This is a genomic window from Miniimonas arenae (assembly GCF_006351005.1).
Classification (GTDB): Bacteria; Actinomycetota; Actinomycetes; order Actinomycetales; family Beutenbergiaceae; genus Miniimonas; species Miniimonas arenae.
Genome location: NZ_VENP01000003.1, coordinates 57,672 through 115,342, shown reverse-complemented (window position 1 = coordinate 115,342; position 57,671 = coordinate 57,672). Strand labels below are relative to the sequence as shown.

The 57,671-nt window shown below is 74.4% G+C and carries 46 protein-coding genes and 2 pseudogenes (2 of these 48 cut by a window edge); 13 read left to right on the top strand and 35 right to left on the bottom strand.

The window, feature by feature from the left end; genetic code table 11:
* From FH969_RS02030 to FH969_RS01980, 11 genes are all read right to left on the bottom strand, one after another.
* On the bottom strand, positions 1 to 366 hold the 5' portion of the coding sequence (locus FH969_RS02030; RefSeq protein ID WP_376783473.1) for an NAD-dependent malic enzyme. The gene continues 1,023 nt to the left of window position 1, outside the view; only the first 366 of its 1,389 coding nucleotides appear in the window; it begins with the start codon at positions 364 to 366; its stop codon lies off the left edge, out of view.
* Positions 367 to 492: 126 nt separating this feature from the next.
* Positions 493 to 1,521 carry a double zinc ribbon and FHA domain-containing protein gene (locus FH969_RS02025; RefSeq protein ID WP_139985754.1) on the bottom strand — a complete coding sequence of 343 codons (1,029 nt, stop codon included), beginning with the start codon at positions 1,519 to 1,521 and terminating at the stop codon, positions 493 to 495.
* Between the two features lie 7 nt (positions 1,522 to 1,528).
* On the bottom strand, positions 1,529 to 2,821 hold the full coding sequence (locus FH969_RS02020; RefSeq protein WP_108718333.1) for a VWA domain-containing protein: 1,293 nt from the start codon (positions 2,819 to 2,821) through the stop codon (positions 1,529 to 1,531).
* A gap of 108 nt (positions 2,822 to 2,929) precedes the next feature.
* The gene (locus FH969_RS02015) at positions 2,930 to 4,639 is read right to left on the bottom strand and encodes a PP2C family protein-serine/threonine phosphatase (protein ID WP_139985752.1); all 1,710 of its coding nucleotides are present in this window, start codon (positions 4,637 to 4,639) and stop codon (positions 2,930 to 2,932) included.
* Positions 4,624 to 7,032 carry a serine/threonine-protein kinase gene (locus tag FH969_RS02010; RefSeq protein WP_139985750.1) on the bottom strand — a complete coding sequence of 803 codons (2,409 nt, stop codon included), beginning with the start codon at positions 7,030 to 7,032 and terminating at the stop codon, positions 4,624 to 4,626. The genes FH969_RS02015 and FH969_RS02010 overlap by 16 nt, the downstream gene beginning before the upstream one ends.
* Positions 7,029 to 8,174, bottom strand: coding sequence for a hypothetical protein (locus FH969_RS02005; protein ID WP_234417849.1), 1,146 nt, complete (start codon positions 8,172 to 8,174; stop codon positions 7,029 to 7,031). The genes FH969_RS02010 and FH969_RS02005 overlap by 4 nt, the downstream gene beginning before the upstream one ends.
* Complete coding sequence (locus FH969_RS02000) at positions 8,171 to 9,205, bottom strand: glutamate ABC transporter substrate-binding protein (RefSeq protein WP_108718336.1); 1,035 nt, start codon at positions 9,203 to 9,205, stop codon at positions 8,171 to 8,173. The genes FH969_RS02005 and FH969_RS02000 overlap by 4 nt, the downstream gene beginning before the upstream one ends.
* Positions 9,202 to 10,578: a hypothetical protein gene (locus FH969_RS01995; RefSeq protein WP_139985748.1), complete on the bottom strand. Its 1,377-nt coding sequence runs from the start codon at positions 10,576 to 10,578 to the stop codon at positions 9,202 to 9,204. Before FH969_RS01995 ends, FH969_RS02000 begins: the two co-directional genes overlap by 4 nt.
* Complete coding sequence (locus FH969_RS15390) at positions 10,575 to 12,227, bottom strand: AAA family ATPase (RefSeq protein WP_218975234.1); 1,653 nt, start codon at positions 12,225 to 12,227, stop codon at positions 10,575 to 10,577. Before FH969_RS15390 ends, FH969_RS01995 begins: the two co-directional genes overlap by 4 nt.
* Positions 12,224 to 12,718, bottom strand: coding sequence for a hypothetical protein (locus FH969_RS01985; RefSeq protein ID WP_108718338.1), 495 nt, complete (start codon positions 12,716 to 12,718; stop codon positions 12,224 to 12,226). The genes FH969_RS15390 and FH969_RS01985 overlap by 4 nt, the downstream gene beginning before the upstream one ends.
* A gap of 3 nt (positions 12,719 to 12,721) precedes the next feature.
* Positions 12,722 to 13,954, bottom strand: coding sequence for a toxic anion resistance protein (locus tag FH969_RS01980; RefSeq protein ID WP_139985746.1), 1,233 nt, complete (start codon positions 13,952 to 13,954; stop codon positions 12,722 to 12,724).
* A gap of 255 nt (positions 13,955 to 14,209) precedes the next feature.
* Between FH969_RS01980 and FH969_RS01975 the strand changes: the two genes are divergently transcribed.
* Positions 14,210 to 15,751 carry an MFS transporter gene (locus FH969_RS01975; protein ID WP_246071647.1) on the top strand — a complete coding sequence of 514 codons (1,542 nt, stop codon included), beginning with the start codon at positions 14,210 to 14,212 and terminating at the stop codon, positions 15,749 to 15,751.
* Positions 15,752 to 15,826: 75 nt separating this feature from the next.
* Here the strand turns inward: FH969_RS01975 and FH969_RS01970 are convergent, their stop codons facing one another.
* The 8 genes and pseudogenes from FH969_RS01970 to purL all read right to left on the bottom strand — a co-directional run bounded on the left by FH969_RS01970 (position 15,827) and on the right by purL (position 26,278).
* Entirely contained in the window at positions 15,827 to 16,645 is an 819-nt protein-coding gene (locus FH969_RS01970) for a sulfite exporter TauE/SafE family protein (protein ID WP_139985744.1), read from the bottom strand.
* Between the two features lie 179 nt (positions 16,646 to 16,824).
* Positions 16,825 to 18,153, bottom strand: coding sequence for an NADP-specific glutamate dehydrogenase (gene gdhA / locus FH969_RS01965; protein ID WP_139985742.1), 1,329 nt, complete (start codon positions 18,151 to 18,153; stop codon positions 16,825 to 16,827).
* Positions 18,154 to 18,339: 186 nt separating this feature from the next.
* Positions 18,340 to 20,022 (bottom strand): dipeptide ABC transporter ATP-binding protein, encoded by a 1,683-nt coding sequence (locus FH969_RS01960; protein WP_139985740.1) that lies wholly within the window; start codon positions 20,020 to 20,022, stop codon positions 18,340 to 18,342.
* Positions 20,019 to 21,080: an ABC transporter permease gene (locus tag FH969_RS01955; RefSeq protein WP_234417852.1), complete on the bottom strand. Its 1,062-nt coding sequence runs from the start codon at positions 21,078 to 21,080 to the stop codon at positions 20,019 to 20,021. Before FH969_RS01955 ends, FH969_RS01960 begins: the two co-directional genes overlap by 4 nt.
* A gap of 11 nt (positions 21,081 to 21,091) precedes the next feature.
* Positions 21,092 to 21,769 (bottom strand): ABC transporter permease, encoded by a 678-nt coding sequence (locus FH969_RS01950; RefSeq protein WP_342776983.1) that lies wholly within the window; start codon positions 21,767 to 21,769, stop codon positions 21,092 to 21,094.
* Positions 21,770 to 21,867: 98 nt separating this feature from the next.
* Positions 21,868 to 22,008, bottom strand: a pseudogene (locus tag FH969_RS16015) (ABC transporter permease); the annotation flags it as partial.
* 20 nt (positions 22,009 to 22,028) lie between these two features.
* A complete protein-coding gene (locus FH969_RS01945) occupies positions 22,029 to 23,711 on the bottom strand; it encodes an ABC transporter substrate-binding protein (RefSeq protein ID WP_218975233.1) in 1,683 nt (560 codons plus the stop codon).
* A 209-nt stretch (positions 23,712 to 23,920) separates the two neighbouring features.
* On the bottom strand, positions 23,921 to 26,278 hold the full coding sequence (gene purL / locus FH969_RS01940) for a phosphoribosylformylglycinamidine synthase subunit PurL (RefSeq protein WP_139985739.1): 2,358 nt from the start codon (positions 26,276 to 26,278) through the stop codon (positions 23,921 to 23,923).
* A 182-nt stretch (positions 26,279 to 26,460) separates the two neighbouring features.
* Between purL and FH969_RS01935 the strand changes: the two genes are divergently transcribed.
* Entirely contained in the window at positions 26,461 to 27,147 is a 687-nt protein-coding gene (locus FH969_RS01935) for a hypothetical protein (protein ID WP_139985737.1), read from the top strand.
* An 88-nt stretch (positions 27,148 to 27,235) separates the two neighbouring features.
* A complete protein-coding gene (locus FH969_RS01930; RefSeq protein ID WP_108718345.1) occupies positions 27,236 to 27,604 on the top strand; it encodes a hypothetical protein in 369 nt (122 codons plus the stop codon).
* A gap of 22 nt (positions 27,605 to 27,626) precedes the next feature.
* On the opposite strand, the gene FH969_RS01925 is transcribed toward FH969_RS01930, so the two are convergent.
* The 3 genes from FH969_RS01925 to FH969_RS01915 form a co-directional block, all read right to left on the bottom strand.
* The gene (locus tag FH969_RS01925; protein WP_246071645.1) at positions 27,627 to 28,475 is read right to left on the bottom strand and encodes a siderophore-interacting protein; all 849 of its coding nucleotides are present in this window, start codon (positions 28,473 to 28,475) and stop codon (positions 27,627 to 27,629) included.
* Between the two features lie 104 nt (positions 28,476 to 28,579).
* Positions 28,580 to 30,691 carry an acyl-CoA dehydrogenase family protein gene (locus tag FH969_RS01920; protein ID WP_139985735.1) on the bottom strand — a complete coding sequence of 704 codons (2,112 nt, stop codon included), beginning with the start codon at positions 30,689 to 30,691 and terminating at the stop codon, positions 28,580 to 28,582.
* Between the two features lie 109 nt (positions 30,692 to 30,800).
* Complete coding sequence (locus tag FH969_RS01915; protein ID WP_139985733.1) at positions 30,801 to 31,520, bottom strand: TetR/AcrR family transcriptional regulator; 720 nt, start codon at positions 31,518 to 31,520, stop codon at positions 30,801 to 30,803.
* Between the two features lie 59 nt (positions 31,521 to 31,579).
* Here FH969_RS01915 and FH969_RS01910 point away from each other — a divergent pair, with 59 nt between their 5' ends.
* The 3 genes from FH969_RS01910 (at position 31,580) to FH969_RS01900 (ending at position 34,300) form a co-directional block, all read left to right on the top strand.
* Complete coding sequence (locus FH969_RS01910) at positions 31,580 to 32,692, top strand: hydroxymethylglutaryl-CoA reductase (RefSeq protein ID WP_139985731.1); 1,113 nt, start codon at positions 31,580 to 31,582, stop codon at positions 32,690 to 32,692.
* 160 nt (positions 32,693 to 32,852) lie between these two features.
* Entirely contained in the window at positions 32,853 to 34,046 is a 1,194-nt protein-coding gene (locus FH969_RS01905) for a hydroxymethylglutaryl-CoA synthase (RefSeq protein WP_246071644.1), read from the top strand.
* A 38-nt stretch (positions 34,047 to 34,084) separates the two neighbouring features.
* Positions 34,085 to 34,300 carry a hypothetical protein gene (locus FH969_RS01900; protein ID WP_139985729.1) on the top strand — a complete coding sequence of 72 codons (216 nt, stop codon included), beginning with the start codon at positions 34,085 to 34,087 and terminating at the stop codon, positions 34,298 to 34,300.
* Between the two features lie 45 nt (positions 34,301 to 34,345).
* Here the strand turns inward: FH969_RS01900 and FH969_RS01895 are convergent, their stop codons facing one another.
* Positions 34,346 to 35,902 (bottom strand): AAA family ATPase, encoded by a 1,557-nt coding sequence (locus FH969_RS01895; protein WP_139985727.1) that lies wholly within the window; start codon positions 35,900 to 35,902, stop codon positions 34,346 to 34,348.
* A 759-nt stretch (positions 35,903 to 36,661) separates the two neighbouring features.
* On the opposite strand from FH969_RS01895, the gene FH969_RS01890 reads away from it, so the two are divergent.
* The 3 genes from FH969_RS01890 to FH969_RS01880 are packed head-to-tail and all read left to right on the top strand — an operon-like array spanning position 36,662 to position 40,379.
* On the top strand, positions 36,662 to 38,029 hold the full coding sequence (locus tag FH969_RS01890; RefSeq protein ID WP_139985725.1) for an acetyl-CoA C-acetyltransferase: 1,368 nt from the start codon (positions 36,662 to 36,664) through the stop codon (positions 38,027 to 38,029).
* 2 nt (positions 38,030 to 38,031) lie between these two features.
* On the top strand, positions 38,032 to 39,390 hold the full coding sequence (locus FH969_RS01885; protein ID WP_139985762.1) for a 3-oxoacyl-ACP reductase: 1,359 nt from the start codon (positions 38,032 to 38,034) through the stop codon (positions 39,388 to 39,390).
* Positions 39,387 to 40,379: a MaoC/PaaZ C-terminal domain-containing protein gene (locus FH969_RS01880; RefSeq protein ID WP_234417859.1), complete on the top strand. Its 993-nt coding sequence runs from the start codon at positions 39,387 to 39,389 to the stop codon at positions 40,377 to 40,379. Before FH969_RS01885 ends, FH969_RS01880 begins: the two co-directional genes overlap by 4 nt.
* A 727-nt stretch (positions 40,380 to 41,106) precedes the next feature.
* Here FH969_RS01880 and FH969_RS15565 read toward each other — a convergent pair.
* Positions 41,107 to 41,505 carry a hypothetical protein gene (locus FH969_RS15565; protein WP_246071643.1) on the bottom strand — a complete coding sequence of 133 codons (399 nt, stop codon included), beginning with the start codon at positions 41,503 to 41,505 and terminating at the stop codon, positions 41,107 to 41,109.
* Between FH969_RS15565 and FH969_RS16110 the strand changes: the two are divergent.
* Positions 41,387 to 41,956, top strand: a pseudogene (locus tag FH969_RS16110) (phosphotransferase); the annotation flags it as partial. The gene FH969_RS15565 and the pseudogene FH969_RS16110 sit on opposite strands and share 119 nt — an antisense overlap.
* 191 nt (positions 41,957 to 42,147) lie before the next feature.
* A complete protein-coding gene (locus tag FH969_RS15060) occupies positions 42,148 to 42,291 on the top strand; it encodes a hypothetical protein (protein ID WP_180359621.1) in 144 nt (47 codons plus the stop codon).
* Between the two features lie 13 nt (positions 42,292 to 42,304).
* Here the strand turns inward: FH969_RS15060 and FH969_RS01870 are convergent, their stop codons facing one another.
* From FH969_RS01870 to purS, 3 genes are all read right to left on the bottom strand, one after another.
* Complete coding sequence (locus tag FH969_RS01870) at positions 42,305 to 44,071, bottom strand: AMP-binding protein (RefSeq protein WP_139985723.1); 1,767 nt, start codon at positions 44,069 to 44,071, stop codon at positions 42,305 to 42,307.
* A 71-nt stretch (positions 44,072 to 44,142) separates the two neighbouring features.
* A complete protein-coding gene (gene purQ, locus FH969_RS01865; RefSeq protein WP_139985722.1) occupies positions 44,143 to 44,889 on the bottom strand; it encodes a phosphoribosylformylglycinamidine synthase subunit PurQ in 747 nt (248 codons plus the stop codon).
* Positions 44,889 to 45,137, bottom strand: coding sequence for a phosphoribosylformylglycinamidine synthase subunit PurS (gene purS / locus FH969_RS01860; protein WP_108718357.1), 249 nt, complete (start codon positions 45,135 to 45,137; stop codon positions 44,889 to 44,891). Before purS ends, purQ begins: the two co-directional genes overlap by 1 nt.
* A 113-nt stretch (positions 45,138 to 45,250) precedes the next feature.
* Here purS and FH969_RS01855 point away from each other — a divergent pair, with 113 nt between their 5' ends.
* Positions 45,251 to 47,116 (top strand): TNT domain-containing protein, encoded by a 1,866-nt coding sequence (locus FH969_RS01855; protein ID WP_139985720.1) that lies wholly within the window; start codon positions 45,251 to 45,253, stop codon positions 47,114 to 47,116.
* An 86-nt stretch (positions 47,117 to 47,202) separates the two neighbouring features.
* On the opposite strand, the gene FH969_RS01850 is transcribed toward FH969_RS01855, so the two are convergent.
* Both FH969_RS01850 and FH969_RS01845 read right to left on the bottom strand, forming a co-directional pair.
* Positions 47,203 to 48,180 (bottom strand): phosphoribosylaminoimidazolesuccinocarboxamide synthase, encoded by a 978-nt coding sequence (locus tag FH969_RS01850; RefSeq protein WP_139985718.1) that lies wholly within the window; start codon positions 48,178 to 48,180, stop codon positions 47,203 to 47,205.
* Positions 48,177 to 49,811 (bottom strand): MFS transporter, encoded by a 1,635-nt coding sequence (locus FH969_RS01845; RefSeq protein ID WP_180359620.1) that lies wholly within the window; start codon positions 49,809 to 49,811, stop codon positions 48,177 to 48,179. The genes FH969_RS01850 and FH969_RS01845 overlap by 4 nt, the downstream gene beginning before the upstream one ends.
* Before the next feature lie 115 nt (positions 49,812 to 49,926).
* Between FH969_RS01845 and gndA the strand changes: the two genes are divergently transcribed.
* Positions 49,927 to 51,381 carry an NADP-dependent phosphogluconate dehydrogenase gene (gene gndA, locus FH969_RS01840; RefSeq protein WP_218975232.1) on the top strand — a complete coding sequence of 485 codons (1,455 nt, stop codon included), beginning with the start codon at positions 49,927 to 49,929 and terminating at the stop codon, positions 51,379 to 51,381.
* A 727-nt stretch (positions 51,382 to 52,108) separates the two neighbouring features.
* On the opposite strand, the gene FH969_RS01835 is transcribed toward gndA, so the two are convergent.
* The 6 genes from FH969_RS01835 to FH969_RS01810 all read right to left on the bottom strand — a co-directional run.
* Positions 52,109 to 52,582: a contact-dependent growth inhibition system immunity protein gene (locus tag FH969_RS01835; RefSeq protein WP_139985712.1), complete on the bottom strand. Its 474-nt coding sequence runs from the start codon at positions 52,580 to 52,582 to the stop codon at positions 52,109 to 52,111.
* Positions 52,579 to 53,835 carry a putative T7SS-secreted protein gene (locus FH969_RS01830; protein WP_139985710.1) on the bottom strand — a complete coding sequence of 419 codons (1,257 nt, stop codon included), beginning with the start codon at positions 53,833 to 53,835 and terminating at the stop codon, positions 52,579 to 52,581. Before FH969_RS01830 ends, FH969_RS01835 begins: the two co-directional genes overlap by 4 nt.
* Positions 53,832 to 54,158: a hypothetical protein gene (locus FH969_RS01825; RefSeq protein WP_139985708.1), complete on the bottom strand. Its 327-nt coding sequence runs from the start codon at positions 54,156 to 54,158 to the stop codon at positions 53,832 to 53,834. Before FH969_RS01825 ends, FH969_RS01830 begins: the two co-directional genes overlap by 4 nt.
* Positions 54,159 to 54,323: 165 nt before the next feature.
* Positions 54,324 to 54,635: a hypothetical protein gene (locus tag FH969_RS01820; protein WP_139985706.1), complete on the bottom strand. Its 312-nt coding sequence runs from the start codon at positions 54,633 to 54,635 to the stop codon at positions 54,324 to 54,326.
* Positions 54,636 to 54,782: 147 nt separating this feature from the next.
* Entirely contained in the window at positions 54,783 to 55,928 is a 1,146-nt protein-coding gene (gene sfnG, locus FH969_RS01815) for a dimethylsulfone monooxygenase SfnG (RefSeq protein WP_139985704.1), read from the bottom strand.
* A gap of 203 nt (positions 55,929 to 56,131) precedes the next feature.
* Positions 56,132 to 57,671, bottom strand: the 3' portion of a protein-coding gene (locus FH969_RS01810) for a phosphoenolpyruvate carboxykinase (GTP) (protein WP_180359623.1). 335 nt of this gene lie beyond the right edge of the window; only the last 1,540 of its 1,875 coding nucleotides appear in the window; its start codon lies off the right edge, out of view — the gene reads right to left on this strand; its stop codon occupies positions 56,132 to 56,134.

The window sequence follows — 57,671 nt, the reverse complement described above, 5'->3', positions numbered from 1 at the left end:
CCGGGACACCCGAGCAACGCCCGGCGTGTAGACGAGGGAGAGGTCGTCACGGTGCCGGATCGGTACGCGGGACTCGATCGTCAGCTTGCCGCCCAGGTGCGCGAGGAAGACGCGGTCGGAGACGCGTCCGATCGTGACGCCGTCGATCGCGCGCAGCGCGTCGACGATCCGCGCCGCGTCGGCCTCGCCGCCGGTGGCAATCGTGAGGTCGACCTGGAGCCGGTCCGTCTCTGACCCGGAGACGTCGACGGCGGTCACCAGCCCGTCCTCCTGCTCCACCACCGTCGTCAGGGTGGAGACGACGCTCGGGCGGGACGGCAGCTCGAGGCGGACCGTGATCGAGTAGCTGACGCTGGGGGTGCTCACGCGTGGCTCCATCGGTAGGCGTGCCGCGGGGTGCCTGACCCCGCCCCTGCGGAGGCTACCCCTTCACGGGCGCGCGGGACGGTCCGACGCGTTCTGGTCGTAGCGGTCGGGCCGGCGTTCGCCGACTCAGACCTCGCCCGGCAGCGCGCGGCGCACCACGATGCGGGTCCACCCGCCCACGAAGATCCGGCTGCCCTCGTCGATCTCGCGGCGCTCCCCCGGCGGCAGCGGCGTCACCGGCAGCGGCTCGCCGACCGGGCTGACGTACGTGCCGTTCGCGGACTGCAGGTCCTCGACCCACCAGCGCTGCCCGTCCGACGTGAGCTGGCAGTGCCGCCGGGACACCCCGGTGTCGGCGCCGCAGTCGAGGTCCGGGTGGATGCCGCGCGAGCGCGAGGGCCGCCCCACGAGCAGGGTCGCGAGCCGCAGCGGGACGAGCGTCGGCATCCCGACGCTCGGCATGGGGTCCTCCGGCTGCTGCTCGGCGTACCAGTCCGGGTCGATCCAGATCTCCGCCACCCACGCGTCCGCGAGCGCCGGCGCGGCCGGCGTGAACGGGACGCCCGACGGCGAGCCCCCCGTCGCAGCCTCGCTCGCCTCGGGTGCGACGTGGGCCGCCGCGGGGTCGGGGTCGGAGGAGGGGTCAGCGCCCGGCTCGGCCGGTCCGCCGTCGCCTCCGCCGCCGCCCTCGCCCTCGGGGGCACCGCCGTCCCCGGTCGATGCGGGCTCACCCTCAGCAGCACCCGGCGCACTCGCCGCCGCAGCGGCCGGGTCGGCTCCCGGGTCCGGCTCGCCCGCCGCCGCCGCCGGACTTCCGCTCGCCGTCGCGCCCGGGCCGGAGGCCTGCCCCGGCGCACCCACGGGCGAGCCGAGGTCGAGCAGACCGCCGGACGCGACGCCATCGGGCGGGGTCAACGGCTGGGGCGCCGTGCCCGTGGTGAAGTCGTAGCCACAGTTCTCGCAGAACAGGGCGCCGGCGGCGGCCGTCGCCCCGCAGTTCGGGCACGCCTGACCCGCGCTCGCCCCGGCGGGTGCGGATGCGGCAGGAGCGACCGGGGCCGGCGACGGCGAGGCCGCCGAAGCGATCGGCTCACCGCACGTGTCGCAGTAGTCGGTGGCCTCCGACAGGTGTCCGTTCGGACAGACGGCGCTCATCGGACCCTCACTTCCGCACGCGGGTGGTCTTCGTGGAGCCCGTGTCGAGCGCCATCTCGTCGAGGCGGGAGGCCTCGCGGCGCAGCCGCACGGTGCCACGCTCCGGATCGTCGATCTCGACGACGCGGCGCAGCCGCGAGGTGGCCTCGTCGTTGCCGGTCTGCTGCGCGAGCTGGACGGCGCGGCCGAGCTTCACGGTTGCCGTCGCCTCGTCGCCCGCCGCCTTGGCCGCGAGACCCTCCTGGATCACCGAGGCGAGCTCGGCCTGGCCCGTGTAGTGCGCGACCTCGGGGCTGATCCGCGCCGTGAGCGACGGGTCGGCTGACCACGTGGCCTTGACCAGTCCGGACGCGGCGACTTGGCCGCCCACCACGACCTGCACGCGCGCCACAAGCTGCTCCGCGCCGAGCGGGCGGGACGGCACGCGGACCGCGACGTGGTACTCGCGCTCCTCGTCGCCCCACGCGCCGGTCGGGTAGTCGCCGGTCAGCGGGTTCACCACGATCCGGCGCGCGGTGAGGTCCTCGAGCGTGGGCGCGACCTGGCGCACGAACAGCAGCTGGGCGCCCTGCGGCGCCCAGACGCGTAGCTGCGCGTCGTTCACGGTGCGCGCCATCGAGGCGCGCATGAGCCGCTCGAAGTCGGCGGGGATACCCGACGGGTCGGCGATGAGGTCGACGGTGCCGAGCAGCGCGGTCGCGATCTGCCGCACCTCCTCGACGATCCACCGGTCGCCCACGCCGCGCGCGTCGCACTGGAAGTGACCCTGCACCGCGGCGATCGCCCGCTGCAGGTTGCCGGCCGGCTCCGACTCGTTCTTGCCGTCGGTGAGGAGGATCGCGTGCTTGCGCACTCCCGCGGGAACGGTCGCGAAGATCTGGTCCGCGAGCATGAGCCACGAACTCATCGCGGTGCCGCCCGTCGCGGTGACCCGCTCGATGGCGCGCTTGGCCTCGGCCCGCGCGGCCGGCTCCATCCGCACGATCTGCACGGGTGCGTTGGGGTAGGGGAACACCCGCGTGGCGACGTGGCTGCCCGCGACGATCGCGAACCACGTGCCGTCCACGATCTGGTCCACCGCGACCGACGCGGCGTACTTGGCGGACTGCAGGTTGCGCCCGGACATCGAGCCCGAGCTGTCGAAGATGATGATCTCCGCAGCGCCGGCGCCCGTCGCGCCGTAGTCCCCCGCGGCGCCCGAGCCGGAGCCCGACGCCGTCACGGAGACGATCGCGTGGACGTCCGTGGCCCCCTCGGGCACGTACTGGTTGGAGAAGACCTCAGCGCTGAACGTCGCCATCGTGCTCCCTCACCTGCTCCTTCGTCGGCCCGCCCAGCCTAGTCGGGCCCACCCACGGGGTCTCGCTCGAGGCCGGTGCGGGGGTCGCCCTCGGGGTCGCCGACGGTGTCATCGCCCGAGCCGCGCGAGCGCGGCCGTCACGTTGTCCCGCCCGCCCTGGCCGTTCGCCCACCGCACGAGCGCCGCGGCCGACTCGGTCGGGTCGCCCTGCGCCTCCTGCACGCTCTGGCGCACGAGCGCCGCGAGCGGTTCCGGCTCGGAGCAGTAGTTCCACAGCCCGTCGCTGCACAGCAGCAGCCAGCCCGGGTCGGCGACCTCCAGCAGCGTGGTGCCGGCCGCGAGGTCCGGAGCGTCCGCGCCGAGCCACCGCGTGATCGCGTGGGCGTGCCGCGCGGCCTCCGCCTCGGCGCGTGGCATGCCGAGCGCGATCATCTCGGCGGCCCACGAGTGGTCGTTCGTGAGCCGCACCGGCGTACCGGCGTCGGGGAACCAGTACGCGCGCGAGTCCCCGAGCCAGGCGACGGCCACCACCGGTCCCTCGACCACCGCGGCGACGTACGTGCACGACGGCGAGTCCTCCCCCCCCGTCGCGGCTCCCGTCAGCGCGGCGTCGGCCCCGGCGGCGTCTGCTCCCTCGGCGGCGTCCGCCCCGGCGGCGGAGCCCTGCTGCGCAGCGCCGTGCGCCGCGGCCCCGCCCGTCGCGACCACGGCGGTGTTCGCGGTGACGGCCGCCCGCGCGACGGCGTCGAGGAGCTGCTGCTCGCGCTCCGGGCCCGGCGTCCGGTCCAGCTGCGCGAGCAGCTCGGTCGCCGCGGCCTCGCACGCGGCGAGGCTGGCGACGTCGGAGTCCCGCGCCGACGACACGCCGTCGCACACCACGAGCACCGCCCCGCCGCCGCTCACGGCGAGCGCCATCGCGTCCTCGTTCCGCGTGTGCACGACCCCGCGGTCGCAGACTCCGCCCAGCCACGGCGCAGGGGCGCTGCGGAAGTGGTCGCGCGGCAGGGCCGCGCGCTCGCCGCACTCGAGGCAGTAGCCGTCCGAGGCAATGGTCCCCCCGCAGCGCGAGCACTCGCGCACGCCGGGGCCGAGCGTCGCCGTCGGGTCGTGCCCGACGGCGGGCGCCGCCGCTGCAGTCGGCGCGCCCGGGGCGGGGGGTGCGCCGGCGGCGGCCGGGTCGCCCACCGGGTAGGCGACGGCGTGGCCCCCGGCCGCGGAGCCAGGCGTCCCGAACGGGGAGGCCCCGGCCAGACCCTCCGGGTTCGACCCCGGCGTCCCGAACGGCGCCGGTGCGGCCTCGCCCGCGGCGCCGCCCGGGTCGTCCGGGGTCTGGGCGCCGACCGGGTCGGTCGCGGGCGTCGCCGGTGCGGCGGGGCCCGCCGGCGCGGCGGACGCCTGGCCGCCGGCGGGCGGGACCGCGCTCGCGCGCAGCGGCGTGCCGCACGCCTCGCAGAAGCTGTCCGTCGCCGGGCCGAGCGCACCGCACACGGGACACGCCAGCGACGGAACGTTCGCCGTCGCGCCGTCGGTGTCCGCACTCGCGGCCGGCTCACCGGGCTCGCCCGGCTCACCAGGCTCATCCGGCGCCGCGGCCGGCTCACCGGGCTCGCCCGGCGCCGCGGCAGGCTCATCCGTCGTGGCCGCGACGATCCCCGGCGCAGGCTCGCCCGCGCCGGCGGCGATGCCACCCGCCGCCGGCTCGGCCCCCGCGGCCCCGCCGCCGGGCGCCCCCTCGCCCGGCCGCACCGCGCCGCGCGCGGGCAGCGCCTGGGTCGGCTGCTCGTCCTGCCCCGACTCCGTCGTCATGTCCTCGTCCACGGTCGCACCTCGTTCGCTCGGTCGACGAGCGCCACGCGCTCGCCCTCGTCGTCGGCCAGCCTCGCGCGGACCCGGTACGCGCGCTCGAGCGCGAGCCGCAGAGGGCGCTCCTGCGCGAGCACACCGCCGGCGCCCCCGAGTCCCACGGCCGAGGGCTGAGCCTTCCGGCCCCTCCCGCCCGCGCCACCAGCACCACCCGAGCCACCCGAGCCGCCACCGGACGCCCCGGCCCCGTCCAGCACGAGCGCCAGCGCGGTCGAGTACGCCGCGATCTCGAGGTCGGCGCGCTGCTCGGGCTCGATCGGAACACCCTTGATGCTGGTCAGCGCGTCGTCGACGCCGGCCAGCGAGCTCGCCGTGCTCACGAGCACGCCGGCCCGACGCGCCCGCGCCACGGGGTAGGACGCGCGGGTGCGGGCCACGAGGTCGAGCGCGCGCAGCGTGCCGTCCACGTCCTGGCGACGCGCGCGGATCCGGGCGAGCCCGAACGCGCACGGCGCGGTGTAGTTCGCGTCCGACCGCGCGCACACCACGTAGAGCTGCTCGGCCACGTCGAGCTCACCGCTCAGCTCGCAGGTCGTGGCGAGCGCGAGCTTGGGTGCGAGCTCGCCGGGCACCTGGCCGTACACCGCGTTGAAGGACGCGCGGGCGGCCACGGGGCTGGCGGCCGCGAGCTCGTGCAGGCCCTGCAGCCACAGGGCGCGCCACTCCCACGGGTCCTCGGCAAGCACCTCGGCGATGCCCTGCTCCGCGAGCGAGGGCTGGCCGGCCTGGATCGCGGCGTGGATCCGCGCGAGGCGCACCTCGACGGTGTCCTGCGCCGCGCCCCGCAGCGCCTGCAGCCGGCCCACCGGGTCGGTCACCCCGGCGAGCCAGGTCGCCATCGGGTCGCCCGGGTCGACCTTGAGCGCAGGCAGCTCGCTCCACGCGAGCGGCGCGTCCACGGCGTCCACGAGCGGCGCCTCGAAGTGCGGCGACGCGGCAGAGAACAGCGCCGGGCTGCCCGGGCCGCGGTCGGTCGCGACCACCTCGCGCAGCACGCCGAGCACCTGGGAGCGCAGCTCGTCCACGCTCGCGAACCGGTCGGACGGGTCCAGCGCGCACGCCTTCGCCACGAGCCGGTAGAAGGAGTCGTAGGTCTGGAACACCGGGGTGTCCGCGACCGACGGCAGCGACGCCGCGAAGGTCGAGGTGTTGCCGCGGAAGTCGAGCACGAGCGTCACGAGCGTGCGACCGATCGTGTAGATGTCCGAGGCGACCGACGGCCCGTCGGTCGGCACCTCGGGCGCCTGGTACCCGACGGTGCCGAAGATCGCCGAGGTCTCGTCGGTCGCGCGCCGCACGCCGCCGAGGTCGATGAGCTTGAGTCCCTCGCCCTGCTGGATCACGTTGTCGGGCTTGAAGTCGCAGTAGAGCAGCCCGTGGTCGTGCAGGTACGCGAACGCGGGCAGGATCTCGAGGATGTAGGCCAGCGCCTGGTCCACCGGAAGCGGGTCGACGACGCCCCCCTTGGCCGCGCGGCGCTCCTCGAGGATCTCGCGCAGCGACTTGCCGCCGACGAACTCCATGACCGTGTAGCCCGCACCCTCGTGCATCACGAAGTTGTAGATCTCGACGATCAGCGGGTGCTCGACCTCGGCGAGGAACTCGCGTTCGGCGATCGCCGCCTCGTACGCGTCCCGGTCGCCCGAGTTCAGCAGGCCCTTGAGCACGACGAACCGACCCGAGACGTTGCGGTCGCGTGCGAGGTAGATCCACCCGAGGCCGCCGTGCGCGAGCGCGCCGACCACCTCGTACTGGCCGCCGAGCAGGTCGCCGGCCTTGAGCTGCGGCTCGAAGTCGAACCGCGCTCCGCAGTGGGGGCAGAACCCCTGGGTGCGGCCGGGCACGCCGTCGCGCGAGCGCCCGACGGCGGTCCCGCAGCTCGGGCAGAACCGCTTGCGCTCGGCCACCTCGGGTCGGGCGAGGACCGCCTTGAGCGGGTCCTCGACGGGCGTCGCCGGCACGGACGTGAGGCCCGCGCCGATGCGCTGCGTCCGCAGCCGCGTCGAGGTGGTGCCGAGCCGGCGCGTGACGCGCGACCCGCGGGCCGACCCGACGGCGGCGCTCGCGAGCCGCGTCGAGGACGACGCCGCGAAGCGGGTCGAGCCCGGGGCGACCTCGGCGGGGGTGTGCCGGCTCGCCGGCCCGCTCGGGGGCGCCGAACCCGCCGAGCCCGCCCCCGCGACACCCGTGCCGAGCGCCGCGGAACCGGCCGCCCGGTGGGTCGCCAGGCCTGTCTGCCCCCCGGCCGGGTCCTGCGCCGGCATGCCGCACACGTTGCAGTAGCCGTCCTCCAGGACACCGGTGCACCCGGGCTGGGTGCACCGCTCACCGGTCACTGGTGCGGTCATCGGGACCTCCCGTGCTTCAGCGGCGCCGTGACGACGTCGGCCAGGTCGACGAGGTCCTCGGCGAGGGTGACGTCGCAGGGCGAGGCGGCGACGGCGTCGCTCGCCTCGGCCAGCGCGGCGCGGACGGTGGGCGAGGCGTCCCGCCCGTTGCCCGCGGCGCGCTCGGTGAGCCGCGCGAGCCGGAACCGCAGCGAGGCCCGCGTGCGCAGCGGCGTGGTGTAGGCGTCCTCGACGGTGTCCATGGCGCGGGCCACCGCCTCGAGCCGTGTGAGGTAGGCCGCGAGCGCCTCGGCCTCGGTGGGCACGTCGCCGAGCCGGGACACGTCCGGCACGGCGAGCCGCGGGGGCGTGGCGATCTCGCGTCGGCACCGCTCCACGAGCTCGGCCAGCCCGGCCTCCCGGGCCTCGAGCTGCTGCGCGAGCGACGTGGCCCGTGCGTGGTCGCGCTGCGCCTCGTGCCGCCGGGCCGCGGCGACGATCGCGTCACGCTCGACGCGCGCCGACGCCACCTCGAGCTCGCCGAGCGGACCGGTCACGTCGGCGCCGCGGGTCGAGTCGGCCGTCACGCGCTCCCACGCACCGCGGACGCGCGCGACCGCCTCGGCCTCGGGCTCGCCGTCGCGCACGAGGTCGCCGCTGCGCACGAGGCTCGCGCGCACGGCCCGCAGGCGCGCGGTGACGTCGGCCTGGTCGGGGTCGAACGCCAGCCGCGTGCGCAGCTGGCGCACGAGCGCGTCGGCGAGCGTGGTGGCCTCGGCGAGCGAGACCGTGCTGGTCGCGGCCGTCGGGTCGCCCGGGACGGGCGCGCCGTCGAGGCGGCCCCAGATCACCCGGGACATCCGCTCGCGGGCGAGCGCATCGGCGCGACCCGAGTCCCACAGCGTGCGCAGCTCCTCCGCGCGGCTGCGCACCGACTCCCACATCGACATCGCCAGCACCACGTCCCCGGTCACCGCCTGCGCGTCCCGGGCGGCCTGCGCGGCGCGGTCCAGGCGGTCCAGCTCGGTGCGGCGGTCCTCGAGCCAGCGGTGCAGCGCGACCTGGTAGTCCAGGAGCGCCTGCTGCCCGATCGACTCGCCGAGGCGGCCGGGCGGGACCGGCGCCGGGACCGGTTCGGGGGCGCGCAGCGGCGGCGCGGTCACGGCGTCCGCCCGTACACGGGCGTCGGCGCCCCGGTCCCGGCGCCCAGCGCGGGGGCGAGCCACCGGTCGTAGGAGGCCTGCCAGCGACCGTCCGCCACGCGCTGCGCGAGCACCGCGTTGACGAACTGCACGAGGTCGACGTCGTCGGCCGCGATCCCCACGCCGTACGGCTCGGCGCTGATGGCGGCGCCGACCACGCTCGCGTACGGGTCCTGCGCCGCGAACCCCGCCAGGATCGTGTCGTCGCCCGTGATGGCGTCGACCTGACCCTGCTGGAACAGCGCGAGGCACTCGGTGTGGGTCGCGGCGGGGACCGCCTCGACGTCGTACTCCTCCAGCCGGGTGAGTGTGGTGGTGCCCGACGGCGCACACACCCGGGTGTCCGGCGCCAGGTCGTCGAACCCCTGGACCGGGGAGTCCGCGCTCACGAGCAGCTTCTGGCCCGCCTGGAAGTACACGGCGGAGAACGCGATCTCCGCCCAGCGGGCGCACGTCACCGAGAACGTCCGCGCCACCACGTCCACGGTGCCGTCCTGGAGCGCCTGGAGCCGCTGGCCGGAGGTGATGACCCGGTACTGGACGTGGTCGGGGTCGCCGAAGATCGCCGTCGAGATGTCGCGCACGACGTCGATGTCGAACCCCTCGATGGCGCCCGTGAACGGGTTGCGCGCGCCCATGAGCAGCGTGTCGGCCGAGACTCCGGCGATGAGCTGACCGCGGTCGGCGATCTCGGCCATGGTGCTGCCCGACGGCATCGCGCCCGCGGCGGGCAGCGTGGCGAGCGGGTCGTAGGACTGCGTCGGGTCCGCGCACTCCGCGGGCGCGGCCGTGGTGGGCGCCGTCGTCGGCTCGGCCGACGCCGTCGCCGTGGGCTCGGGGGTGCGGCCGAGGTCGGACTGGCCGTCCGGACCCGAGCACGCCGCCGTCACCGCGAGGAGCGCGAGGGCAGCCAGCCCCGCGAGGGCGCGGCGCGAGCGGCCGGCGCGGCGACCGCGGACCCGGTCCGCCCGGTCGAAGGTCGTGCGGCTCATCGGTACTCCTCCAGCCGTCGGCCGATACCTCGCCAGCACAGCACCGCCGAGACGAGCCCGGCGACGGCGAGCACGACGCCCATCACGCCGGTCTGCCACTGCGCCGAGCGCAGGCTGTGGTCGGTGGCGTCGGAGAACGCGGTGACCTGCGCGTCGGCCGCCGTGACGAAAGCGTCGTAGGCCGCGCTCGGGGAGTCCTCGGCGCGGCTCGTGGCGAGCGCGACGGCGCCGTTCCAGTCCCCGCCGTCGTCCAGCGCGCGGATCTGTGCGTGCTGCTCCACCCAGGCGTCCAGCAGTGCGACGAGGTCGGTGTCGCCGTCGCCGGCCGCCTCCGCGGCGCGCTCGAGGTCCGCCCGGGCCTGCTCGGTCGCGGCGACGAACTGCTCCTGGTAGGCACCGCCCGATCCGCGGCGGATGAGGGTGAACGCCTCGTCCGAGCGCGCCTCGCCCGCCAGCGACAACGCCTGGGACACCGCGAGCGACCCCTGGTAGCTCGACGTGCGGGTGTCTCGCGCGGTCGACGCCGTGCTCGACGCGACGACCGTCCCCACCACCGTGGCGAGCAGCAGCACGAGGGTCCCCACGAGCGTCGGCACGTTGATCACACGCCGGCTCCGGCGCGCCAGCCAGATCTGCACGACGACGAGCACGGCGAGCAGCGCGAACGAGAGCCAGGCGAGGGCGACGACGCCCCCGACCGCGTTGAAGTCCCGCGCCGTCGCGTCCGCCGTGGTGCTCACGACGGTGTCGATCGGCGCGAGCACGCCCGACGCGAGGCCGCGGGACGCCTGGCCGAGGTAGGCGGCGCCGACCGGGAAGCCCTGCCGGTTGTTCGCGCGTGCCTGCTCCACCAGCCCCGCGTACACGGCGACGTCGCTCGAGGCGCCGGCGAGGAGGTGCTCCGGGTCGTCCGGGGTGTCGCCGAGGGCCGCGAGGCCGGCGGCGCCGTCCGCGAGCGAGGCGTCGTAGGTGGCGCGCAGGTCGGCGGGCTCGAGACCGCCGATGAGGAAGGCGTTGGTGACGGTGCCGTCGGCCGTGACGAGGTTCCCGCGCGTGTCCAGGAGCGCGACCACGCGTTGCCCGCGCTCGGCGACGGCGCCGAGCAGGCGGGACTGCTGCAGCCCGATCGTCAGGCCGAGTGCCCCGACGAGCACCGAGGCCAGCACGGCCACAGCGATCGCGAGCCGGAGCCGGGAGGGCGTGTTCGAGGGAGCCAGGCGGCGCTTCACGCGCTGCTGACCCTGCCGGCCCTGCTGACCCTGCGCGCCGCGCGGCGCCTGCGGGCTCGGCTGCGCCGGCCGTCCGCTCGGCGGCGCCGCTGCGGACGCGCCGACGGGGCCGCCGGGTCGGGGCGGGACGGCGGACCTCGTCATGCGTCCTCCTCGGGCGCGCGGGTGGTCGGGTCGGCAGGGTCGCTGGACTCCTCGGCCGCGTCGGCGACGTCTCCGGGCGAGGCGGGCTCGCCGTCGGGCGCGGGGTCGAGCAGCGCGAGCACGTCCTCGACGTCCTCCTGCGCGGGGTCGACGAGGTCCTCCGGCAGCAGCTCCTGGAGCTGCTCGACCGTCGGCTCCGCGACGTCCTTGAGGCGCCAGGCGTGCCGGCCGATCGCGGCGTCGAGGAGGTTGCGGACGAACCGGGCGTTGCCGAACCCGGACGTCCGCGGCTGCACCGCGACGATCTCCGCCACGCGCGTGAGGCACTCGGGCGTGGGCAGGAAGTCCGCCTTCTCGGCCATCGAGGAGAAGATCGAGCGCAGCTCGTCGTCGGAGTAGTCCTCGAACGTGATGGTCGTCGCGAACCGCGACTCCAGCCCGGGATTCGCCGCGATGAACTCGGCCATCGGCGCGGGGTAGCCCGCGACGATGACGACGAGGTCGTCGCGGTGGTCCTCCATGTCCTTGACCAGCGTGTTCACGGCCTCCTGGCCGTAGGCGTCCGGGCCGGTGCCGCCCTCGGTGAGCGCGTACGCCTCGTCGATGAACAGCACGCCGCCGACGGCGGAGCTCACCACCGCGGTCGTCTTCGCCGCGGTCTGGCCCAGGTAGCCGGCGACCAGCTCGGACCGGTCCACCTCGACGAGGTGTCCCTTCGACAGCAGCCCGATCGCGCGGTAGAGGCCCGACAGGAGGCGCGCGACCGTCGTCTTGCCCGTGCCCGGGTTGCCGACGAACACGAGGTGACGCGTGAGGGTCGGCTTCGTGAGCCCGGCCTCGGTGCGCAGCTTCTCCACCCTGAGCAGCTCGATCTGGCGCTTGACCTGGTCCTTCGCGCGGCCCAGGCCGATGAGCGCGTCGAGCTCGGCCATGAGCTCGGCGAGCGTCTTCTCGGGAACGGGCGCCGGCTCGGCGGCCGCGGCGGCCTGCCCCTGGCCGACCGCGGCCGGGGCGGCCGTGCCCGACGGCGAGCCCGGCACCGCGGTCGTCCCCGGGCTGGCGGGGGCGGGTACGCCGTCCGGGCCCGTCGGTGAGCCCAGCCGCAGCGCCTCGAGGATCTGCTGGACGTCCGGCACGCCGGAGATGTCGAGACGAGGCGCCGGGAAGGCGACCGGTGCGTCCGGCGGAGCGAGCGTGAGCGTGCCGAGCTCGTCCGACGCGAGCGCACCGCGCTGCGCGGCCGCCGCCTCGATCGCGGCTCGCGCGGCGAGCGGACCCGCGGACCCGAGGGTGGCCGCGGCGGCCGCGACGTCGCCGAGCGCGTCCGCGTACTCGGCCGCGTGCCCCGCGGCGTCCCCGCCCGCGAGGACGAGCGCGGTCAGCGCGTCGGTGGGGGCGGACCGCCACCGACGACCCGCGGCGGCGGCCTCGAAGAAGAGGGTGGTCGGCGCTCCCGCGCGGTGCGTCTCGGCGAGCCAGGAGGCGCTCGCCCCCGGCGTCGACTCGGCGACGGCGGCGGCCAGCCGCTCGGCCTCGTCCCGCACCAGCGCCTCGGGCAGCCCGGCGCGCACCCCCGTCGCCACGGCGGCCTCGACCGCGTGGGCGAGCGACGCCGTCGGACCCGTGCCGCCCCCTGCTCCCGCACTCACTCCAGGCTCCCCTTCCCGAACTTGTCCGCGAGGAAGTCCCCGTGCGCGATGAGCGCGTTGGCGTCCTGCCGCGACATCGCGTCGGAGATCTGACCGAGCGTGACGGCGAGCAGGTCGAGCTGGTCGCACAGCAGCATCAGCGAGGTCTTCCCGTTCGAGACCACGCGCCGATCGGCGAAGTCGCGCGGCAGCCGCAGGTAGGAGTCGACCGCCTCGGGCAGGTAGCTCGTGGCCGTCGCGACGACGGTGTGCGCCTCCCGGCTCGCGACGCCCATCCGGTCCAGTCGGGGCACCATCTCCCCCACGCGGACGGCGATCCGGTGCACGCGCGCCGTCACCGCGGCGGGCGCGGAACCCGCGATGCGCTCCTCCACGGCCTCCACCGACGCGAGGATCTCGGCCGAGGTGGGCGGCGCCGGCGGCGTCTCGACCGGCTGTGCCGGGCGCTCGCGCCCGGACATCCGCGCCACGACGTCGTCGAACCAGCCCACGGGTCAGGCTCGACCCAGGTCCAGCGCGCCCGCGCCTGCCGAGAGGTTCTCCGGGATCTCGGTGCGCCGCGCCCTGTCCACGTACTCCTGGGCCTTGGTCGTCTCGCTCTGCAGCACACCGATCGTCTTGGCCATCGAGTCCAGTGCCTGCGTCTTGAACGTCGCGATGGAGTCGAGCGTCGCGTAGATGTTCTCGAACGCGGCCTGCAGCTGCGGCAGCCCGACGCTCGCGCTCGCCGCCTGCTGCTGGATCTGCGCGGAGTTGTCGCGCAGCATCTTCGAGGTCGTCTCGATGAGGCTCGACGTCGTGGTGTTGAGCGCGGTGATCTGGTCGAGGACGAGCTTCTGGTTCGCGAGCGCCTGCGCGACCACCACGGCGGTGCGCAGGGCCGAGACCGTGGTGGTCGTCGCGCGGTCCACGCCCTTGATGAGCTCGAGGTTGTTCTTGAGGATGATGTCCATCGACAGGTAGCCCTGGATGGAGACCGCGAGCTGGGTGAGCAGGTCCTGGTGCTTCTGGCGCACGTAGAACAGCACGTCCTCGCGCAGCGCCTGGGCGCGCTCGGGGTCGGTGACGTCGAGCTCGGCGACGGTGGCCGACAGCCGCACGTCGAGCCGCTCGGCCACGTAGATGTACTGGTTGAGGCGGGCCATGGTCTCCCACAGCTGGCGCTTCTCCAGGTTGAGCGCCGCGTTGTCCTTGCGCAGGGAGTCCTGGCCCGAGTACAGCGACGTGATGATCGCGTCGATCTGCTTCTGGGCGCTCTCGTACTGGCGGAAGTAGTCGTCGATCTTCTCGCCGAACGGCAGGAAGCCGAGGATCTTGCGGCCGAAGTTCTTCTCGCCCGGGTCGAGCTCCTCGACCACACGGCGCAGGTCGAGAAGCGACTTGGAGACCTTGGAGGACTCCGCGACGCCGCCCTCGCGGATCTCGCGCACCGGGGCGTCCAGCAGCCGGTTGGACACGGCGGCCGCGGCGCGGATGTCGGCGTCGCCCATCGTGCGCACGTCGTCCGCCTTGGCCGCGAACTCCGGCGACCGCGTGGCCGACGTGTTCAGCTGCGAGAGGTAGGCGTCCACCTTCGCGTCGAGCGTCGGGATCACCGCGACGTCGACCCGCGGCGCCATCGCCGGGGCCTGCGTGGCGGCCACGGGCTGCAGCGGTGCGGGGGCCTCGAGCGCGAGGACGTCGGCAACGGTGGCGGGCGGCTCGAGCGGTGCAGGCTGGCTGGTCATCACTGTCCTTCTGCAGGGAGGGGCGGTCCGTGGCGGCTTGGCTGGTCCGCCCGTCAATCTACGCCAGGACGACCCTCGTTCGGGCGGGCTGCCGGACGGGTTCGCGGGCAGGGCGCAGGCGTGACGGGCACGCCCTCAGCCTCCGTCACGGGCCGGCTCGTGCGCCATCGGGGACGCCCCTGAGGTGTCTCGCGCGCGACCCTGAGACCCCTGCCGACGGCGGGGTGTGTCGCCGGTGCGTGCTAGGCATGGTCGGTGACCTCCCCCACCGGGAGTCCCGGCGGCGCATCCGGCGACTCCTCTGCAGCGGCCACCCGACCCACCCGCGACGCGCGCTGGCCCGCGTTCGCGGTGTGCCTCGGCGCGGGCTTCATGACGCTGCTCGACGTGACGATCGTCAACGTCGCGCTGCCCTCGATCGAGCACTCCCTCTCCGCCGGCGCGAACGAGCTGCAGTGGATCCTCGCCGGCTACACGCTCGCGTTCGGCCTCGCCCTCGTGCCGGCGGGCCGCCTCGGCGACGTCTACGGCCGTCGCACCCTCTTCCTTGTCGGCCTCGGCGGGTTCGTGCTCGCGTCCGCGGCGTGCGGCCTCGTGACCTCCGGCGTCGCGCTCGCCGCGGTGCGCTTCGTCCAGGGCATCGCCGCGGGCGTGCTCAACCCGCAGGTCATCGCGTTCATCCAGGACCTGTTCTCCGGCGCGGAGCGCGGCCGCGCGTTCGGCATGTTCGGCGCGACGGTCGGGGTCTCGACGGCGATCGGTCCCCTCGCCGGGGGCGCCCTCCTCGCGATCTTCGGCGAGCAGGAGGGTTGGCGCTCGGTCTTCCTCGTCAACGTGCCCATCGGGCTCGTGCTCTTCCCGCTCGCCTGGCGACTGCTGCCCCGCCGGACCGCACCACGCCGGGCCACCGCGAGGCTCGACGTCGTGGGCACGCTGCTGCTCGCCGTCGGGGTCGTCGCCGTGATGTGGCCCTTCGTGAGCTCCGAGCACGGCGGCTCGGGCTCAGGAAGCTCGGGCTCCGGCGGTTCCGGCTCGGGCGACTCGACCACCGCCGCGGCGAGCTCGCCCGCGTGGTGGACGATCGCCGTCGGGCTCGCGGTGCTGGGCGTGCTGGCGTGGTGGGAGCGGCGCGTGCAGCGCCGCGGCGGACTGCCGCTGCTGCCGGGCGGGCTGGTGCGGGTGCCGTCGTTCATGTTCGGCGTGGGTGTCTCGACGCTGTACTTCCTCGCGTTCACGGGCGTGTGGCTGTCCTCGACGCTGTACCTGCAGACCGGCATGGGCCTCACCCCGCTGGAGGCCGGGCTCGTCCTGACGCCGTTCTCGATCGCGGGCGCGATCTCGGCGACCGTGGGCGGGCGGCTGATCGGACGGATCGGACGGCCGCTCGTGGTGATCGGCATCGCGGTGACGGGGGTGGCGCTGGTCGCCGTCGACCTCGTGGTGCGGACGTGGCAGGGGCCGGGCGTCGTGTGGGTGGTGTGCGCCGTGCTGACCGTGGCCGGGCTCGGGAACGGGCTCGTCATCTCGCCGAACCAGACCCTCACGCTCGCGCGTGTGCCGCTCTCGGACGCCGGCGCGGCTGCGGGGGCGCTGCAGACGATGCAGCGGATCGGGGCCGCGGTGGGCGTGAGCGCGAACGCGGCCGCGTTCTTCACCGTGCTCGGGACCAGCGGCGGCAGCTACCCGCAGGCGTTCTCGACGTCGCTCACGATCGTGGTGTCGATCCTCGCGCTCGCGCTGGTGGTCGCGGTGGTCGACTGGCGACGGCGCGAGCACGCGCACGCTCCCGTGCTCTGAGTCGCGCGGCGTCCGGCGACCGACGCCGCGCGCTCGGCGGCGATCGCCTGGACGTTCGCCGGTCCCCAGCGGGCCTCAGGCGCCGGGCGCCGCCGAACGCCGCGCCTTCACGATGTCCTGCAGCGTCTTCAGCATGAGGAAGACGAGGAAGGCGATGAACAGCCAGTTCGCCACCTGCGGGTCGAGCAGCGCCGCGAGGCGCGACCCGAGCGTCACCGTGACGCACGCCCCGAGCCCGACGAACAGTCCGGCCCGCACGTCGAGGTTCTTCCGGCGCAGGTTGCCGATCGTGCCGGAGATCGCCGTCGGGATCATCATGAGCAGCGACGTGCCCTTGGCGAGCAGGTCCGAGTAGCCGAAGAGCAGGATCATCGCCGGCACCACGACCACGCCGCCGCCGACGCCGAGCAGCCCCGACAGCACGCCCGTCGCGAGCCCCAGGCCCACGAGCCCCGCGACGAGCGGCGCGGTCATCTCCACCTCACCCCCGCGCACGGGCACGGTGAAGAACAGCTGCACGGCCACGAACAGCACGAACGCGACGAACGCCCACCGCAGCACCTGCTGCGACAGCCGGGCCAGCAGCCACGTCCCGAGCTGCGCGCCGATCACCGTCCCGACGGCGAGGATCGCCGCGGTCAGCACGCTCACGTGCCCGGCGAGACCGTAGGTGAGGAACCCGACGATCGACGTCGGCACGATCGCGAGCAGCGACGTCCCCGCCGCCATGCGACGGTCGAACGCCGCGAACGCGACGAGCGCGGGCACGATGACGGTCCCGCCGCCGACGCCGAACAGGCCGGACAGCAGCCCGGCGCCGAGGCCGATGAGCACGAACGTGGCCCAGCGCGGGAACCCCGTACGCGTGACGGTCTGCTCGTCGGGCGACGGCATAGGAGGGTCCTCTCGTTCGGACGGCAGGGGGGACGAGGTGCCACCGAGGTCGGCGCGAGCGATCGGCCGGCCGGTGGTCGGCCGTACCGTACGCCGCTCGTGTTACCGGCGGTCGCCGGACCCGATCGACCGGCGGCCACGATCCCACCGTCCCGTCGACGAGCCGCGGCACGGTCGGCTCAGATGACGCCCTGCGCGAGCATCGCGTCGGCCACCCGGGTGAACCCGGCGATGTTCGCGCCGAGCACGTAGTTGCCCGGGTCGCCGAACTCCTCGGCCGTCTCGAGGCAGTTCGCGTGGATCCGCGTCATCACGTCGGTCAGCCGCTCGACCGTGTACTCGAACGACCACGAGTCACGGCTCGCGTTCTGCTGCATCTCGAGCGCCGAGGTCGCGACGCCGCCCGCGTTCGCAGCCTTCCCGGGTCCGAACAGCACACCCGCGTCGCGGAACTCCTCCACCGCGTGCGGCGTGCACGGCATGTTGGCGCCCTCGGCGACGGCGCGCACGCCGCCCTTGATGAGGCGCACCGCGGCGACGGCGTCGAGCTCGTTCTGCGTGGCGCACGGGAGCGCGACGTCGCACGGCACCGACCACACCGAGCCGTCGGTCACGAGGCGCGCACCCGGGCGGCGTGCGACGTAGTCCGCGACACGGCCGCGCTGGCGCTCCTTGACGTCCTGCAGGAGCGCGAGGTCGACGCCGGCCTGGTCGACCACGTAGCCCGAGGAGTCGGAGAACGTCACGACGTGCGCGCCGAGCTGCTGGGCCTTCTCGATCGCGTAGATCGCGACGTTGCCCGAGCCGGACACCGAGACCCGCCGTCCGTCGAGGTCCTCACCGCGCGTGCGGAGCATCTCCGCCGCGAACAGCACCGCGCCGTACCCGGTCGCCTCGGTCCGGGCGCGCGAGCCGCCCCACGTGAGGCCCTTGCCGGTGAGCACGCCCGACTCGTAGGCGTTGGTGATCCGGCGGTACTGCCCGAACAGGTAGCCGATCTCGCGGCCGCCGACCCCGATGTCGCCCGCCGGGACGTCCGTGTACTGCCCGATGTGGTTGGCCAGCTCCATCATGAACGACTGGCAGAACCGCATGACCTCGGCGTCGCTGCGCCCGCGCGGGTCGAAGTCCGCACCGCCCTTGCCGCCGCCGATCGGCATGCCCGTCAGCGCGTTCTTGAAGATCTGCTCGAACCCGAGGAACTTCACGATGCCGAGGTTCACCGACGGGTGGAACCGCAGGCCGCCCTTGTACGGGCCGAGCGCGGAGTTGTACTGCACGCGGAAGCCGCGGTTGATCCGCACGCGCCCGGCGTCGTCGACCCAGGGCACCCGGAAGATGATCTGCCGCTCCGGCTCGCAGAGGCGCTCGAACACCTCGAGGTACTCCGGCCGCCGTGCGACGACCGACTTGAGCGAGTCGACCACCTCGCGCACCGCCTGGTGGAACTCGGGCTCGCCGGGGTTGCGGGCGAGGACGGTCTCGAGAACGCGGTCGAGCGTGGTCATGGCGTGCAGGACTCTCTCTCAGGTGCGGATCGGCGCACACGCTACGCCCGTCGGGGCCCGCACGCCGCGCGCGTCCCGCCGGTGAGACACGCGCGCGCCCGACGGCGAGCCAGCCGTCGCCCGCCGACCTCCCGTCCGCGCACCGTCCGCGCCCGACGGCGAGCCTCGCCGTCGGGCGCGTCGCGCTCAGTCCGCGTCGCCGCCCTCCTCGACCCTCCGCCCCGGGATCGCCGCGACGAGCTCGCGCGTGTACTCCTGCGCCGGCCGCGCGAGCACGTCCTCCGGCCGCCCGACCTCGACGAGCCGCCCGCGGTGCAGCACCCCCACCTCGTCCGCGACCTGCCGCACCACGGCGAGGTCGTGGGAGATGAAGAGGTAGGCCAGCGCGTGCTCCTCCTGCAGCCGCACGAGCAGCTCGAGGATCTGCCGCTGCACGGACACGTCGAGCGCGGAGACGGGCTCGTCGAGCACCACGAGGTCCGGGCGCAGCGCCAGGGCCCGCGCGATCGCGACCCGCTGTCGCTGCCCCCCGGACAGCTCGCGCGGCCCGCGGTGCCGCGCGTCGTCCGGCAGCGCGACGTCCGCGAGCAGCTCGCGCACGCGCTCGGTCCGTTCGCGCGGGGTCCCGATGCCGAACGCCCGCAGCGGCTCGGCGATCACCTGCTCCACCGTGAACCGCGGGTCCAGCGACGCGTACGGGCTCTGGTACACGACCTGGAAGCGGCGCCGCAGCCGCCGCAGCCGCTCCCCGCGCGCGGCCGTGATGTCCTCGCCGTGCAGCAGCACGCGCCCCACGGTGGGCCGCTCGAGGTGCAGCGCGATCCGCGCCGTCGTGCTCTTGCCCGATCCGGACTCGCCCACCAAGGCGAACGTCCGCCCGCGCCCGACGGCGAACGACACGTCGTCCACGGCCGTCACCTCGCGCGGGGTCGAGCCGCGCGGCAGGGTGAACGTCTTGCTCAGGCCGCGCACCTCGAGGACGGGCGGCGCGGGCGGGGACCCGGTCGCCGCGACGGGCCGCTCGCGCACGAGCCGCTGCGAGCCGAGGCTCGGCACGGCCGCGAGCAGCCGGCGCGTGTAGGGGTGCTGCGGTGCGTCGAGCACGTCGCGCGTGCGCCCCTGCTCCACCACGACGCCGTTCTCCAGCACCACGATCCGGTCGGCCCGGTCCGCCGCGGCGCCGAGGTCGTGCGTGATGAGCAGCAGCGCCGTGCCGAGCTCGCGCACGAGAGCGCCGAGGTGGTCGAGGATCCGCTTCTGCACCGTGACGTCGAGCGCGCTCGTCGGCTCGTCCGCGACGAGCAGCCGCGGACCCGCCGCGATCGCGATCGCGATGAGCACCCGCTGGCGCATGCCGCCGGACAGCTGGTTGGGGAACTGCCGCGCGCGCGCCTCGGGCTGGTCGAGCCCGGCCTGCCGCAGCAGCTCCACGGCCCGCAGGCGCGCCTCGCGCCGCCGGGCCAGGCCGTGGATGACGAGCACCTCGGCCACCTGGTCCCCGACCCGCACCACGGGGTTGAGCGACACGGTCGGGTCCTGCGGCACGAGCCCGACCTCGCGGCCGCGCACGCTGCGCCACTCGCGCTCGGACAGGCCGGTCACGTCGCGACCGTCCAGCCGGATGCTGCCCCCGGCCACGCGACCGCCCGCCGGCAGCAGGTGGAGGGCGGCGTGCGCCGTCGTGCTCTTGCCCGAACCGGACTCCCCGACCAGGGCGACCACCTCGCCCGGGTGCACCACGACGTCGACGCCGCGCACCGCGAGCACCTCCTGCCCGTCGCGGCCGCGGTAGGCCACGCGCAGGCCCTCGACGGCGAGCACCGGCTCGCTCGTCGGGTCCCCCGTCGGCTCACTCACCGAGCGGCTCATCGCGCCTCCCCCGTCCGCTCGAGGGCGCGCCCGACGCGGTTCACCGCGAGCACGAGCGCCACGATGACCAGGCCCGGGAGCACGGTCAGCCACCACGCGGTGGCGAGGTAGTCGCGGCCGCCCGCGACGAGCGAGCCCCACTCGGGCGCGGGCGGCGGGGCGCCGTAGCCGAGGAAGCTGAGCGAGGCGATCGCGAGCACCGCGGTCCCGATCTCCAGGGCCGTGAGAGCCAGCACCGGGCCGGCCGAGTTCGGCAGCACGTGCCGCAGGAGCACCGAGTGCCAGCGCACGCCGCCGGCCCGCGCGGCCTCGACGTACAGCGAGGTCGAGGTCCGCAGCACCTGCGCCCGCATGACGCGTGCGAACGCGGCGACGCTCGTGACGCCGACGGCGATCGCGACCTTCACCGTGCCGAACCCGAGCGCCGTGATGAGCGCGAGGGACAGCAGCAGGCTCGGGATCGCGAGCAGCACGTCGACGACCCGGCCGATCGCCTCGTCGACCCAGCCGCGCAGGAAGCCGGCGAGAAGGCCGAGCACCGAGCCGACGACGAGGCCGATCGCGACGGCGACGGCGGTTGCCGAGAGCGAGACGCCCGTCCCGTGCACGACGCGCGTGTAGACGTCGCGGCCCAGGTGGTCCGTCCCGAACGGGTGGGCGGCCGACGGCGCGGCGAGCCGGTCGGCGGGGACGCCCGTGAGCGGGTCGCCCGAGGCGAACAGGTTCGGCACGAGGGCCCAGGCCAGCACGAGCAGCACGACGAGCCCGGCGAGCACGAGGCCCGGCGTGCGCGCGAGCGACCGCAGCCGGGCACCCGCCCGCGCTCCGAGGCCACGGGCCAGTCCGTGCGAGGCACCCCGCGCGGCGGCGGGTTCCATGACCGCGGAGGTCACGCCGTCGGGCGACGGCTCGAGCACCTCGAGCTCCTCCGGGAGCGGTGCGTGGGTGGCGAGCGGCGCCTGGGCGGACGGGGCCGACGGTGTCGACGCACCCGAGCCGGGGCGCCGCGTCGACCCGGCCGACGTGGACGCGGTCGAGGGAGCGGTGGTGGAGGTCATCGTCGGTCTCCTCAGGCGGCGAGTGCGGGGGCGCGCACGGCGATCCGCGGGTCGATGAGCGGGTAGACGAGGTCCACGACGAGCGTCACCGTGACGAACACGAGCGCGGACACCACGACGATCGCCTGCACCACGGGGATGTCCTGGCTGTTCACGGCCGTCACCGCGAGCCGGCCGAGGCCGGCGCGGGAGAAGACCGTCTCGGTCACCACGGTGCCGCCGAGCAGGCCGCCCACGGTGAGGCCGAGCATCGTGAACGCGGGCAGGGCCGCGTTGCGCAGCGCGTGCCCGAGCTGCACCCGCAGCCGGCTCGCCCCCTTCGCCCGGGCGGTCTCGACGTACGGCTCGCCCAGCGCCTCCCGCAGGCTCCGGGAGAGCACCTGGGAGAGCCCCGCCGCGGCGGGCACGGCGAGCGTGACGGCCGGCAGCACGAGGCTCGCCACGCCGTCGTCGCCCATCGCGGGGAAGAGCCCCAGCCGGAACGAGAACACCTGCAGGAGGATCAGCCCGACCCAGAACGTGGGCAGCGCGACGCCGACCGGCGGCAGGGTCGAGACCAGCTGGCGCAGCCACGCCGCGCGGGGCAGCACCGTCGCGACGGCGAGCAGCGCCCCGAGCGCGACGCCCAGCACGAGCGCCACGGCGGCCAGCTGGATCGTGGAGGGCAGGACGCCGGCGACGACGTCCATCGCGGGCCCCCCGACGCGTAGGACTGGCCGAAGTCCAGGCGCAGCGCCGTGACGTACTGGACTCTCACCGGGCGGTCGAGGCCGTACTGCGCGCGCAGCTGCTCGAGCAGGGCCGGGTCCACCGTGTCCGCCTCCCCTCCCCGGGCCGCGATGAGCGCGGCCGGATCGGAGGGCAGCAGGTAGAGGATGAAGAACGAGATCGTCCACGCGGCCCAGAGGACGAAGACGCCCTGGCCCACCCGCCGCAGCAGGTAGCGGGTCACGACCCCGCCCCGCCCTCGACCCACGCGTCGTAGAAGTCCAGCCGCGAGGAGGCCTCGAACCCGAGTCCGTGCACGTGGTCCGCGGCGACGATCGTGGTGGACAGCTCGTACACCGGGATCGCGTGCGCGTCCTCGACGAGGAGCTCCGCGGCCTGGGCGAGGACGTCCTGGCGCTGCGTGGGATCGGTGATCGTGGCGGAGGAGTCCAGCAGCGAGTCGACCTCGGCCGGCTCGCGCTTGTTCACGTTGCGGGCGTTGGCCGAGAAGATCAGCCGGAGCACGTCCGGGTCGGATCGCGTGAGGTTGTAGTAGTCGAAGTCGAAGTCGCCGCTCTCCTTGATCGCCTGCGACTCGGCGACCGTGACGTGCTGGAGGTTGAGCTCCACCCCGATCTGGGCGAGCTGCTGCTGGACGAGCTCGAGCGGCTCGGGGACCTGCCAGAACGTCACCGTGGTGGACAGCCGCTGGCCGTCCTTCTCCCGGACGCCGTCCGCACCCTCGACCCAGCCGGCGTCGTCGAGGATCTTCTTCGCGCCCTCGGGGTCGTAGGCGAGCGCGTCGCCCAGGTCGGTGTAGAGCGGCGTGGAGCGCGACAGCACGCTGGTCGCGGGCTGGTCCTCCTCGGTGAGGAGCGTGGTCGCGACCTGCTCGCGGTCGATGCCCTTGAGGATCGCCTGGCGCACGGCCTTGTCGCCGCCGAGCGGGGAGGACTCGTTCGGGAAGAGCGAGAACACCACGCCCGGGTTGGCGCGGTAGGTGGACCAGAAGCCATCGCCCGCGAACTGGGGCAGGTCGACGGTGGCGATCGCGGCGGTGGCGTCGATCTGCCCCGAGGCGAGGCTGCCCGTGCGCACCGAGGACTCCGGGACCACGGTGTACGTGATCGTGTCGAGGTAGGCGGCGCCGGTGTGCCCGTTCGCCTCCGAGCCCCACGCGTAGTCGGGCACCTTCTCCAGCACGATCTCGGAGTCCTGGGTGTAGGAGGACACCGCGAAGGGGCCCGAGCCGACGAAGTCCCCGGTGCAGCGGTCCTCGGGGGTGAGCTGCGCCGTCGCCGGCGAGAGCAGGCCCAGGCTGAAGGTCGAGGTGGCCTGGAGGAACTGCGCGCTCGGCGCCGCGAAGTCCACCGTCACGGTGTGCTCGTCCACGACCGTGGTGCCCTCGTAGCCGGCGAGGTACTGCGAACCGAGGCTGGCCTTCGCGCCGAGCGCCACGATCGCGTCGAAGTTGGTCTTCACCGACTCCGCGTCGATGGGGGTGCCGTCGGCGTACGTGGCGTCGTCGCGCAGCGTGAACGTGAAGCTGGAGGCGTCCTCGTTCGACTCCCACGACGTCGCGAGCCACGGCACGATCTCGCCGGTCTCGGGGTCCTGCGCCGTGAGCGAGGCGACCGTCTGGCGCGCGACCGCGATGGCGTCGTTGTTGCCGACCTGCTGCGGATCGATGCAGTGCGAGTCGACCGTGATCGCGAACGTGAGGTTGCCGCCCTCGACCGGGGTGGCCTCGTCGGCGCCGTCCGACGCGCCGTCGGTGGCGTCGCCGCTGCCGTCGGAGCCGGCGGTGCCAGGGCTCGCGCACGCGGCCAGGAGCAGGCCGGCGGAGAGCATCGCGGGCACGACGGCGTGGCGAGCGGTCGTGGGTCGGGTGCGCCGGGCGGGCGGCTGGGTCGTGCGCGTCATGGCGGGCGTGCTCCTCGGAGGTGGCGGTCTCGCGGCGTCGGGATCGACGTCGGCGTGAGGCCAGACTCGGCGGGAAGCGGCCCGCTCACCCGGCGGGCACGACGCGTTCCGGATGGTGAGAACGCGCTCCAGGCGGTACGGGACGCCGAGCGCCGGGCACGGCTGCGGCGTTCCGGATGACGAGACGCGCGCCTAGGGCGTTGCGCGCCTCAGGCGAAGTGGTGCGGCAGCGTCGTGGCGCTCGCCGCACGCAGCTCCTCGAGCGCGAGGGTGAGCTCGCCGTCGGGCGTCACGACGGCGACCTCCGCCTCCTCGGTCGTCTCGCCCAGGCGCAGCACGGGGAAGCCGCGCGCCGAGCACAGGTCCGCGAGCGCCACCTCCGAGCCGAGCGGCACGGCGACGAGCGCGCGGGCGCCCGACTCGGCGAACAGCGCCGACGTGAGGTCCACGCCGTCGCGCGCCAGCAGGCCCGCGAGGTCGATCCGGACGCCGACGCCGAACCGGACCGAGGCGTCCACGAGCGCCTGCGCGAGGCCGCCGGTGGACAGGTCGTGCGCGGCGACCGCGACGTCGTCGCGTGAGGCGGTGACGAGGATCGCGCCGAGCGCGCGCTCGGCCGCGAGGTCGACCACCGGCGGCGTGCCGCCGAGGTGGTCGTGCACCACGCGCGCCCACTCCGAGCCGGACAGCTCCTCGCGCGTGGTCCCGAGCAGGTAGACGCCCAGCCCCTCCTCGCGCCAGCCCGACGGCGTGGCGTGCGCGACGTCGTCGAGCACCCCGAGCACGCCCACCACAGGGGTCGGGTTGATCGAGGAGTCGATCCGGCCCGGCTGACCGGTGCCGTTGTAGAGCGAGACGTTGCCGCCGGTCACGGGCACGCCGAGGGTGCGGCACGCGTCCGCGAGGCCGGTGATGGCCTCGACGAGCTGCCACATCGAGTCCGGGTCCTCGGGGCTGCCGAAGTTGAGGCAGTCGGTGACAGCGAGGGGCCGCGCGCCGACCGTCGCCACGTTGCGGTAGGCCTCGGCGAGCGCCTGCTGCGCGCCCGTGTACGGGTCGAGCTTGGTGAAGCGGCCGTTGGCGTCCGTCGCGATGGCGACCCCGAGCCCGGTGGCCTCGTCGACGCGGACCACGCCCGCGTCGTCGGGCATCGCGAGCGCGGTGTTGCCCTGCACGTAGCGGTCGTACTGGTTGGTGATCCACGCCGCGGAGGCGAGGTTCGGCGACGCGACGAGGCGCAGCCACTGCTCGCGGACCTCCGCCGGGGTGCCGGGACGCGGGAGCGCCTCGGCCGCGTCGGCGACGAGGGCGTCCTGCCAGGCCGGCCGCGCGAACGGGCGGTGGTAGACCGGGCCCTCGTGGGCGACGGTGCGGGGGTCGACGTCGACGATCCGGTGACCGAAGTGGTCGATCGTGAGGCGGCCGGTGCCGGTGACCTCACCGATCACGGCCGTCTCGACGTCCCACTTCGTGGTGACGGCGAGGAACGCCTCGAGGTTCTCGGGCGTCACCACCGCCATCATGCGCTCCTGCGACTCCGACATGAGGATCTCGCCGGCGGTCAGCGTCGGGTCGCGCAGCAGCACGTTCTCCAAGTCCACGTGCATGCCGCCGTCGCCGTTGGAGGCGAGCTCGCTGGTCGCGCACGAGATGCCCGCGGCGCCCAGGTCCTGGATACCCTCCACGAGGCCGCCGTGGAACAGCTCGAGGCAGCACTCGATGAGCACCTTCTCCATGAACGGGTCGCCGACCTGCACGCTCGGGCGCTTGGCCGGCACGCCGCCCTCGAACGTCTCGCTCGCGAGGATCGAGGCGCCGCCGATGCCGTCGCCGCCGGTGCGCGCGCCGAACAGCACGACCTTGTTGCCCACGCCCGAGGCGTTCGCGAGGTGGATGTCGTCGTGCCGCAGCACGCCGACGCACAGCGCGTTGACGAGCGGGTTGCCCTGGTAGCACGGGTCGAACTCGGTCTCGCCGCCGATGTTCGGCAGGCCGAGGGAGTTGCCGTAGCCGCCGACGCCGCACACCACGCCGTGCACGACACGCGCCGTGTCCGGGTGGTCGACCGCGCCGAACCGGAGCTGGTCCATCACGGCAACGGGCCGGGCGCCCATCGAGATGATGTCGCGCACGATGCCGCCGACGCCGGTCGCGGCGCCCTGGTACGGCTCGACGTAGCTGGGGTGGTTGTGGCTCTCGACCTTGAACGTCACAGCCCAGCCGCCACCGATGTCGACGACGCCGGCGTTCTCGCCGATGCCCACCAGCAGGTGCTCGCGCATCTCGGGCGTCGTCTTGTCGCCGAACTGGCCCAGGTGCACCTTGGAGGACTTGTAGGAGCAGTGCTCGCTCCACATCACCGAGTACATCGCGAGCTCGGCAGCGGTGGGGCGGCGGCCCAGCAGCTCGACGATCCGGGCGTACTCGTCGTCCTTGAGGCCGAGCTCGCGGTACGGGAGTGCGCGGTCCAGCGTGGCCGCGGCGTCCTCGACCGTGTCGGGCGCGTGATCGGGCAGGTCGGGCAGGTCCGTCGTGGGGATGGCGTCCGGGTTCGCGGGCGTGCTCATGGCGTCCTGTCTGGGGAGGTGACCGGGCCGTCCGCGCGGGACGGCGTGCTCGCGGTCAGCCTATCGCCGCGCCGCCACAGGGCCGCCGGGCGTCCGTGGTCGAGCGTCGCGGCGGCCCCTGCCCGCCGGACGTGGTGTACGTTTCTCGGTTCGCCTGAACCGACCCGAAAGGACCGCGACTCGTGTCTCGATCCACCCTGACCCCCCGTCCCGTCCTCGCCGTCCTCGCGACGGCCGCGCTCGCCGTCGTGCTCACCGCGTGCTCCGGCTCCTCCGACGGCGACGCCACCCCTGCCGCCACCGCCGCCCCCACCGCCGACGAGGCGGAGTCGACCGCTGCCGACGAGCCGACGGTCGCCGAGGAGTCCACGTCAGCCGAGGCGCCCGCCGCCGCCGATGACGTCGCGTCCTGCATGCTCGGCGACTGGGAGATGGACACCGCCGCGATGAAGGAGCAGGTGGAGCAGATGCTCGGCGGCGCCGCAGCCGACATGTCGGTCGACGGTTGGTCCCGCATGACGATCGACGCCACCACCGTGGCCTCCGAGGTCGACACCACCGCGACGTTCGCGACCGAGTCCGACGGGACCGCGATGACGGGCGAGAGCGTCACGAAGGGCTCGAACGCGTTCTCCTACACGCTCGCGGGCGACGTGCTCACCTACGGCGAGCTGATCTCGGCGGACGGCACGGTCTCCTCGACGGTCACGGTGGGCACCGCCGCGCCGCAGACGACCGAGATGTCCTTCGCGGACGTCGGCGCCCTGAGCGCCGGCACGAGCCTCACGGTGGCGTGCGCCGACGACACGCTCACCTTCACCACGGACGCCGCCGGAACCTCCCTCGTGCAGACGTTCACGCGCCGCTGAGCCGCCGAGTCGCGCGCGGCGCCTGCGCCGCGCGCGACTCGCAACTCTGCTCGACTCGCATCCCCCGATCGCGAGAGGACCGCGACTCGTGCCTCGCTCCGCGCCGCACCCCCGCCGGCTGCTCGCCGTGCTCGCCACGGCCGCGCTCGCCGTCGTGCTCTCCGCCTGCTCGGGCGAGTCCGACGCCGAGGACACCCCCGACGCCACCACGACCGACGCGGCCGGCGCCGCCGGGCAGCCGGCCGCCGGCCGCCGGCGACGTGGCCACCTGCATGCTCGGTGCGTGGGAGATGGACCGGTGGGCGACGGGGCGCCTCAGACCACCGAGACGTCCCTGGCGGACGTGCCGAGCACCGACGCGCGGACGAGCGCCACGGTGGTGTGCGACGGCGACCGGCTGAGCCTCACCGTGGACAGCGCGGGAACACCGGTCGTGCTGACGTACACGCGTCGCTGAGCCGCACCCTCCGCGCGGCGCGTCAGACGGTCGAGCCGTGCGTGAGCTCCTCGGCCTCGACCGACTCGTTCCACTCGCGCTTGCCGGCGCGCCACTGCTCGTCCGTGGCGCCGCGGCGCCAGTAGCCGGAGATCGACAGGCGCTCGCGCGGGATGCCGCGGTCGAAGCGCAGGTGGCTGCGCAGCTGCTTCACCCAGCCGGCCTCGCCGTGCACGAACGCGTGCACGTCGCCGGGCAGGTGCAGCCCACGCACCACGGCGATGATCTCCTCCCCCGGCGCGAGGTCGGAGCAGGCGGTGTGCACCCAGCGCACCCGGACGTCGCCGGCCGTGGTCAGCGGGATCTCCTCGCGGGTGTCCGCGACCTCGATCACGACGTCGGCGCTCGCCCCGAGCGGGAGACGCTCCAGCGCGACGGCGATCGCCGGCAGGGCGGACGTGTCGCCGACGAGCAGGTGGTGGTCGGCGTCGGGGTCCGTGGAGTAGGCGCCGCCCGGACCGCGCACCTGGACGAGGCTGCCGTGCCCGTACGGCTCGACGCCGCGCGCCCACGGCCCGGCCACGCCCTCGTCGCCGTGGACGACGAAGTCGAGCGCGACGCGCTCGCCGTCGAACGAGCGGATCGTGTACGTGCGCATCACCGGCCACTCCTGCGCGGGGCGGTGCTCCCGGACGTGCTCGACGTCGTAGGGCCAGCCCAGGTCGACGCCGCGCGGCGGCAGCACCACCTTCACGTAGGCGTCGGCGAAGGAGTTCGTCGGGAACTCGTTCAGCGGTCGGCCCCCGGGGCCGGCCAGCTCGAGCCGCACGAGGTGGGGGCTGACCCACGACTTCGCCACGACCTGCATCTCGGTGACCACACCACGACCCACGTTCCGCACCTCTCGCCACGTCTCAAGTGAGGCAAGCCTAAGCCCGTTCGGAGGTGGGTCGGGGGGAGAGGTGGGCTCGCCGTCGCGCGTCGGGCGCCTCGCGGTCAGGCGGGCGCGGCCGCGGCCTCGCGCGGGGTCTGGGTGGACCCGGACCGGCGCACGAGGTCCTTCTCCGCCACGGGCGCCTCGCCGCTGGCCCGCCGGGCCCGCGCGTACGCCATGGCCTCGGCCTGCCGCTCGCCCTCGGCCGCCGTGGCGATCTCGGCGCGCAGGTGCTCGGGGCCGTACCCGAACGCGTCCACGAGCTGGCCGGCGTAGGGCCGGATCCGCAGCAGCAGCCGCTCCACGTACGACGTCACGGTGCGGGCCCGCTGCGCCGAGAGGCGTCCGTTCACGACGTACCAGGCGAGGTGGCGCTCGATGGTCGTGAGCGCGAACAGGTCGCGCAGCCAGACGAGCACGCGCTTGGCGTCCGAATCGGTGATCGACTCGAGCGCGCCGGTGAACGACTCCCACTGCAGCAGCTCGCCGTGCGCCCGGGCCGCCTCGACGAGCTCGGCCTGGTTGGCGTCGAACGCCGCCGCCTTCTCCGCCGCGGACGCCTTGTGAGTGGGCCGCAGCCGCAGGGCGATCTCCTCGACCATCGTCTCGACGCGGTCCTCGAGCAGCTCGCGCTGCACGGCCGGGTCGCGCAGCTCCTCAGCCGACCGGGCGCGCGAGCCCCAGTCCCGGATCGACTGCGACGCGCGGCGCAGCGGCGTGCGGTGCAGCGCCATGTCGCCCGCGCGCTCCGCGACCCAGCGGGCCTGACCGGCGACGTCCATCTTCGCCGTCGAGCGTCCGTAGTCGGTGAGCAGGCGCTTGCCGACGAGCTGCAGCAGCACCGTGTTGTCGCCCTCGAACGTGGCGTAGACGTCCATGTCCGCGCGCAGCCCGACCAGCCGGTTCGCGGCGAGGAAGCCCGCGCCGCCGCACGCCTCGCGGCAGGTCTGCAACGTCTCGAGCGCGTGCCACGTGGACAGCGGCTTGGCCGCCGCCGCGAGGGTCTCGAGGTCCTCGCGGTCGGAGTCCGTGTCGTGCTCGCCGGAAAACACGCCGTGAAACCGCTCGAGCAGGTCGTTGTGCAGGAGCTGCACCGCGTAGGTCCGCGCGAGCAGCGGCAGCAGGCGCCGACGGTGGGTGCCGTAGTCCATGAGGACCGTCTCGACGTCGGGGTCGGCCCCGGTGAACTGGCGGCGCTGCTCGGCGTACCGGATCGCGATCGCCAGGGCCATCTTGCTCACGACGGCGGACGCGCCGTCCAGCGAGACGCGTCCCTGGACGAGCGTCGAGAGCATCGTGAAGAACCGCCGCCCCGGCGAGGCGATGGGAGAGGAGTACTCGCCGTCGGGCGCGACCTGGCCGTACCGGTCGAGCAGGTTCGTCCGCGGGATGCGGACGTGGTCGAACGCGAGCCGGCCGTTGTCGATGCCGTTGAGCCCGCCCTTGACGCCGTCGTCCTCGCTCGTGACGCCCGGCAGCATCGGGAGGTCGCCGCGCTCGTCACGCTCGCCGTCGGTGTCGCGCAGGGGGACGTAGAACGCGTGCACGCCGTGGTTGACCCCGCCGGTGACGAGCTGCGCGAACACCACGGCCGCGACGCCGTGCTGCGCGGCGTTGCCGAGGTAGTCCTTCCACGCGCCGCGGTGCGGGGTGTGGATCACGAACTCCTGCGAGTCCGGGTCGTAGGTGGCCGTCGTACCGATGGAGGCGACGTCGCTGCCGTGGCCGGTCTCGGTCATGGCGAAGGCCCCCGGCACCGCGAGCGACATGATGCCTGGCAGCAGCTCGTCGTGGTGATGCGCGGTGCCCAGGTGCAGCACCGCCGCGCCGAACAGGCCCCACTGGACCCCCGCCTTGATCTGCACCGACGGGTCGGCGACGATCAGCTCCTCGAACCCGGCGATGTTGCCGCCCGGGTCGTCGGCGCCGCCGAGGCGGGCGGGGAACGCGCGCTGCACCTCGCCGCGGTTGGCGAGCTCACCGATCGCGGCGAGGACGCGGGCGCGGTGGTCGGCGACGGAGAGACCGGGCACGCTCACGAGGTCCGGCTCGGTGCAGACCGTGCGGGAGGCCCGGCGCCGCTCGGCCCAGCGGCCGTCGAGCGCGGCGGAGATGCGCGCGAGCGAGCTCTCCGACAGGGGCTGGGCGGGTGAGGGTGCTGCGGTCGTGGCCATCGTCGGCTCCTTGGCTGCGTTCTCGTGCAGTGTGCGGTCTGCGGGCGGTGCGGGTCTGCGGGCGGTGCGGGTGAAGCGGTCGTGCGGTGACGCGGTTCGCGGGACGCGCTCAGGGCACGGCCGACGGCGTGGCGCCGGTCCCGAGACAGATCCAGCTCGTGATGGTGTCGGCGAGCGTGACGAGCGCCGGATCGGGCGAGCCGTCCTCCGGGGCCGGGCGGGGCGACCCGAGCGCGCCGTCGGACGCGCGCTCGGCGAGCCAGACCTCGGCCGCGCCGCGGACGAAGCCGATCACCCCGGCGGCCCACATGTGCGCCAGCGCCCCCTCGCGGCCGGAGTCGAGCAGCACCTGCTCGAGCTCGGGGACCAGGAGCGCCGCGGCGTCGTCGGCGAGCGTGCGCATCGGGGCGTCGGCGTCCCCGACGTCGCCCGCGCGCGTGACGAACTGGTAGACGGCGGGCGAGGTGGAGATCATCGCGAGGTAGACCTCGACCATGGCGTGCACGGTCTCGCCGGGATCGGCGGCGCCGCGGGTGGCCTCGGCGAGCGCGGCACCGAGGTCGCGCAGGACGGCCTCGCCGACGGCGGCCTGCAGGCCGCTGCGGTCGCGGAAGTAGCGGTAGACGATGGACTTCGAGGTGCCGATCGCCGTCGCGATCTCGTCCATCGAGAGGTCGGGTCCGCCGTGGTGGACCGCGCGGCGGGCGGCTCGGGTGAGCTCGTCACGCCGCGTCGCACGGTGGGTGTCCCAGCGCCGGGCGCGCCCGTCGGCGCTCGGCTCGGGGGCGGGCGACGTCGACGACGCCGCGTCCACGTCGACACGACTCATGAAACTCAGAGTATCAGGTACTTTCGGCCGCGGAACAGGGCTGGCGGTAGGTTGACGCGGTGAGCTCCCCGGACCTGACCACCCCGATCCCGCTCAAGTGGGTCGGCCCGTTGCGCGTGAGCGGCGAGGTCGACGCCGAGCTCTCGGTGCCGCTCGCGACCTACGAGACGCCGCTGTGGCCGTCGGTGGGTCGGGGCGCACGGATCTCGACGCTGGTCGAGGGCGGGATCCGCGCCGTCGTGGTCGACGAGCGGATGTCGCGCTCGGTGCTGCTGGAGGCCGATGACGCCGCCACGGCCCTGGCCGCGTGGCGCTGGATCGAGGGCAACCGCGCCGCGCTGCAGGACGTGGTCGCGACGACGAGCCGGTTCGCCCGGCTCGTCGACCTGCACGCGCAGATCGTCGGCGACCTGCTGTTCGTGCGGTTCGAGCTCACCACGGGTGACGCGTCGGGCCACAACATGGTGACGCTCGCGTCCGAGCGCCTGCTCGACCACATCCTCGGCGTCGTGCCGGGCGTGCGCTACGGCTCGATCTCCGGCAACTACTGCATCGACAAGAAGCCCTCGGCCGTCAACGGCATCCTCGGCCGCGGCAAGAACGTCGTCACCGAGATCCTCGTCCCGCGCGAGCTCGTGGAGAAGCGGCTGCGCACCACGGCGAAGCGCGTCGAGACGCTCAACATCCGCAAGAACCTCGTCGGCTCCCTCGTGGCGGGCGCGCTGCGCTCGGCCAACGCGCACTACGCCAACATGCTGCTGGCCTTCTACCTCGCCACGGGCCAGGACGCCGCGAACATCGTCGAGGGCTCCCAGGGCATCACGCTCGCGGAGGACCGCGACGGCGACCTCTACTTCTCCTGCACCCTGCCCAACCTCATCGTCGGCTCGGTCGGCAACGGCAAGGGACTGCCCGGCGTGGAGGAGGCGCTCACCCGGCTCGGCTGCCGCGAGGAGCGCGAGCCGGGCGCCAACGCGCGCCGTCTCGCGGTGCTCGCCGCCGCGAGCGTGCTGTGCGGCGAGCTGTCGCTGCTCGCGGCGCAGACGAACCCGGGCGAGCTCATGCGCAGCCACGTCGTGCTCGAGCGAGGAGCGGCGCGGCCCGCCGCCGCGTCGGCGACCGCCCCCGGCGCAGGTTCGGCGCCCCTCGCCGATCCAGGCGCGACGGCGTGACTCGCGCCACGAGGGGCGTGGAGATCGCGTGCAGAGTGCCGTCCGGATGCGGCCGCCTGTCGTTCCCGTCGCCGAGGCGGGTCCATAATCGTCGGTGGGCATCACGGGTGCCTGTCACCCCCGAGGTGAGCCACCCGAGGGTGACAGGAGGAGGAGACCAGTGACGACGTCCCTGACCGACGCCGCGACGCCGAGCATCGGCATCCACGACCTCGCCCTCGCGACGTCGCACCACAGCCTGGACCTCGAGAGCCTGGCCGACCACCACGGCATCGACCCCGCGAAGTTCACGGTCGGCATCGGCCAGCACGTCATGAGCGTGCTCGCGGCCGACGAGGACATCGTGACGATGGCCGCGGACGCGACGGCGCGGATCATCGCGCGCAACGGCACCGACGGCATCCGCACGCTGCTGTTCGCGACGGAGTCGGGCATCGACCAGAGCAAGTCGGCCGGCGTCTACGTGCACTCCCTCGTCGGGCTCCCGCCCACCGTCCGCGTGGTCGAGCTCAAGCAGGCCTGCTACTCCGCGACGGCGGCGCTGCAGTTCGCCGTCGGGCTCATCGCGCGCGACCCCTCGCAGAAGGTGCTCGTCGTCGCCTCCGACGTGGCCCGCTACGACCTCGGCTCCTCGGGCGAGTCCACCCAGGGCGCGGCCGCCGCCGCGATGCTGGTGCAGGCGAACCCGGCGCTGCTCGCCGTCGAGAACCCCGCCGGTGTGTACACCGAGGACGTCATGGACTTCTGGCGGCCCAACTACCGCTCCACGGCGCTCGTGGACGGCAAGGGCTCGATCAAGGCGTACCTCAACGCCATCGGCGGCGCATGGCAGGACTACGCCGACCAGGGCGGGGAGCCGTTCGAGTCGTTCGCCTCGATCTGCTACCACCAGCCGTTCACCAAGATGGCGACGAAGGCGCACCGCCACCTCGCCGTCCTCAACGGGCAGAACCCGACCCCGGTCGAGGTCGCCGCCTACCTCGAGGACACGATGCGCTACAACCGGCTCATCGGGAACTCCTACACCGCATCCGTGTACGTGGCCCTCGCCTCGCTGCTCGACCACGCCGACGACCTCACCGGCGCGCGCGTGGGCCTGGCGAGCTATGGCTCCGGCTCCGTCGCCGAGTTCTTCGGCGGCGTCGTGCAGCCGGGCTACCGCGACCACCTGCGCCGCGAGGAGCACACCGCGATGATCGACACGCGCGTGCCGCTGGACCACACCGCCTACGAGGTGCTGCACAAGACGACGCTGCCCGAGGACGGCCGCGAGTACCGCACGACGGCGGAGCGCGCCGGGTCGTTCCGGTTCGTCGGACTCAACGAGCACCGCCGCCTCTACGAGCGCGGCTGAGCCAAGCCTGATCGGGCCCGAGCGCGGCCGAGCCCGTGATGGATACTCCCGATGCAGGGCGGAACTACCGCCCGTTGGGCTTCTCGATGCTGGCCGCCTCGATCCGGCTCACCGTGGGCCTGAACCTCTGGTCCGTCCCTGCCGCGTTCACCGTGGCCGTGGGGTTCTTCATCGTGGTCCTCGGCGCCTACTACCTCGTGCATCGTCGCGCTCGGCCGACCCCTCGGCGGGAGAGCCGGAACCTGCCGTCCTGACCTCGACTCGCCGCCGAGCCGACCCCTACGCCCGCTAGCCCAGGGCTAGAGGTACAGCCCGGCCGAGGGCTGCACGCTCTCCTTGACCGCGCCGCCTGCCGGGAGATCCTGCGGCAGCAGCGTACGCACGACGTCGGCGCTCGGGTCGGTCAGCGCGACGACGCGGACGGCCTGCAGCGCCGTCGCCTCCTCGAAGACGTTTCGCACGAAGCGTCCATTGCCGAACCTGCGCGGGCGCACCCGCGGCAGCAGCGCGCGCACCGCCTGCTCCACCCCCCACGCCAGCGTGAACCCCGCCTCGGTCGCGACGAGCCGGAAGATCGCCCACAGCGCGTCGTCGTCGTAGTCGGCGAACTCGACCGTGGTGGGGAAGCGCGACGCGAGCCCCGGGTTGGCGTCCACAAACCGTCGCATCTCCTCGGGGTAACCCGCGGCGACGACGACGAGATCCTCGCGCAGGTCCTCCATCCCCTTGAGCAGGGTCGCCACGGCCTCGTGCCCGAAGTCGCGATGGGAGTCACGCGGCACCAGTGAGTACGCCTCGTCGATGAACAGCACGCCGCCGAGCGCCCGCTCGAGCACGGCCCGCACCCGCGGCGCGGTCTGCCCGATGTACTCCCCCACCAGGTCGGCGCGGCTCACCTCGACGAGCTGCCCACGGCTGAGCAGTCCCTGCTGGGCGTAGATCCGCGCCACGATGCGCGCCACGGTCGTCTTCGCCGTGCCGGGGTTGCCCACGAACAGCAGGTGCCGGGATCGACCCGTGTCCGGCATCCCGACCCGGCGCCGCATCACCTCGGCCCGCGCCTCCGCGAGCAGCCTCGTAACCTGCTGCTTCACCGGTGCGAGGCCGATCAGCCGGTCGAGGTCGCCCACCGGATCGCCGATCTCGACCTCCTCGACGTGCCCGACGGCGAGCTCGCCGTCGTCGTTCGCACGTGCGGCCAGGGGGCGCGGCGGGCGGCCGGGGTCGGCATCGTCCTCGCAGCCCTCGCCACCGTCGGGGTCTGCGCCCGCGTCGAGCGTCCGGGACGCCGCCGCGGCCCGGTCCGCGAGCGCCCGCTCGAGCGGGTTCCGCCCGCGCCGCACCGTGTGCACCTCCTCGAGGTCCTCGACGAACGGGAAGAGGGGCACGACGTCGGGCATCCGCGTCGGGCTCTCGGGGATCGAGACGGCGTACCCGGACACCCCCGAGCCGAGCGCGGCGACGCGCCTGGCGAGCTCGACCTCCCCCGCCTGCATCGCGCGCACGAGGTAGGTACGCACGTGCGCGCGCACCGTCGCGGCGTCGAACCCCGCAGCCCGAGCCCGCAGCGCGGCCTCGACGTCCGCGGCCACCCCGGGCAGCGCCAGGTCCAGCAGGGGCGGAACCTCGCGGCGCCCGACGGCGAGCAGCGAGTCCGCCACGAACGTCGCCGTTCCGAAGTCGCGCCTCGTGACCGGGTCGAGGACGCGGGTGACGGCGGCGAGGCCCTGGTAGGCCCACGCCAGCGCGTCAGCCGGCCCGGCGACCTCGGGCAGGACCGAGTAGAACGCGTCGTCGAGGTCGTTGCGCCAGTAGCGGTCGACGTCGTCCGGGACCCCGCGACGTGCAGTCGCCACAGGCTCTCGTCCTCGCGGATGTGCGTCCACGCCCTGCGGAGCGCGCTCGCGCGCGCCTCGAGCTGGGGGACCCGCGCGTACGCGTCGAGCAGCGCGACCTGGAGCTCGATCGCGACCTCGCGGTCCCAGCCGTCGACCACGGCCCAGCTCAGAAGGTTGGTCGGCCACCGCGTAGCGACCTCGTAGTAGCGGTAGAGCCGCTGGCGGGCGGGGATCGCACCGGGCTTCAGCCAGGGCGCAACGCGGTCCCACGGGAAGCGCGCGTGGACTCCCGCGAAGATCGGGACGACCCCCGCGAGGAACGCCGCGGACTCCCACGCGACCGGAACGAGGCGCGGCGTGCCCTCGATGTAGGTGCCGCTCGTAGCGGGCACGCGTGACGTGGCGCGCTCGTCGACCAGCAGGCGAGTCAATGTCTCGTCCGCGTGGACGAGTCGCGGCCCGGTGCGCTTTGACTGGAGGGGTGTTCGCATTGACTGGCCAGATCGCGACTCGGTGTGGGCCGGGTGGTATCGCCGCAGGTCAGCGGGGTGCGCGTGCGGCGGCCGGAGACCCGACCAGTCAAAGTGACCGCGCCTCCAGTCAAAGCGTCTGAGCGGCAGGCCGCCCGGGCCGCCCACCGCTCCCTGCCCGCGCGCTGCCGGACGCCCCGCCCTCCCCGGCCGCCCGATCAGCCCTGCCGACCTCGCCCGATATCCCGTACTGTGGGTACTAGGCACTTTGCCCGCCGTAGAGCCACGAGCCACCGAGAGGTCGTCGATGACCAGCGCCCCGTCCTACTCCCCCACCGCCTCCCCCACTGCCTCGTCCGCGGGCTCAGCCCGCCCGACGCCGAACGGCACCGCCGTCGTCGTCGGCGGCAACCGGATCCCGTTCGCAAAGGCGGGCGGCGCCTACGCGGGCGCCTCGAACCTCGACATGCTCACGAGCACGATCGACGGCCTCGCCGCCCGGTTTGGCCTCGCCGGCGCCCGGCTTGACGAGGTCCGTGCGGGCGCCGTGCTCGCGCACAGCCGGGACTTCAACCTCGCCCGCGAGGCCGTCCTCGGCTCCTCGCTGGACGCGACCACCCCGGCCGTCACCCTCCAGCGCGCGTGCGCGACGAGCATCGAGGCCGCGTGGGACGTGGCCAACAAGGTGACCCTCGGCCAGATCGAGGTGGGCGTCGCCGCGGGCGTGGACTCGACGTCGGACGCCCCGATCGTGGTCTCCGAGCGCCTGCGCCGGGTGCTGCTGCGGCTGGGCCGCGCGCGCTCGGTGCCGGAGAAGCTCAAGCTGCTCGGCCAGCTGCGTCCTGCGGACCTCGCGCCCGTCGCGCCGAACGTCAACGAGCCGCGCACGCACCTGTCGATGGGCGAGCACCAGGCGCTCACCAACCTGCAGTGGCAGGTCACCCGCGAGGCTCAGGACGCCGTCGCCCTCGCCTCCCACCACCACCTCGCGCAGGCGTGGCAGGACGGCCTGTTCGACGACCTCGTCACCCCCTACCGCGGCCTCACCCGCGACGCGGCGCTGCGGCCCGAGACCACCGCCGAGGCGCTCGCCGGGCTGCGCACCGTCTTCGGCAACGACCAGCCGAACCCCACGATGACGGCCGGCAACTCCACCCCGCTGTCGGACGGTGCGGCCGCCGTGCTCATCGCCTCGCCCGAGTGGGCCGCGCAGCGCCAACTGCCCGCGCTGGCCCGGATCGTCGACGCCGAGGCCGCCGCCGTCGACTTCGTCCGCGGCGAGGACGGGCTGCTCATGGGCGGCGCGTTCGCCGTCCCGCGGCTGCTGGCCCGCCAGGGGCTCGGCCTCGACGACATCGACCTCGTCGAGATCCACGAGGCGTTCGCCGGCGTCGTGGTCGCCACGACGACCGCCTGGGCGGACGAGGCCTTCGCCGCCGAGCGCCTCGGGCTCCCCGCGCTCGGGACGCTCGACCCGGCCCGGCTCAACGTCGCCGGCTCCTCGCTCGCTGCGGGCCACCCGTTCGCCGCGACCGGCGCGCGGATCGTGGCGACGCTCGCAACCCTGCTGGCCCGACGGCGAGCCGCCGACCCCGAGCGCGAGGCACCGTTCCGCGGGGTCATCTCGGTCTGCGCCGCGGGCGGCCAGGCCGTCGCGATGCTGCTGGAGGCGTGAGCATGGCCAAGGTTCCTGCGCCCCTGCGCGGCGTGCAGCAGCAGGTCGGGCGCACCCTGACGAAGGCGCTCGGCCTCACCGAGCCGGTCTCGCTGCGCCGCACCGACCCCGACCACGTCGACGTGCCGCTCGCGAGCGGACCGGTGCTCGTGGTCGGGACCGGCCCCGACGCCGACGCCCTCGCGACCGCCCTGCTCGGCTGGGGCGTCGACGTGCGGCGGCACTCCCCGCAGGTCGGCGCGCCCGCGCAGCAGCGCTGGGGCGCCGTGGTCGCGGTGCTGACCGACCTCGAGTCGCCGGGCGAGGAGGCCGAGGCGGTGCTCGCCGTCGCCGGCGTGCTGCGCGACCTCGCGCGGTGCGCCCGGGTCGTCACGCTCTCGCGGCTGCCACGCCCCGACGACACCCCCGCCCGCTCCGCGGCCCGCGCCGGCGTGGAGGGCCTCGTCCGCTCGCTCGGCAAGGAGCTGCGCGCGGGCGCGACGGCGAACGGCCTCCAGCTCGCCGACGGCGTCGACGTCGCGGCGCCGGCCGTCCTCGGAGCGCTGCGCTTCCTCGTCTCGGCCCGGTCCGCGTTCGTGGACGGCCAGCTGCTGCCGATCACGTCCGACGGCGTGGCCCCCGCGGACTGGACGCGACCGCTCGAGGGGCTCGTCGCCGTCGTGACCGGTGCGGCACGCGGGATCGGCGCAGAGACGGTGCGCGTGCTCGCGCGCGACGGCGCCCACGTGCTCGGCGTCGACGTGCCGGCCGCGGGCGAGGGCCTGGCGCGCACGATGAACGCGGTGGGCGGCATCGCGCTGCAGCTCGACATCACGGCGCCCGACGCGGGCGAGCGGATCCTGGACCGTGCCGAGCGCGCGTTCGGCGGGCTCGACGTGCTCGTGCACAACGCGGGCATCCTGCGGGACAAGCTGCTCGCGAACATGTCGCCCGAGCAGTGGACGAGCGTCGTGGGGGTCAACCTCGCGGCGCAGCTCGCGATCACGCAGACCCTCGCCGCGCGCGTGCCGGACCTCGTGCAGGTGTCGCTCGCCTCGACGTCGGGCATCGCGGGCAACCGCGGGCAGACCAACTACGGGTACTCCAAGGCGGGCGTGATCGGCGCGACGCAGGCGTGGGCGCCCGTGCTCGCGGCCGGCGGCGGGCGCGCCAACGCGGTGGCGCCAGGGTTCATCGAGACCGAGATGACGTCCTCGATCCCGGCCGTGCCGCGGGAGATCTCCCGCCGCGCGAGCTCGCTGGGACAGGGCGGCAAGCCCGTCGACGTGGCCGAGGCGATCGCGTTCCTCGCCTCGCCGCAGGCCGGCGGGGTCAACGGCGCCGTGCTGCGGGTGTGCGGGCAGAACCTGGTCGGGCGATGAGCGGCGAGACGCTCGACGGCGGCGCGTTCGACGGCGGGTCGACGGCCGGCGCCCCGACCCGCGTCGACCACCTCGCCGCGCTCCCGGCCACCGGGCCGCTGTACGCCGGCGCGCTCGCGCGGGCCGGTCGCGCGATGGTCGCGACCGCCTCGGTCGGGGAAGGTCTGCCCGACCGGGCGCTCCGCGTCGCCGACGTGCACCTGGACCGCGCCCGGCTGGACGCCTACTGCCGGCTGATCGGCGAGACCGCGGGCGAGGCAGCTCCCCCGGGCTTCGTCCACGTCACGCTCTTCCCGCTGCAGCTCGCGCTCATGGGCCGCGCGGACTTCCCGCTGCCGATGCTCGGCATGGTGCACGTCGCCAACCGCGTCGAGCAGCTGCGGGCCGTGCGCACCGACGACGCGCTCGTCGCCACCACGTGGGCGCGCGACCTCGTCGGCCGCCCCGTCGGCTCCGGCGACCGCCTGGGCACGCAGGTCGAGCTCGTCACCGAGGCGCGCGTCGGCCGGCCCGACGGCGAGCTCGTCTGGCAGGGCGTGTCGACCTACCTCGCCAAGGGCGTGCAGCTGCCCGACCTCGCGCTCCTCGACCGGCCCGAGCGCCCGGCCTTCAGCCCGCCCGTGCCCACCGGGGGATGGACGACGGCGAAGCTCACCTCGCGCGAGTACGCCACGGTCTCCGGGGACCGCAACCCCATCCACACCCACGCCCTTGCGGCGCGCGCGTTCGGGTTCCGCGGGACCATCGCTCACGGCATGGACACCGCTGCGCGGGCGCTCGCGGCCCTCGGCCCGCTGCGCGGCGAGGCGTTCACCTGGACGGCGGAGTTCGCTGCGCCCGTCCCGGTGCCCGGGCGGGTAGCGCTGCGGCTCGAGCGCGCGGAGGACCTCGACGTGACAGCCGGCGGCGTGCGGCCCGGCTGGTCGATGACCGCCTGGGACCCGCGCCGGGGAGCGCTGCACCTGCGCTCGGCGCTCGCGCTCGCCTGATCCGTCCCGGGCAGCCCTCCCTGAGCACCCGCCACCCGCGCCCGCATCTCACGATGCGAGACTCCTGGCGGTCCCTGTCCACCACTTTCGTCCACAGGGCTGTGCGCGACGGCGCAGTTCGGCGCCCCGCGGTGTGGAGAAGCTTGGGGACGCGCTGTGGACGCAGATCCGGTCCCCAAACCGGTTGCGGAGCGCCCCGGACGGGAGCACGCTCTCCCTACTCGCACAGCACCGAGGCTGATCGACCGGGAGACCGGACGAACGGCGCAGGAGTTGGACGGGTCGGGTGAACCACCCCGCGCCGGTCCGCCGGAGCGAGACGGCTCACCCGAGGTGACCGACAGGTCGCCGAGCTCGGTGGGAGACCACCAGGACGCCCGACCCGCGTCCGGCTCGGCCGACACCGGACACCGCCCCGCGGTGCGGTGGGTCCTCGGACTCTCAGCACCTCCCGTCGCCGGGTCAGGGCGACGGACCGGGCGAACGACCCGCTTCGGCGGAACGTTCGAACCGCCGGACCGCACCTCACGGCGCGGACCCGCGGGACCGGACCCCGCGGCCCCAGGGCCAGCAGGGATCCGATCGCCGGTGCGGTACACGAAGGCCCCTCCGAACGCTATTCGGAGGGGCCTTCGGCTTGTCCGGGACCAGGCTCGCAAATGCGCCGGGGCGAGGTCCAGGAGGCGCGCCGGAGATCACACCCGGGGTCTGCGCCCGTCAGCGCCTGTCAGCGCGCCGCCGCGACAGTGATGGACCGCCGGTGGACGGCCAGGCCCATGACCGGACCGGGGTCCAGCATCGGGCCGGCTCGGTACGCTCGACGGGCGTCCTCCCCCGCGTCGCCGTCGACGCCTCGCGTGCTCCCGACCACCGACCAGCTCGTCGAGATCGTCGCGCCGCTAACCGCCGAGCGCGGCGCCGTGGTCGAGGTGACGCGACTGACCGGCGGGATGTTCGCCGTCGCGCACACGCTCGAGTTCGCGGACGGCTCGCGCGCCGTGATCAAGGTGAGCGACGCCGACCCGGCGCGGCTGTGCCGGTACGAGGTGGGCATCGCGCGGACCGAGGCCGAGACCTTCGAGGTGCTCGGCGAGCGCGGGTTGCCGGTCCCCGCGGTGCTCCTCACCGACTTCTCGCGGGAGCGGTTCGTGGCGGACGTCGTGGTGACCAGCCACCTGGCCGGTACCCCGTGGAACGTGGCCGGGCTCGACGAGGCGAGCGACGCCGTCGTGCGCCGCGAGCTGGGCGGGCTGATGGCGCGGCTGCACCGGGTCGGGGCGCCCGCGTTCGGCTACCCCGCGCCGGAGGCCGGGCTGCGCGCGGCGGACTGGCGCACCGCGTTCACGCTCATGGTCGAGGGCGTGCTCCAGGACGCCGCCGACACGGGCACCGAGGTGTCCGCGGACGCGGTTCGCGCGGCGCTCGCGCGGCACGGCGGGGCGCTCGACGTCGTGACCCGGGCGGCGATCGTGCACAACGACCTGTGGCCGGCCAACCTGTTCCTCGACGTCGGGAGCGACGCGGGCGGCGACGAGGGCAGCAGCGCGGCCGACGGCGAGCGCGAGCCGCGGATCGTCGGCCTCATCGACACCGAGCGCACCGTGTGGGGCGACCCGTTGCTCGACCTCGTCGGCGCCGACCAGTTCGGCCTGTGGCACGTCGACCCCGACCTGCTCGCCGGGAACACCGCCGCGGGCGGCGTGCTCGCGGCGGAGCTGGCCTCGCCCACCGGGGCCGCGCGGTTCGCCCTCTACCGGCTGTATCCCTCGTGCTCGTCGCGGAGATCCCGATCCGCGGCTACGAGGGCGAGTGGGTGGCCGGGCACCGCTCGGCCGCCGAGGCGGTCCTCGCGGCCGCGCTCGACCTGGTCGCCGAGCCCGCGATCACCGCGCTGCCCGACGCCGAGCGGTAGCGGTCGGGCGGGTTCAGGCGGCCGCCTGCGGGCTGCCGCTGCCACCGCCGGCCGCACCGTGTCCGTGCCCGCCGTGGCCCCCGTGGACGCCCGGCACGGCCGCGGCCACGCGCTCGAGCAGGTCCTCGCGAACCACGCGGCGCAGCACCTTCCCGATCAGCGAGCGCGGCAGCTCGGGCAGGACCACCACGTCGCGCGGCACCGCGTAGCCCGCGAGCCGCGACGAGGCCCACTCCCGCACCTGCGCGAGGGTGAGGGTGGGCACCGAGCCGTCGAGCACGACGGCGGCCACCACCTTCTCCCCCAGGTCGCCCGCCGGCATGCCCACCACGGCGACGTCCGCGACCCCGGGCATCTGCCGGAGCCGGTCCTCGACCTGCGACGGGTACACCTTGAACCCGCCGGTCACGATCATCTCCTTGATGCGGTCCACGAGCGTGACGAACCCGTCCTCGCCCACGACGACGATGTCGCCGGTGCGCACCCAGTCGCCCTCGAGCAGCTGGTGCGCCGTCTCCTCAGGGCGGTTCCAGTACCCGGCGAACACCTGCGGACCCTGGATGAGCAGCTCACCGCGCTCGCCCTGGGGCACCTCCTCGAGCGTGTCCGGGTCGACGACCCGGATCGAGGTGGCCGGGAACGGGATGCCGAGCGCCCCCGGCCGCCGGGCCTCCGACGCCGGGTTGCCGAGCGCGACGGGGGCCGTCTCCGTCATGCCGTAGCCCTCGATGGCGTAGCCGCCGGTCGCGTCCTCCCATGCCGTCGCGGTCTCCGCCGGCAGGGGCATCGCGCCGGAGAAGGCGAACGAGAACGAGGTGAGGTCGACGCCCTGGGCGCGGGCCGCCGTCGTGAACCGGTCGATCATCGGCGGGACGGCGGGCAGGAACGTGCCCGGCCGGCGCTTCTGCGCGGCGATCATCGCGGCGGGGTCGAACTTCGGGAAGACGACGAGCGTGGCGCCCGTACGCACGCCGTAGACGAGGCACAGCGTGAGCCCGAACGCGTGGAAGAACGGCAGCGCGCCGTACACGGTCTCGGTGCCGCCGCGCACGGCCGTCCACTCCTGGCACTGCGCGGCGTTGGCGACGAGGTTGCGGTGCAGCAGCACGGCGGCCTTCGGCGTGCCCGTGGTGCCGCCGGTGTACTGCAGGAGCGCGACGTCGTCGGGCGCAGGGTAGGGGTGCTCGGCACGCAGGGGCGTGGCGGCCAGGACGTCCTTCCAGCGCCGCACGCCGCGCGGGACCGGGCCGCGCAGGGCCGCGCGCTGCTCGCGGGCCGCGCGGATCGGCACGCGCAGCGCGAGCCGGGAGGTCCGCGGCAGGTCGGCCGAGAGGTCGACGGCGATCACCGTCTCGAGCGCGCTGCTCGCCTGGGCCTCGAGCGCGGCCGGCACGACCTTCTCCCACACGAGCGCGAACCGCGAGCCGGAGTCCGCGATCTGGTGCGTGAGCTCCTCGGTGGAGTACGTGGGGTTGTGCTCGACGACGATCGCCCCGATCCGCAGCACGGCGTAGAAGGCGACGACGTGCGTGGTGCAGTTGGGCAGCGCGATCGCGACGCGGTCGCCGGGCCGCACGCCCAGGTCCAGGAGGCCCTGGGCGGCGCGGGCGACGTCGGCGGAGAGCTCGGCGTACGTGCGGGTGGCGCCGAGGAAGTCCACGGCGATCCGGTCGGGCCAGCGGTAGGCCGCGTCACGCAGCTGGTCGGGGACGGACGTCGCGAGGACGTTGGGCCAGGAACCGGCCAGGCGCAGGGGTGGGAAGGTGGTGTCGCCGCTCACTACGTCAGCGTAACTTACGCAACCGTAGGTTTTCCTGTGAAGGAGGTCCCGCTCCGTGGTGTCGAGCGGACTCAGGCGGTGGCGAGCAGCGAGCTGATCGCGGACGTGAAGAACCGCAGCCCGTCGAGGCCCGACCGGGGGCCGGCGCTCGCGTCCGGGCCGAACCCGGGCTCGACGGCGTGCTCCGGGTGCGGCATGAGGCCCACCACGTTGCCGCGCTCGTTCGTGATCCCCGCGATGTCGCGGCGGGAGCCGTTCGGGTTGCCGCCGACGTAGCGGAACACCACGCGCCCCTCGGCCTCGAGCTCGTCCAGCGTCCGCTCGTCCGCGACGTACTGGCCGTCCTGGTTCTTCAGCGGGATGACGATCTCCTCGCCCGCGGCGAACTGCGACGTCCACGCGGTGGCGGTGTTCTCCACGCGCAGACCCTGGTCCCGGCAGAGGAAGTGCAGGTGGTCGTTCTTGATCATCGAGCCGGGCAGCAGGTGCGACTCGGTCAGCATCTGGAAGCCGTTGCAGATCCCGAGCACTGGCAGACCGCCGCGCGCCGCGTCCACGACGGCGTTCATCGCCGGGGCGAACCGGGCGATCGCGCCGGCCCGCAGGTAGTCGCCGTAGGAGAACCCGCCCGGCAGCACGACGGCGTCCACGCCGTGGAGGTCGGGGTCGCCGTGCCACAGCGTGACGGGCGTGGCGCCCGCGAGCCGGACGGCGCGTGCCGCGTCGCGGTCGTCGAGCGTGCCGGGGAAGGTGATGACCCCGATCCGGGCGCCGACGGCGGCGCCGGTGCCGCGCTCCACGGCTGGCTGCTGCGCCATCAGGCTTCCTCGGCGACGCGGACGACGTCCTCGATCACCGGGTTGGACAGGACGGTCTCCGCGGCGCGACGCACCTCGGCGAGCAGGTCCTCGGTCACCGGACCGTCCACCGTGAGCTCGAACCGCTTGCCCTGGCGGACCTGGCTGATGCCGGTGAAGCCGAGCCGGGGCAGCGCCCCGTTCACCGCCTTGCCCTGGGGGTCCAGGATCTCGGGCTTGGGCATGACCTCGACGACGATGCGCGGCATGGTTCGCTTCCGACGGAGCAAAGGGGGGCGGCTCCGATCGTACCGGGCGCGCTGGGCCGAGACACCTGTGCACACAGCCGCGCGGTCACGCGACGCGGTGACAAGATGGCCCCATGAGCGTGAGCCCCGAGGACCCGCAGGCGCCTGCCGTTCCGCCGCCGCCCGCCCGCTCGATCTGGGCAGCCCCGCTGCCCACGCCGTCGGAGCCCGAAGCGGCGTCGGAGCCGGAAGAGGCGTCGGATCCCGAAGCGGCGTCGGAGCGGGACGCGGCGTCGGAGCCGGAAGAGGCGTCGGATCCCGAGGCGGCGTCCGCTTCTGACGAGCCCGCCGCGCCGGCCGAGGTGACCGAGTCCTCGTGGGGTGAACCGCAGACGTCCGAGCCGGTCGACACCACGCTGCCAATCGACGCCGTCCGCCCGCAGGGCGAGGCCGTCGAGGCGGAGCCGGCGCCCGCGCCGGAGGTGGAGACCCAGCCCTGGCCGACGCCGGAGCCCGCCCCTGCTCCCGCTGCGGAGGAGGAGTCTGCGCCGGCGTCCGAGTCGCAGGCCGCCTTTGAGCCGGAGCCGGCCCCTGAAGCAGAGCCCGCTCCCGAGCCCACCCCCGAGCCCGAACCCGAGCCCACACCCGAGCTCGAGCCCACGCCCGAGCCCACCCCTGAGCCCGAGCCCACCCCTGAGCCCGAGCCCACCCCCGAGCCCGAGCCCACCCCTGAGCCCGAGCCGGCTCCCGAGCCCGAGCCGGCACCCGAGCCCGAGCCGGCGCCCACGCCGATCCTCGACCCGGCGCCGAGCCAGGCGCCCTCGTGGTACCCCGCTCCCCCGGCGCCGCCCGAGCCCACCCCGGCCCCGCCGCTCTCCCGTGAGGAGCAGCTGCTCGCGGCCGCCGTCGCTCCGCTCCCCGCCCTCGCGGCCGGCGCCGCCGCCCGCGGCGTGGACTGGCAGTCCGCGAACGTCGAGTGGTCGCAGTCCGGCCCGCAGCACTCCGGCCGGGCGTACCTCACGTCGTCGAACGCCGGCATCGTCCGCCTGGACCTGCCCGACGAGACGGTCGCGGCGCTCGCCCAGCTCCGCGCGGAGCTCGCCACCCCCGAGCGCGGTGCGTGGCTGTCCGCGCTCGTCGGCGTCACGCCCGACGGCGGCCGCACCGTCACGTACGAGTGGGACGCGCGCCCGTACTGGAACGCCACCGGCGTGCGCATGGTGCCGCAGGCTGCGGACGCGGTGCCCGCCGTCGCGATTCCCGACGACGAGCAGTGGCTCGCCGACCTGCAGACCTACCCCCGCTCGCCCGAGCACCTGCCGGAGTGGCTGCGGAACTCGACCGCGAACCCGGGCGCGGCGTTCGCCGAGCTCGCGCGCCGCTTCGAGCAGGTCGGCTACCCGCGTGAGGCCGTGGTGCTGCCCGGCGTCGCGGGCGACGGCCAGACCCCGCTCGAGGGCGCGATGGAGGTGCGCCAGAGCGGCGCCCGTCGGTACGAGATCGGTGTACGGGACTACGGCACGTTCGAGCCGTTCGCGTCCGTGCCCACCGAGCGCGAGGCGTGCGAGTGGCTGTGGAGCTACCTGTCCGCGGCCCCGCCCGTGGCGACGGCCGTGCCCCGCTACGACCTCGAGCAGCGCTCGGCCTCCTACCGCCCCGCCTACGCGCAGCTGTACGCGCAGCTGCAGGCGGGCGGCGGCGCGACCCTCACGGTGCTGCCGCCCGGCGTGGCGCTGGACCGGATCGGCGCGCTCGACGGCGTGTTCCTGTTCCCCTGGGCGACGCCGATGCCGAACCGCTCGTTGCCGCCCGTGACGAGCAGCAACGCGCGGCTCTACCAGTTCGTGACGATGCAGCCGCTGCACGTCGAGGCCGAGATCGTCCAGCCCTGGTTCGGTCAGCCCGGCGGCTCGCTGCGATTCCGGATCGCGGCGGACAACACCGGCGTGCGCCAGCTCCTGCGTGGCGGCCAGCTCGTCGAGGTGACCGTCGGTCCCTGACCGAGGCTCCGCCGTCGAGACCGGGCACGGTCGCCGCCGGTCGGCGACGGCACGTGGCCGCGCGCGACCCACCGCGGCGGGCGGCGTCAGACCCAGCGCCGCCCGGTGAGCCGCTCGTAGGCCTCCACGTACCGCGCCCGCGTGCGCTCGACGACGTCGTCCGGCAGGGCCGGCGGTGGCGCGTCGGACGCGCGGTCCCACCCGGACGCGGGCGACGTGAGCCAGTCGCGCACGAACTGCTTGTCGAAGCTCGCCTGACTGCCGCCGGGCCGCCAGGTCGCGGCGTCCCAGAAGCGCGAGGAGTCGGGCGTGAGCACCTCGTCGCCGAGCACGAGGTCCGGACCGTGCGGGTCGGCGCCGAGCTCGATCTTCGTGTCCGCGAGCACGATGCCGCGGTCCGCCGCGATCTCCTCGGCGCGCGTGTAGAGCGCGAGGGTGGTCGCGCGCAGGCGGTGCGCGACGTCGTCGCCCACCATCTCGACCACGCGCTCGAAGGTGACGTTCTCGTCGTGCTCGCCCATCGCGGCCTTCGCGGCCGGCGTGAACAGGGGCGCCGGCAGCGGCGAGCCGTCCACCAGGCCCTCGGGCAACGGCAGCCCGCACACCGAGCGGCTCTCCCGGTACTCGACCAGGCCCGAGCCCGTGAGGTAGCCGCGCGCCACGCACTCCACCGGGTACATCTCGAGCCGCCGGCACACCATGGCGCGCCCGGCGACCGACTCGGGCACGTCGAGCGAGACGAGGTGGTGCGGCACGACGTCGGCCAGCCGCTCGAACCACCACACCGACAGCGCGGTGAGGATCGCGCCCTTGTCCGGGATCGGGGTCGAGAGCACGTGGTCGTACGCGGAGATGCGGTCGCTCGCGACCACGAGGACGACGTCGTCGCCCCAGTCCGGGTTGTCGGGCGTCGGCACGTAGAGCTCGCGGACCTTGCCCGCGGCGACGTGCCGCCATCCCGGGAGGGGTGCGTTCGCCGTCGTGCCTCCCGCCGCGCTCGGGCCGGTGGCGGAGGGGTCGACGGCCGGCTGGCCGGCGGGGCTGGGCGCGCTGGGCTGGCTCACGCGGGAAGTCTCGCAGAGCCCGGGCCCGCGCGTCGCGCCACGAGCACCGTGGCCACCGCCAGCGCGAGGCACAGCAGGAACGCGGCCGCGAACGAGGTTCGGCCCGAGCCCACCGAGGCGAACACGAGACCCGTCACGGCCGTGATCGCGGACCCGCCCACAGCGTCGGAGATCGACAGCGCCGAGGAGTTCAGGCCCTGGTCGCGGGGGGTGGAGTACGCGAGCACGAGGGTGGACAGCCGCGGCATCGCGAGCCCCATCCCGATCCCGCCCACGAGCCACCCGACCAGGGCGCCGGGCACGCCGAGGTCCGCGAGCGCCGTCGTGATCTGGATCGCGACGCCGGCGGTGACGAAGCACGCCCCGGCGACCAGCAGCCGGCCCGACGCGACGCGCCCGCCGAGCCGCGCCTGCGTCATCGAGCCGAGGAACCACGCGATCGCGCCGACGGTCAGCACGAGGCCCGCGTTGCCGGGCGTGAGCCCGTACTCACGCTGCAGCATCAGCGGGAGATACACCTCGGTGCCGAAGTACGCAGCGGCGAGCGTGCCGCGCGCCAGCACGGTCGCGGGCAGGCCGCGCCCGGCGAGCAGCGTGCGCGGCGGGAGCAGCGGACGCACCGCGAGGGCCACGACGGCGAGCCCGCCCGCCGCGAGCAGCCACGCCACCGGCGAGGGCAGCAGCTCGGACGTGCTGCCCGTACCGACCAGTGCGAGCGCGACGACGACGGCGAGCAGGACGGCGAGGACGGTGCTCGGGGCGTTCCAGCCGGGGGTGGGGTCGGGGGTCGCTGCTGCGTCGGCGTCGGCGTCGGCGTCGGCGGCGGGTGCTGCCGGGGCGTCGGGGGCGAGCTCGGCGGCGGCGCTCGCACCGACCGCGGCGCCCTCCGGCGGGACGCCGAGCACTGCGGGCCGGGAGTCGTCCGTCGGCGTGCCCTGCGCTCCGGACGGGCCGGTCGCGGCCGCGCTCTCCGCCGCGCGCTCGGCCTCGATCTCGCGCAGGCTGCGCAGCACGGGCAGGAGCAGCGCGAGCGCGGGCACGATGAGCAGCGCGACGCCGAGGAACACCCAGTGCCAGCTCCACACGTCGGCGATGACCCCGGCGAGCAGCGGCCCGATCATCGACGGGAGCACCCAGCCCGCGGAGAACAGCCCGAACACGCGGGGGTGCAGCGGCGTGGGGAACGCGCGCGCGACGAGCACGTAGAGCGTCACGGTGATCGCGCCGGAGCCGAGTCCCTGGAGGAAGCGGCCGAGCACGAGCACCGGCATCTGCTCGGCGGTGCCGGCCACGACGAGTCCGACCACGAAAACGCCGGTCGCGGTGACGAGCGGGAGTGCGGGTCCACTGCGGTCGCTCCACCGGCCCGAGACCACCATGGCGATGACCGACGCCGCGAGCGTCGCGGAGAACGCCACGCTGTACAGCCGCGCGCCGTCGAGGTCCTCGGCCACCACGGGCATCACGGTCGTCACGGCCATCGCCTCGAACGCGGCCAGCAGCACGAGCGCGAGGGAGCCGAGGCTCGTCCAGCGCAGCCGGGGGTCCCACAGGGACGTCGGCGCGGGCCGACGCCCCGCCGAAGGTGCGGTGCGTCCAGGGCTGCCGCTCGCCGTCGTGCCGCCCGTCATGCGTGCCGTCCCTCCTGGCCCACCTCGCGCGCGCCGACCATCCATCGTGCCACCGGCGCACCGGAGTCGCGCAGGCGCGAGACGCCCCGGCGCACGCGCGCGCTCCTCGGGCAGAATGGCGACCATGACTGAGGCTGTGGCTGACATCGGAGTGACCGGTCTTGCGGTGATGGGCTCGAACCTGGCCCGGAACCTGGCGCGCAACGGGTACACCGTCGCGCTGCACAACCGCTCGTGGTCCAAGACCGCCGCGCTGCTCGAGGCGCACGGGTCCGACGGCGAGTTCGTCGCGAGCGAGTCCGTCGCCGACTTCGTGGCCTCGCTCAAGCGGCCGCGGACCGTCCTCATCATGGTGAAGGCCGGTGCGGCGACCGACGCGGTCATCGAGGAGCTGACGCAGCACCTCGAGCCCGGCGACATCATCGTCGACGGCGGCAACGCGCACTTCCCGGACACGATCCGCCGCGAGAAGGACCTGTCCGCGCGCGGGTTCCACTTCGTCGGCACCGGGGTCTCCGGTGGCGAGGAGGGGGCGCTGAACGGCCCGGCGATCATGCCCGGCGGCACCCGCGAGGCCTACGACACCCTCGGCCCGATGCTCGAGAAGATCTCCGCGCACGTGGATGGCGTGCCCTGCTGCACCTACATCGGCCCGGACGGCGCGGGGCACTACGTGAAGATGGTGCACAACGGCATCGAGTACGCCGACATGCAGCTCATCGCCGAGGCGTACGACCTGCTGCGCACCGCGCTCGGGCTGTCCGCGGCGGAGATCGGGGAGATCTTCGCCGACTGGAACACGGGCGACCTCGAGTCCTACCTCATCGAGATCACCGCGACCGTCCTCGCGCACACGGACGCCGAGACGGGCAAGGCGTTCGTCGACGTGGTGGCCGACCAGGCCGAGCAGAAGGGCACCGGCCGCTGGACGGTGCAGTCCGCGCTCGACCTCGGGGTCCCCATCACGGGCATCGCCGAGGCGACGTTCGCCCGGGCGCTGTCCGGCTCCGTGCCGCAGCGCGAGGCGGCGCGGGCCGCCGACCTCGCCGCCGCGACCGCCGGCTGGGACGTGCCCGACCGCGACGCGTTCATCGAGGACGTGCGCCGCGCGCTGTACGCCTCCAAGGTGGTGGCCTACTCGCAGGGGTTCGACCAGATCGCCGCCGCCTCCGCCGAGCACGGCTGGGACGTGGACCGCGGCGCGTGCGCGCGGATCTGGCGCGGCGGCTGCATCATCCGCGCCCGCTTCCTCAACCGGATCACCGAGGCCTACGAGCGCGACGCGAACCTCCCGCTGCTCATCGCCGACGAGTACTTCGCGTCCGCCGTGTCGAACGGCGTGGAGTCGTGGCGCCGCGTGGTGTCCCAGGCCGCGCTCAACGGCGTGCCGGTGCCGGCGTTTGCGTCGTCGCTCGCGTACTACGACGGCGTGCGGGCCGAGCACCTGCCAGCCGCGCTCATCCAGGCGCAGCGCGACTTCTTCGGCGCGCACACCTACCACCGGGTGGACAAGGACGGCGTGTTCCACACCGAGTGGTCGGCCGACCGCAGCGAGACCCAGCAGTCCTGAGGCCGCTCGGCCGGGCCCGGTTCCGCGCGGCGGGGCCGGGCCCGCTTCACGTCGGGAGGGCCGGAGCCCGCGCTGGGAGGGGGCCATCCAGCGCAATCGGGCCCGCATCGAGGGCGATCTCGCGGTCTGTCGGTGCACTTTGACTGGTCGCCCGTGCGCTCTGACTGGTCAGATCCCCGACGCGCCTCCAGCCATGGCGCTGACCTGCGCAAACGCTCAGCGGACTCGGGCCGAATGCGATCCGGCCAGTCAAAGTGACGCGGCCACCAGTCAAAGTGTCAGAGAGCTCGGCGGGGCGGCGGCTGGGGATCACGCCAGACGCCCTCCGGGGACGGAGAACGGACGTCTCCGGGACCGACCAGAGGACGCTGAGGGTCTGTTCGGAACGGGTGGGCTGTGCGAGGGCGCCTACACGTACAGTGTCGACTCGCCAGGTGTGCTGGAGTGCCGGACCGAGGATGGTGGGTCGTTCCTGACGGAGCGGAACCCGTTGTACGAGCGGGGGCTGTGGTTCGCCCTCGTTGCCGGCATCGTCACCGTTCTGCACCTGCTGCCGTGGACCCGCATCGTGCGACGACTCAGTCGGACGAGTGAGTCCGAGGTCGAGCCCAGATAGGCGGAAGCCTCCTCGCGGGTGGGCACCATGGCCTCCGGGCCGGGTCTCGCGCCGGCGCCGCGCTCCGCTCAGCCTCGTTCCGCGCTGCGGGGCCCGGCCCGCTCGCGCGCGTCAGTCCCTCAGGCGCGCGAGGAAGTCCGCAACCGTGCGGGCAAGCACGTCGCCCTCGCCGAGCACCGGGTAGTCCGGATCGGTGGGATCGAGGCGGGTCACGACGTCGCGCAGCGCCTGGGCGTGCACGGGGTTGCCCCGCCAGTAGGGCGCAGGCACCGCGAGGACGGCCATGAGCAGGTCGCCGGGGTAGAAGTCACCCTCGGCCAACGGGTTCTCGCCCAGGACCCCGAGCGCCAGCGGAACGGTGACGGGCAGCGCGACCTGCTGCGCGACCAGCAGGCGCAGCGCCTCGGCGTCGAGATCGACCAACGGGACCGAGCGCAGTGCGTGGGCGGTGCGAACGAGCCGCGAGGCGTCCTCGGGTGCCGGCGGCCAGGCCGGGGGGTCCAGCTCGTCCAGCGTGCGAGCCCCGAGCTCGCGCGCGACGGCGCGCAGCGCCTCGCCGCCCTGCTCGGGCGAGTCGTTCGTCATGGCCACGGCAGATACCCCTTCGAGTGGTCGAACAGCCTGCTCGCCTCGGACAGCTCCTCCTGGGCGGCCTGCCTCGCCTCGGGCGAGAGTCTCGAGTCGCCGAGCATGCGCTTGAGCTTCGCAATCCGGTTCCACAGGCCCTGCTGGGCGTTCCTGACCTCCTGCACGTGGTCCCAGGGCGTGCCGTCGGACTTCCGCGCCACCACCTCACCGGCCCGTTCGCGGCGCGCGGAGTCCAGGTCGCGCTCGGTGAGGTGCTCCTTCTGGCGGTCGGTCGGTGTGCCGCGTTCGCCCTTCGTGGAGGGCCCGGACTCCGACGCGCGGGACTCCATCACCTCCACGCGCGAGTCCGAACCGGCGTGCTGCGCGAGCGACGTCGTGGCCGCCGCGGTCATCGTGGCTCCGGCCGCGATCACCCCGGCGGCCGCGATGTTGATCGGGACGCCGGCCAGCGCGCCGACGCCGGTGGCGTCGAGCGCCACACCGCCCACCTCGCCGGTGCCGCCGAGCACCATGAGGGCGATGCCGCCGAGGAACGCGGCGGTCTCCCCCGGGTGCTCGATCATCGCGTTGCCGAACGAGGCCACCGAGTTCACGACGGCGGCGGAGACGTCGTAGGCGCGCTCACCGAGCCACGTCGCCGCGTCGCCGAGCGCGTCACCGGCCTTGTCGAGCCAGGACGGCTCCTCGGGTGCGTCCGCGAGCGCGGCCCGCACACTCGCGGCGGCCGTATCCCCGGCTCGCACGAGCGACTCGCGCGCGCCCTGGAGCGTCTCGCGCGCCTCGGCCCGCACCGCCTCGCCGGGATCGCTGAACGGCGGGAGCGGCGTGGGCGCCGTGCCGCCGGTCCGCTGCGCCTCGGCGAGGTCACGGTTGTACCGGTCCACGCCGTCGTTGTAGCGCGTGATGGCGGCGTCGGTCAGCGCGTCGCCCTCCGCGTACCGGGCGATCGCGTCCCGGGCCTTGCCCTGCGCCCACTGCAGCGTGTTCGTATAGGAGTCCACGGCGCTGGCGGCATCCTCGAACGCCACCGACGCGTCGGACCACCGCGAGGTCTGCGCGTGATAGGTGGTGCGGAAGGCGTCGGCAGCGTCGCCGTGCCAGCCCGCATCGGTGGTGATCCCGCTGAGCCCGGTGAACGCGCTCTCGAGCGACTCGGAGAACGCGCGCAGCTCCCACACCCGGTCCGCCATGGTCGAGACGTTCCCGGGAATCAGTGCGACCGGGTCGGTGGTCTCCCCCAGCTCGGTCATCGCGTCGCCGGGTCCTCTCCCGTGTCGCGCCCGATCACACCGGCGAACCCGGCCGCGTACGCCTCGTCGGTCGCCCGGTAGGTGTCGCGCACGTAGACCAGCCGATCGATCACACCGCCCACGTCGTCCAGCAGGTTCGTCACCCCGATCTCCCAGCGCCGGCAGAACTGGCCGAACACGTCGCTCAGCTCGCCGTGCCCGACGTCGGACCCCCCGACCTGCAGGTCCTCCACCTTCTTCGTGGCCATCTGGTCCATCGTGTCGACGATGCCGTTCACGGCGTCGTCGAGCGCCGTGAGGTCCACCCGGAATCCGTCCGTCACGCCGCGCCTCCTCCGGCCTCCGCCCGCCGACCGCCGACGTCGGCGGATCGCCCCCGCGGACGATACTCCGCTCCGCTGCGAGCAACGCTCGCGCTGCACCCCGGGGCGCGTCGGCGGGACGACGGCCCGACGGCCCGACGGCGATGCTCGCCGTCGGGCCCGTGCCTACCTTTCCGGGGGTGGCGCCGGCACGGAGCGGGCGGCGGCCGCGTCGATACGCCCCGCCTCGTGGTCGAGCCACTCGCGGCGGAGCGTCTCGACTCCGATCCCCACCGCGACGAGGCACGCCCCGAGCGGCATGACCGTCCACTGCAGCACCAGCATCGTGCCGCTGAGGAGGGGCACGACGCCGGCCGGGTCGCTACCCGCCAGCCCCGCTACCCAGATGATGAACCGCCCGGAGTACGCGATCAGCACGCCGCCCACCAGGCACAGCAGCACTCCCGCACCGATGAGCTTCGTCGCCCGAGCACTCACCGCGAACCTCCCCCGCCTCGCCGGCACCGACGCCTCACCGTCGAGGCGTCCCGTCAGCACCCTGTCCAGGGCGCGCCCACCGGGAGGCGGGACGGGGGCCCGACGGCGATGCTCGCCGTCGGGCCCTCGTCGTGCGAAAGGTCGTGGTCAGCTCTCGGCGAACACGACCGTCCCGGTGCGCTCGACCTCGGCCTCGAGGTCGGCCTCGAGCTCGCGGACGATCGGCAGCACGCGGGTGCCGAACGCCTCGACCTCCTCGATGAAGTGCAGGAACCCGAGCAGCAGCAGGTTCACGCCGCGCTTCTTGTACTCCACGATCCGCCGCGCCACCTGCTCCGGGTTGCCGATGAGGCGGGTGCGGAAGCCGTCGTTGTACTGCACGAGGTCCTCGAACGAGGAGTCGGCCCACATGCCCTTCTTGTCCGACGTCGCGGCGCCGGCCTGCTGCACCGACCTGCCGAACGCCTTGACCGAGTCGACATCGGCCTTCGCGATGATCTCGCGCAGCTGGTCTTTCGCCTCGGCCTCGGTGTCGCGGACGATCGCGAACCCGTTGAGGCCGAACCGCACGGTGCGGCCGTGCTCGATCGCGACGCGGGTGACGTCGTCGTACTGCTCGGTGAACCCGTCGAAGTCCTTGCCGTTGGAGAAGTACCAGTCGGCGTGGGCGCCGCCGTTGAACCGCGCGGCCGTGGAGTTGCCGCCCTGGAAGATCTCCGGGTGCGGCCGACCCTCGACCGGGTACGGACCGGGGCGCAGGGTGAAGTCGTTGACCCGGTAGAAGTCGCCGTGGAACTGGACGTTCTCCTGCGTCCACAGCGCGCGAAGCACCTCGATGAACTCGGCCGAGCGGCGGTAGCGCTCGTCGTGGTCCAGCCACGGCAGGCCGAGGCGGGTGTACTCGTCCTTGAACCAGCCGGACACCACGTTGACGGCGGCGCGGCCGTGGGAGAACTGGTCCGCGGTGAGGAGGAACTTGGCGAGCACGGCCGGCTCCCAGAGCCCGGGGTGCACGGCGGCGATGACCTTGAGCTTCTCGGTCGCGAGCAGCAGCGCGAGCGAGATCGAGGTGGACTCGTGCTGCTGCGCGGCCCCGTAGGAGGACAGGTAGCGCACCTGGCTCAGGGCGTACTCGAAGCCGACGCGCTCGGCGGTCTGCGCGAGCCGGACGTTGTAGTCCAGGCTCCAGTCGGTGCGCTGCTCGATGGTCGAGACCACCAGCCCGCCCGAGACGTTGGGCACCCAGTAGGCGAACTTCAGCGGCTCACGCACGAGGCGGGCGGAGTCGGACATGGTGTGCTCCTCGGAGACGGCTCCCGCCCGCGCGGGTCACGCGGGCTGGCGGCGAACCTAGCCGCGGGGCCGGGGCGCACGCGCGAGTGAGCGGGGTGTCCCGGATCGTGGACACCCCGCTCGCTGCTCGTCCGCTGCCCGCTGGCCGCTCGCCCGCTGGCCGCTCGCCCGCTGGCCGCTCGCCCGCTACCGCGGGCGGCCCGTCACGCCGGGTCGAGCTCGAGCCGGTCGAGCTGCGCGAGGACCGCCTGCCGAAGCGCGGCCGGCGCACCGAGGTCACCGAGGAACCGGGCGTTGCGGGCGAGCTCGCTGCGCCACGCGACCGGGTCGATCGTGAGGAGTGCGTCGAGGTCGTTCTCGCTCACGTGCAGCCCGCTGAGGTCGAGGTCCTCGTGCGTGGGCAGCACGCCGATGGCCGTGGACCGGCCGCGCGCCGTGCCCTTGACCCGTCCGGCGATCCACGCGATGACGCGCGAGTTCTCCCCGAACCCGGGCCACAGGAACCGACCGGAGGCGTCGCGGCGGAACCAGTTGACGCCGAAAACCGCGGGGGCGCCGTCGCCGAGCGAGCGCCCGACGGCGAGCCAGTGCGCCATGTAGTCGCCCACCGCGTAGCCCGTGAAGGGGAGCATCGCGAACGGGTCCCGGCGCAGCTCACCCACCGTGCCTTCGGCCGCGGCGGTCCGCTCCGAGGCGACGGTCGCGCCCAGCAGCACGCCCGACGTCCACGAGTCCGCCTGCACCACGAGCGGCACGTTCGAGGGGCGGCGTCCGCCGAACAGGATCGCGTCGAGCGGCACGCCGGCGGGGTCGTCCCAGCTCGGCGCCATGGTCGGGCACTGGGCGGCGGCCACGGTGAAGCGCGAGTTGGGGTGCGCGGCGGGCCGGCCCGACTCGGGCGTCCAGTCGTTGCCCTGCCAGTCGGTCAGGTGCGCGGGCACCTCGTCCGTCATGCCCTCCCACCACACGTCGCCGTCGTCGGTCAGCGCCACGTTGGTGAAGATGACGTTCTCGCGCAGCGTCTCCATCGCGATCGGGTTGGTCGACCAGCCGGTGCCGGGCGCGACACCGAAGAAGCCCGCCTCGGGGTTGATCGCGAACAGGCGTCGACGACCCTGCTCGTCCTCGCGCGGCGCGGCCCAGACGATGTCGTCACCGAGGGTCTCCACGCGCCAGCCCGGGATCGTGGGCTGCAGCATCGCGAGGTTGGTCTTTCCGCACGCGGACGGGAACGCGGCGGCGAGGTGCACCGCCTCGCCCTGCGGGGAAGTCGCCCGGATGAGCAGCATGTGCTCCGCGAGCCAGCCCTCCTCACGCCCGAGCACCGAGGCGATCCGCAGCGCGAAGCACTTCTTGCCCAGCAGCGCGTTACCGCCGTAGCCCGAGCCGAAGCTCCAGATCTCCCGGGTCTGGGGGAACTGGACGATGTACTTCTCGTCGTTGCAGGGCCACGGCACGTCCGCCTCACCCGGCGCCAGCGGCGTCCCGACGCTGTGCACCGCGGGCACCCAGTCGGCACCGGCGTCGATCCGGGCCAGTACGTCGGCGCCGATCCGGGTCATGATCCGCATGCTCACCACGACGTACGGCGAGTCCGTGATCTCGACCCCGAAGCGGGCGAGCGGCGAGTCCACCGGACCCATCGAGAACGGGATGACGTACATCGTCCGGCCGGCCATCGCGCCGGCGAACAGGCCGTGCAGCGTCTCGCGCATCTCGGCGGGGTCGCGCCAGTTGTTCGTG

Bases quoted from the DNA above. Each gene is read 5' to 3' on its own strand.
- FH969_RS01980 (WP_139985746.1), bottom strand. From the start codon at position 13,954: ATGACCAGCCAGCCTGCACCGCTCGAGCCGCCCGCCACCGTTGCCGAC.
- purS (WP_108718357.1), bottom strand. From the start codon at position 45,137: ATGCCGCGCATCGTCGTCGAGGTCATGCCCAAGCCCGAGATCCTGGAC.
- FH969_RS01855 (WP_139985720.1), top strand. From the start codon at position 45,251: ATGAGCGTGAGCCCCGAGGACCCGCAGGCGCCTGCCGTTCCGCCGCCG.
- FH969_RS01920 (WP_139985735.1), bottom strand. From the start codon at position 30,691: ATGGCCACGACCGCAGCACCCTCACCCGCCCAGCCCCTGTCGGAGAGC.
- sfnG (WP_139985704.1), bottom strand. From the start codon at position 55,928: ATGTCCGACTCCGCCCGCCTCGTGCGTGAGCCGCTGAAGTTCGCCTAC.
- FH969_RS01880 (WP_234417859.1), top strand. From the start codon at position 39,387: ATGAGCGGCGAGACGCTCGACGGCGGCGCGTTCGACGGCGGGTCGACG.
- FH969_RS01945 (WP_218975233.1), bottom strand. From the start codon at position 23,711: ATGACGCGCACGACCCAGCCGCCCGCCCGGCGCACCCGACCCACGACC.
- FH969_RS01830 (WP_139985710.1), bottom strand. From the start codon at position 53,835: ATGACCGAGCTGGGGGAGACCACCGACCCGGTCGCACTGATTCCCGGG.
- FH969_RS01845 (WP_180359620.1), bottom strand. From the start codon at position 49,811: ATGACGGGCGGCACGACGGCGAGCGGCAGCCCTGGACGCACCGCACCT.
- FH969_RS01835 (WP_139985712.1), bottom strand. From the start codon at position 52,582: ATGACGAACGACTCGCCCGAGCAGGGCGGCGAGGCGCTGCGCGCCGTC.
- FH969_RS01950 (WP_342776983.1), bottom strand. From the start codon at position 21,769: ATGGACGTCGTCGCCGGCGTCCTGCCCTCCACGATCCAGCTGGCCGCC.
- FH969_RS01885 (WP_139985762.1), top strand. From the start codon at position 38,032: ATGGCCAAGGTTCCTGCGCCCCTGCGCGGCGTGCAGCAGCAGGTCGGG.
- FH969_RS01960 (WP_139985740.1), bottom strand. From the start codon at position 20,022: ATGAGCCGCTCGGTGAGTGAGCCGACGGGGGACCCGACGAGCGAGCCG.
- FH969_RS02010 (WP_139985750.1), bottom strand. From the start codon at position 7,032: ATGACCGCACCAGTGACCGGTGAGCGGTGCACCCAGCCCGGGTGCACC.
- FH969_RS01995 (WP_139985748.1), bottom strand. From the start codon at position 10,578: ATGACGAGGTCCGCCGTCCCGCCCCGACCCGGCGGCCCCGTCGGCGCG.
- FH969_RS02025 (WP_139985754.1), bottom strand. From the start codon at position 1,521: ATGAGCGCCGTCTGTCCGAACGGACACCTGTCGGAGGCCACCGACTAC.
- FH969_RS02000 (WP_108718336.1), bottom strand. From the start codon at position 9,205: ATGAGCCGCACGACCTTCGACCGGGCGGACCGGGTCCGCGGTCGCCGC.
- purQ (WP_139985722.1), bottom strand. From the start codon at position 44,889: ATGGCGCAGCAGCCAGCCGTGGAGCGCGGCACCGGCGCCGCCGTCGGC.
- FH969_RS01915 (WP_139985733.1), bottom strand. From the start codon at position 31,520: ATGAGTCGTGTCGACGTGGACGCGGCGTCGTCGACGTCGCCCGCCCCC.
- FH969_RS01955 (WP_234417852.1), bottom strand. From the start codon at position 21,080: ATGACCTCCACCACCGCTCCCTCGACCGCGTCCACGTCGGCCGGGTCG.
- FH969_RS01890 (WP_139985725.1), top strand. From the start codon at position 36,662: ATGACCAGCGCCCCGTCCTACTCCCCCACCGCCTCCCCCACTGCCTCG.
- gndA (WP_218975232.1), top strand. From the start codon at position 49,927: ATGGCGACCATGACTGAGGCTGTGGCTGACATCGGAGTGACCGGTCTT.
- FH969_RS01900 (WP_139985729.1), top strand. From the start codon at position 34,085: ATGGATACTCCCGATGCAGGGCGGAACTACCGCCCGTTGGGCTTCTCG.
- FH969_RS01970 (WP_139985744.1), bottom strand. From the start codon at position 16,645: ATGCCGTCGCCCGACGAGCAGACCGTCACGCGTACGGGGTTCCCGCGC.
- gdhA (WP_139985742.1), bottom strand. From the start codon at position 18,153: ATGACCACGCTCGACCGCGTTCTCGAGACCGTCCTCGCCCGCAACCCC.
- FH969_RS02020 (WP_108718333.1), bottom strand. From the start codon at position 2,821: ATGGCGACGTTCAGCGCTGAGGTCTTCTCCAACCAGTACGTGCCCGAG.
- purL (WP_139985739.1), bottom strand. From the start codon at position 26,278: ATGAGCACGCCCGCGAACCCGGACGCCATCCCCACGACGGACCTGCCC.